Annotated in this window: 61 protein-coding genes, 2 tRNA genes and 1 pseudogene (1 of these 64 cut by a window edge); 15 read left to right on the top strand and 49 right to left on the bottom strand. The window is 50.8% G+C overall.

Annotated elements, in window-relative coordinates:
- The 4 genes from WC980_04165 to WC980_04150 all read right to left on the bottom strand — a co-directional run.
- Positions 1–533: the 5' portion of a hypothetical protein gene (locus WC980_04165; GenBank protein MFA5794243.1), read on the bottom strand. It extends 502 nt beyond the left edge of the window; only the first 533 of its 1,035 coding nucleotides appear in the window; the start codon lies at positions 531–533; its stop codon lies beyond the left edge, outside the window.
- A 130-nt stretch (positions 534–663) separates the two neighbouring features.
- A complete protein-coding gene (locus WC980_04160; protein MFA5794242.1) occupies positions 664–1,461 on the bottom strand; it encodes a hypothetical protein in 798 nt (265 codons plus the stop codon).
- Between the two features lie 161 nt (positions 1,462–1,622).
- Positions 1,623–1,988 (bottom strand): hypothetical protein, encoded by a 366-nt coding sequence (locus WC980_04155; GenBank protein MFA5794241.1) that lies wholly within the window; start codon positions 1,986–1,988, stop codon positions 1,623–1,625.
- Between the two features lie 77 nt (positions 1,989–2,065).
- Positions 2,066–2,776: a serine protease gene (locus WC980_04150; protein ID MFA5794240.1), complete on the bottom strand. Its 711-nt coding sequence runs from the start codon at positions 2,774–2,776 to the stop codon at positions 2,066–2,068.
- Positions 2,777–3,462: 686 nt separating this feature from the next.
- Here WC980_04150 and WC980_04145 point away from each other — a divergent pair.
- A complete protein-coding gene (locus WC980_04145) occupies positions 3,463–5,952 on the top strand; it encodes a hypothetical protein (protein ID MFA5794239.1) in 2,490 nt (829 codons plus the stop codon).
- 105 nt (positions 5,953–6,057) lie between these two features.
- On the opposite strand, the gene WC980_04140 is transcribed toward WC980_04145, so the two are convergent.
- Positions 6,058–6,333 (bottom strand): hypothetical protein, encoded by a 276-nt coding sequence (locus tag WC980_04140; protein ID MFA5794238.1) that lies wholly within the window; start codon positions 6,331–6,333, stop codon positions 6,058–6,060.
- A gap of 72 nt (positions 6,334–6,405) precedes the next feature.
- Between WC980_04140 and WC980_04135 the strand changes: the two genes are divergently transcribed.
- On the top strand, positions 6,406–6,612 hold the full coding sequence (locus tag WC980_04135; protein MFA5794237.1) for a hypothetical protein: 207 nt from the start codon (positions 6,406–6,408) through the stop codon (positions 6,610–6,612).
- A 213-nt stretch (positions 6,613–6,825) separates the two neighbouring features.
- On the opposite strand, the gene WC980_04130 is transcribed toward WC980_04135, so the two are convergent.
- Positions 6,826–7,509, bottom strand: coding sequence for a hypothetical protein (locus WC980_04130; GenBank protein MFA5794236.1), 684 nt, complete (start codon positions 7,507–7,509; stop codon positions 6,826–6,828).
- A 342-nt stretch (positions 7,510–7,851) separates the two neighbouring features.
- Positions 7,852–8,853, bottom strand: coding sequence for a Fic family protein (locus WC980_04125; protein MFA5794235.1), 1,002 nt, complete (start codon positions 8,851–8,853; stop codon positions 7,852–7,854).
- Between the two features lie 280 nt (positions 8,854–9,133).
- Here WC980_04125 and WC980_04120 point away from each other — a divergent pair, with 280 nt between their 5' ends.
- A complete protein-coding gene (locus WC980_04120; GenBank protein ID MFA5794234.1) occupies positions 9,134–10,924 on the top strand; it encodes an O-antigen ligase family protein in 1,791 nt (596 codons plus the stop codon).
- 24 nt (positions 10,925–10,948) lie between these two features.
- Here the strand turns inward: WC980_04120 and rpmB are convergent, their stop codons facing one another.
- The 10 genes from rpmB to dnaJ all read right to left on the bottom strand — a co-directional run bounded on the left by rpmB (position 10,949) and on the right by dnaJ (position 21,239).
- On the bottom strand, positions 10,949–11,200 hold the full coding sequence (rpmB, locus tag WC980_04115; GenBank protein MFA5794233.1) for a 50S ribosomal protein L28: 252 nt from the start codon (positions 11,198–11,200) through the stop codon (positions 10,949–10,951).
- 18 nt (positions 11,201–11,218) lie between these two features.
- Complete coding sequence (locus WC980_04110) at positions 11,219–12,418, bottom strand: hypothetical protein (GenBank protein ID MFA5794232.1); 1,200 nt, start codon at positions 12,416–12,418, stop codon at positions 11,219–11,221.
- Positions 12,419–12,502: 84 nt separating this feature from the next.
- Entirely contained in the window at positions 12,503–13,534 is a 1,032-nt protein-coding gene (locus tag WC980_04105) for a hypothetical protein (GenBank protein MFA5794231.1), read from the bottom strand.
- Between the two features lie 2 nt (positions 13,535–13,536).
- Positions 13,537–16,284, bottom strand: a complete 2,748-nt coding sequence (locus WC980_04100) for an FG-GAP-like repeat-containing protein (GenBank protein ID MFA5794230.1) — start codon at positions 16,282–16,284, stop codon at positions 13,537–13,539.
- Positions 16,285–16,310: 26 nt separating this feature from the next.
- Complete coding sequence (locus WC980_04095; GenBank protein ID MFA5794229.1) at positions 16,311–17,315, bottom strand: potassium channel protein; 1,005 nt, start codon at positions 17,313–17,315, stop codon at positions 16,311–16,313.
- A 50-nt stretch (positions 17,316–17,365) separates the two neighbouring features.
- Positions 17,366–18,880, bottom strand: a complete 1,515-nt coding sequence (locus tag WC980_04090) for a benzoate-CoA ligase family protein (GenBank protein MFA5794228.1) — start codon at positions 18,878–18,880, stop codon at positions 17,366–17,368.
- A 24-nt stretch (positions 18,881–18,904) separates the two neighbouring features.
- Positions 18,905–18,976: transfer RNA gene (locus tag WC980_04085), tRNA-Asn, on the bottom strand.
- A 55-nt stretch (positions 18,977–19,031) separates the two neighbouring features.
- The gene (locus WC980_04080; protein MFA5794227.1) at positions 19,032–19,346 is read right to left on the bottom strand and encodes a zinc ribbon domain-containing protein; all 315 of its coding nucleotides are present in this window, start codon (positions 19,344–19,346) and stop codon (positions 19,032–19,034) included.
- Between the two features lie 20 nt (positions 19,347–19,366).
- A complete protein-coding gene (gene grpE / locus WC980_04075) occupies positions 19,367–20,062 on the bottom strand; it encodes a nucleotide exchange factor GrpE (protein ID MFA5794226.1) in 696 nt (231 codons plus the stop codon).
- A gap of 46 nt (positions 20,063–20,108) precedes the next feature.
- The gene (dnaJ, locus tag WC980_04070) at positions 20,109–21,239 is read right to left on the bottom strand and encodes a molecular chaperone DnaJ (GenBank protein MFA5794225.1); all 1,131 of its coding nucleotides are present in this window, start codon (positions 21,237–21,239) and stop codon (positions 20,109–20,111) included.
- Positions 21,240–21,500: 261 nt separating this feature from the next.
- On the opposite strand from dnaJ, the gene WC980_04065 reads away from it, so the two are divergent.
- Positions 21,501–22,148, top strand: coding sequence for a hypothetical protein (locus WC980_04065; GenBank protein MFA5794224.1), 648 nt, complete (start codon positions 21,501–21,503; stop codon positions 22,146–22,148).
- Between the two features lie 36 nt (positions 22,149–22,184).
- Here WC980_04065 and atpC read toward each other — a convergent pair whose 3' ends face one another.
- The 10 genes from atpC to WC980_04015 all read right to left on the bottom strand — a co-directional run bounded on the left by atpC (position 22,185) and on the right by WC980_04015 (position 29,760).
- Entirely contained in the window at positions 22,185–22,439 is a 255-nt protein-coding gene (gene atpC, locus WC980_04060; GenBank protein MFA5794223.1) for an ATP synthase F1 subunit epsilon, read from the bottom strand.
- Positions 22,440–22,453: 14 nt separating this feature from the next.
- The gene (gene atpD, locus WC980_04055; protein MFA5794222.1) at positions 22,454–23,857 is read right to left on the bottom strand and encodes a F0F1 ATP synthase subunit beta; all 1,404 of its coding nucleotides are present in this window, start codon (positions 23,855–23,857) and stop codon (positions 22,454–22,456) included.
- Positions 23,858–23,898: 41 nt separating this feature from the next.
- Entirely contained in the window at positions 23,899–24,807 is a 909-nt protein-coding gene (gene atpG / locus WC980_04050) for an ATP synthase F1 subunit gamma (GenBank protein ID MFA5794221.1), read from the bottom strand.
- A gap of 9 nt (positions 24,808–24,816) precedes the next feature.
- On the bottom strand, positions 24,817–26,367 hold the full coding sequence (atpA, locus tag WC980_04045) for a F0F1 ATP synthase subunit alpha (GenBank protein ID MFA5794220.1): 1,551 nt from the start codon (positions 26,365–26,367) through the stop codon (positions 24,817–24,819).
- Positions 26,368–26,476: 109 nt separating this feature from the next.
- The gene (atpH, locus tag WC980_04040; protein MFA5794219.1) at positions 26,477–27,010 is read right to left on the bottom strand and encodes an ATP synthase F1 subunit delta; all 534 of its coding nucleotides are present in this window, start codon (positions 27,008–27,010) and stop codon (positions 26,477–26,479) included.
- A gap of 3 nt (positions 27,011–27,013) precedes the next feature.
- A complete protein-coding gene (gene atpF, locus WC980_04035; GenBank protein MFA5794218.1) occupies positions 27,014–27,538 on the bottom strand; it encodes a F0F1 ATP synthase subunit B in 525 nt (174 codons plus the stop codon).
- A 78-nt stretch (positions 27,539–27,616) separates the two neighbouring features.
- Positions 27,617–27,943 carry an ATP synthase F0 subunit C gene (locus tag WC980_04030; GenBank protein ID MFA5794217.1) on the bottom strand — a complete coding sequence of 109 codons (327 nt, stop codon included), beginning with the start codon at positions 27,941–27,943 and terminating at the stop codon, positions 27,617–27,619.
- 120 nt (positions 27,944–28,063) lie between these two features.
- The gene (gene atpB, locus WC980_04025; GenBank protein ID MFA5794216.1) at positions 28,064–28,810 is read right to left on the bottom strand and encodes a F0F1 ATP synthase subunit A; all 747 of its coding nucleotides are present in this window, start codon (positions 28,808–28,810) and stop codon (positions 28,064–28,066) included.
- A 17-nt stretch (positions 28,811–28,827) separates the two neighbouring features.
- A complete protein-coding gene (locus tag WC980_04020) occupies positions 28,828–29,112 on the bottom strand; it encodes a hypothetical protein (GenBank protein ID MFA5794215.1) in 285 nt (94 codons plus the stop codon).
- A gap of 90 nt (positions 29,113–29,202) precedes the next feature.
- The gene (locus WC980_04015) at positions 29,203–29,760 is read right to left on the bottom strand and encodes a class II aldolase/adducin family protein (GenBank protein MFA5794214.1); all 558 of its coding nucleotides are present in this window, start codon (positions 29,758–29,760) and stop codon (positions 29,203–29,205) included.
- Between the two features lie 35 nt (positions 29,761–29,795).
- On the opposite strand from WC980_04015, the gene WC980_04010 reads away from it, so the two are divergent.
- Positions 29,796–29,872: transfer RNA gene (locus WC980_04010), tRNA-Met, on the top strand.
- Positions 29,873–29,992: 120 nt separating this feature from the next.
- On the opposite strand, the gene WC980_04005 is transcribed toward WC980_04010, so the two are convergent.
- The 8 genes from WC980_04005 to WC980_03970 form a co-directional block, all read right to left on the bottom strand.
- Entirely contained in the window at positions 29,993–30,937 is a 945-nt protein-coding gene (locus WC980_04005) for a DUF3187 family protein (protein ID MFA5794213.1), read from the bottom strand.
- Between the two features lie 44 nt (positions 30,938–30,981).
- Entirely contained in the window at positions 30,982–31,680 is a 699-nt protein-coding gene (locus WC980_04000) for a ComF family protein (protein ID MFA5794212.1), read from the bottom strand.
- Between the two features lies 1 nt (position 31,681).
- The gene (locus WC980_03995; GenBank protein MFA5794211.1) at positions 31,682–33,112 is read right to left on the bottom strand and encodes a sugar transferase; all 1,431 of its coding nucleotides are present in this window, start codon (positions 33,110–33,112) and stop codon (positions 31,682–31,684) included.
- A gap of 58 nt (positions 33,113–33,170) precedes the next feature.
- Positions 33,171–33,800 (bottom strand): DapH/DapD/GlmU-related protein, encoded by a 630-nt coding sequence (locus WC980_03990; protein MFA5794210.1) that lies wholly within the window; start codon positions 33,798–33,800, stop codon positions 33,171–33,173.
- Between the two features lie 106 nt (positions 33,801–33,906).
- Positions 33,907–35,877 carry an acetate--CoA ligase gene (gene acs / locus WC980_03985; GenBank protein MFA5794209.1) on the bottom strand — a complete coding sequence of 657 codons (1,971 nt, stop codon included), beginning with the start codon at positions 35,875–35,877 and terminating at the stop codon, positions 33,907–33,909.
- Between the two features lie 180 nt (positions 35,878–36,057).
- On the bottom strand, positions 36,058–36,285 hold the full coding sequence (locus WC980_03980) for a sulfurtransferase TusA family protein (protein MFA5794208.1): 228 nt from the start codon (positions 36,283–36,285) through the stop codon (positions 36,058–36,060).
- Entirely contained in the window at positions 36,282–36,767 is a 486-nt protein-coding gene (locus tag WC980_03975) for a DsrE/DsrF/DrsH-like family protein (GenBank protein ID MFA5794207.1), read from the bottom strand. Before WC980_03975 ends, WC980_03980 begins: the two co-directional genes overlap by 4 nt.
- Positions 36,768–36,811: 44 nt before the next feature.
- Positions 36,812–38,047 carry a cysteine desulfurase family protein gene (locus WC980_03970; GenBank protein MFA5794206.1) on the bottom strand — a complete coding sequence of 412 codons (1,236 nt, stop codon included), beginning with the start codon at positions 38,045–38,047 and terminating at the stop codon, positions 36,812–36,814.
- 471 nt (positions 38,048–38,518) lie between these two features.
- Between WC980_03970 and mscL the strand changes: the two genes are divergently transcribed.
- Positions 38,519–38,971, top strand: a complete 453-nt coding sequence (gene mscL / locus WC980_03965; GenBank protein MFA5794205.1) for a large conductance mechanosensitive channel protein MscL — start codon at positions 38,519–38,521, stop codon at positions 38,969–38,971.
- A gap of 285 nt (positions 38,972–39,256) precedes the next feature.
- On the opposite strand, the gene WC980_03960 is transcribed toward mscL, so the two are convergent.
- From WC980_03960 to WC980_03895, 14 genes are all read right to left on the bottom strand, one after another.
- Positions 39,257–40,069, bottom strand: coding sequence for a ZIP family metal transporter (locus tag WC980_03960; protein ID MFA5794204.1), 813 nt, complete (start codon positions 40,067–40,069; stop codon positions 39,257–39,259).
- A 12-nt stretch (positions 40,070–40,081) separates the two neighbouring features.
- Positions 40,082–40,939 (bottom strand): 2-oxoacid:ferredoxin oxidoreductase subunit beta, encoded by an 858-nt coding sequence (locus WC980_03955; GenBank protein MFA5794203.1) that lies wholly within the window; start codon positions 40,937–40,939, stop codon positions 40,082–40,084.
- 38 nt (positions 40,940–40,977) lie between these two features.
- Entirely contained in the window at positions 40,978–42,696 is a 1,719-nt protein-coding gene (locus WC980_03950) for a 2-oxoacid:acceptor oxidoreductase subunit alpha (protein MFA5794202.1), read from the bottom strand.
- Positions 42,697–42,984: 288 nt separating this feature from the next.
- Complete coding sequence (locus WC980_03945; GenBank protein MFA5794201.1) at positions 42,985–43,413, bottom strand: ferritin-like domain-containing protein; 429 nt, start codon at positions 43,411–43,413, stop codon at positions 42,985–42,987.
- 151 nt (positions 43,414–43,564) lie between these two features.
- A complete protein-coding gene (locus WC980_03940; protein ID MFA5794200.1) occupies positions 43,565–43,900 on the bottom strand; it encodes a rubredoxin in 336 nt (111 codons plus the stop codon).
- Positions 43,901–44,049: 149 nt separating this feature from the next.
- On the bottom strand, positions 44,050–44,208 hold the full coding sequence (locus WC980_03935; protein MFA5794199.1) for a rubredoxin: 159 nt from the start codon (positions 44,206–44,208) through the stop codon (positions 44,050–44,052).
- A 129-nt stretch (positions 44,209–44,337) separates the two neighbouring features.
- The gene (locus WC980_03930; GenBank protein ID MFA5794198.1) at positions 44,338–45,951 is read right to left on the bottom strand and encodes a serine/threonine-protein kinase; all 1,614 of its coding nucleotides are present in this window, start codon (positions 45,949–45,951) and stop codon (positions 44,338–44,340) included.
- The gene (locus WC980_03925; GenBank protein ID MFA5794197.1) at positions 45,935–46,087 is read right to left on the bottom strand and encodes a hypothetical protein; all 153 of its coding nucleotides are present in this window, start codon (positions 46,085–46,087) and stop codon (positions 45,935–45,937) included. Before WC980_03925 ends, WC980_03930 begins: the two co-directional genes overlap by 17 nt.
- Before the next feature lie 3 nt (positions 46,088–46,090).
- Positions 46,091–46,714, bottom strand: a complete 624-nt coding sequence (wrbA, locus tag WC980_03920; protein ID MFA5794196.1) for an NAD(P)H:quinone oxidoreductase type IV — start codon at positions 46,712–46,714, stop codon at positions 46,091–46,093.
- A 63-nt stretch (positions 46,715–46,777) separates the two neighbouring features.
- Positions 46,778–46,996: a YHS domain-containing protein gene (locus WC980_03915; protein MFA5794195.1), complete on the bottom strand. Its 219-nt coding sequence runs from the start codon at positions 46,994–46,996 to the stop codon at positions 46,778–46,780.
- An 87-nt stretch (positions 46,997–47,083) separates the two neighbouring features.
- Positions 47,084–47,278, bottom strand: a complete 195-nt coding sequence (locus tag WC980_03910; protein MFA5794194.1) for a DUF2934 domain-containing protein — start codon at positions 47,276–47,278, stop codon at positions 47,084–47,086.
- A 114-nt stretch (positions 47,279–47,392) separates the two neighbouring features.
- Complete coding sequence (locus tag WC980_03905) at positions 47,393–47,920, bottom strand: DOMON domain-containing protein (GenBank protein ID MFA5794193.1); 528 nt, start codon at positions 47,918–47,920, stop codon at positions 47,393–47,395.
- A gap of 85 nt (positions 47,921–48,005) precedes the next feature.
- Entirely contained in the window at positions 48,006–48,158 is a 153-nt protein-coding gene (locus tag WC980_03900; GenBank protein ID MFA5794192.1) for a hypothetical protein, read from the bottom strand.
- 15 nt (positions 48,159–48,173) lie between these two features.
- Positions 48,174–48,383, bottom strand: coding sequence for a hypothetical protein (locus WC980_03895; protein MFA5794191.1), 210 nt, complete (start codon positions 48,381–48,383; stop codon positions 48,174–48,176).
- Between the two features lie 491 nt (positions 48,384–48,874).
- Between WC980_03895 and WC980_03890 the strand changes: the two genes are divergently transcribed.
- The 9 genes and pseudogenes from WC980_03890 (at position 48,875) to WC980_03850 (ending at position 55,656) form a co-directional block, all read left to right on the top strand.
- The gene (locus tag WC980_03890; protein ID MFA5794190.1) at positions 48,875–49,291 is read left to right on the top strand and encodes a PilZ domain-containing protein; all 417 of its coding nucleotides are present in this window, start codon (positions 48,875–48,877) and stop codon (positions 49,289–49,291) included.
- A 71-nt stretch (positions 49,292–49,362) separates the two neighbouring features.
- On the top strand, positions 49,363–51,570 hold the full coding sequence (locus tag WC980_03885; protein ID MFA5794189.1) for a diguanylate cyclase: 2,208 nt from the start codon (positions 49,363–49,365) through the stop codon (positions 51,568–51,570).
- A gap of 17 nt (positions 51,571–51,587) precedes the next feature.
- On the top strand, positions 51,588–51,914 hold the full coding sequence (locus WC980_03880) for a carboxymuconolactone decarboxylase family protein (protein MFA5794188.1): 327 nt from the start codon (positions 51,588–51,590) through the stop codon (positions 51,912–51,914).
- Complete coding sequence (locus tag WC980_03875; protein MFA5794187.1) at positions 51,911–52,966, top strand: bifunctional methionine sulfoxide reductase B/A protein; 1,056 nt, start codon at positions 51,911–51,913, stop codon at positions 52,964–52,966. Before WC980_03880 ends, WC980_03875 begins: the two co-directional genes overlap by 4 nt.
- Before the next feature lie 218 nt (positions 52,967–53,184).
- Positions 53,185–53,376: a hypothetical protein gene (locus WC980_03870; protein ID MFA5794186.1), complete on the top strand. Its 192-nt coding sequence runs from the start codon at positions 53,185–53,187 to the stop codon at positions 53,374–53,376.
- A gap of 94 nt (positions 53,377–53,470) precedes the next feature.
- Positions 53,471–54,292, top strand: a complete 822-nt coding sequence (locus WC980_03865; GenBank protein ID MFA5794185.1) for a dienelactone hydrolase family protein — start codon at positions 53,471–53,473, stop codon at positions 54,290–54,292.
- Positions 54,293–54,342: 50 nt separating this feature from the next.
- On the top strand, positions 54,343–54,921 hold the full coding sequence (locus tag WC980_03860) for a hemerythrin domain-containing protein (protein ID MFA5794184.1): 579 nt from the start codon (positions 54,343–54,345) through the stop codon (positions 54,919–54,921).
- A gap of 115 nt (positions 54,922–55,036) precedes the next feature.
- Positions 55,037–55,453, top strand: coding sequence for a rhodanese-like domain-containing protein (locus WC980_03855; GenBank protein ID MFA5794183.1), 417 nt, complete (start codon positions 55,037–55,039; stop codon positions 55,451–55,453).
- 65 nt (positions 55,454–55,518) lie between these two features.
- Positions 55,519–55,656: pseudogene (locus tag WC980_03850) on the top strand (rubredoxin).
- Positions 55,657–55,783 lie beyond the last annotated feature (127 nt).

The raw sequence follows: 55,783 nt of genomic DNA, 5'->3' as shown, positions 1-55,783 counted from the left end.
ATCTTGACCCAATCCACCGCCCTATCCGCTATCTCTGCGTTGGCTATCGGCGGCGTAATCGGCCTGGTGATTCCGCCCGGCGTTGCATACTTAAACTTGCCCGAAGCCTGTTCATATGTAAGGGCCTGTCCGTCTGCCGGGGTATTGACCGCATCCACCTTAGGCGGATTAATACTTGCGTCTTGTATCTTGTCTCCTGTCACAGCCAGATCCCGGATTTTCTCTCTGGTCACTGCCTGATTTGCCAGCTCCGCCGTGTCCACCGAAGCAGACTTCATATTCTGTTTCTCAATGGTGTCCAGGGCTATCTTGGCTCCGGTGATGGAGTTGTCCGGTATGCCCACGGCCGGGACGTCATCCCCAAGCTTGGCCAGGGTGACGGCCTTGTCGGCGATGTCCTCGGTGGTGATGGTCGAGTCCTTAATCTTGGGTGAAGTCACCGCATCACTGGCTATTTTGTCCTCGGTAATGGCGTTCTCGGTAATCTGCGGAGTAGTCACCTGCCCGTCTGTGAAATATCTTCTTCTATACATATAAATCTTACCACGAAAGCACGAAAATATTAAAGCACTAAATAATTCCGTGTTTTCGTGTCCTTTCCTAATTTCGTGGTTGAATTAAAAGGAAACAAGGGCGGCTGCAGTCCGCCCCGTTTCTGTTGCCTTAGACCGTGATCCCCACCTGCACATGCAGGTTAAGCCGGCCTTCGGTATCGACCTCCCACAGGCAGAAGCACTTATCGGCTCCGGTCGTGGTCACGAAGATATCGCATTTGGCCGTGTCCCTGAAACCGTTCAGGAGCGACACATTCAGCCCGTTCTGGGCCGCAATGACGGCGGCGTTGTTGCCGGTGAAGTCAACAAACAGCCCGCCCTGGATCAGTTTCTGCTGAAGTGCCGTCTTAAGCGCCGGTTCCTCGCCGTCGCGAGCGATGCTGTAAGGCGAACCATCCAGGAAATCGCCTACGGGCACCCAGCTTTTGGCCCGGCGGTCGCCCACCAGCCAAAAAGTCGCCACCGGCGCCGGGCCCCTGCCCCGGACTTTGTCCCCGGTCAGGCGCAAGGTCGTTTCAGACGCCTTGATTGCCCACCAATCCTTGGCATTGGCAACCTCGGTCTTGAAAGCCTGCCCGTTGTTGGCGCTCATCTTCTGGGTCAAGCGGCTGAACCACCGTTCGTACGCCTTGGCCATCTTCTGGTGCTTCATCGCCTTGATTATGTCGGTCGTTCGTCCGCCCCTGGTCCGGTAAGCCGGATTAAGGACGTCCTCGTAACCGTTAGTGGACGGGTTGGCCAGCGTGTCAAAGAAAGTCCCGTCATCGGGCACTTTGGCAGTCAGTCGGTCATAGATACGCCCGGTGTTGTTGCTGAGCCCCTCAACCCAACGGTCCGGCATATCTCCGGCCACTTCACGGTTCGGCGCGACATAAAGCCGCAATTCAAACTTTTTTGTAAATGGCATATTAATCACCTCCAATCAACCTTTCAGTAAGCGGATTAAGCGGATTGAACCGATTAATCAGTTTACTCATAGGATTTATGTTCAACGGCCGGACTTGTTGCGCATACAAGCCCTCCGATCTGACTTACTTTGTGTCCTTTGTGTCTTTGTGGTTAAATTCTTTATTCAATCTTACCCAACACATCCTCTATCAAGCGCGTGTATCTCTGGTAGAACCGTTCGTCATCGTCATCCGTTTCTATGCCCCGGGCCAAGTCCGGCCAGCAGACGAAGAGGAGCACCTCAAGGATTTGGTTTCGCATCCAGGGATAGAGCCGTGCCAGCGCCTTAAGGTCGGCGGCCAGGCTCTCGCGCACGGCCTTCTTGTTATCCAATGCAAACTTGGCCAGGTGGCGCAGACTGCCGAAGCACCGGAGCGGAATCAGGTACGGCCGAATCTTCTGAAAATCCGGCTCGTATAAGCCCGGCTTGCTGTAAACGTGCTCATACAGGAACTCGCAGGTCGTCACCTCATCCGGTTTCTTCATATAGACCTCTCTTAGAGCCAGTTAGCACTGCCGCGCCATAAGGAGAGGCAGGGCGTTATCTGGCTCTTAGATCCCGACTATTCCGTCGGGACATTCCCTAAGAATTCATAAATCTCACTAATCGGGACTATTCCCGCCATGGTGGTTATTAACTGGTCTTTGTAGATGCGCACCCAGACGGCGATTCCGATTACTTCATAAGTGGAGGCGTTCCCGTCATTCGACGGGACTAACGTATAGACGGGTCCTCCAGAGTTACCGGGTAATACAGGACTAGACACTTCCCAATATGTATCTTCAATAACAGAAATGATACCGGATGATGGACGGGGTGTTAATCCGAGCGAACATCCAACGGTCCAGATAGGGCTAAATATGTATGGGGTATAATCCTTCGGCGCCAGCCGGGCGGAATAAAGAAGCGGTTTAGCCGGTTTAAGCAAGGCTAAATCTTTACCCGTATCGGTAATGACAACGCTTGCTTCTAATTTTACATTATCAGGGTGAAATAATTCAATAGTGACTGTTGAGCTGTTGCCAACCACGTGAGCCGCCGTGATAATGTAGTCATCGATAACGACTCCCGTGCCCATAGAAAACAATGCTTTTATCCTTACGGTAGGATAGAGCATTTTCTCGTACTCTGTTTGGTAGGGATTACTTGGTGCTTTCTTAGACAAGTCCACAATGAGTATTTCCGGGCTTTGTGGGCTTTGCCCCTTTATGGGGAATCCAAAAACCAGCAACCCGACAATCAGCGCCAATCCGCTTACTGTATATCTTCTCATAACGCACCTCCTGGAAGGTCTTTCTTTGCCCTTCCACTAAATAGGGGGTTAGTCCGGAGTTCTGGACTTTTGGGAAATGCGATTTTTGACATAACCACAAACAAAATATGCGGTTAGGTAAAATTTACCGGACTGCCAAAACTGCATATTTCGGACTTTTATATGGGGGTGGGGGTAGGGTAAGCCAGGGAGGAGGGGTATGGGGCAAAGGGATGGGGGTATACTGCCATAGAAATGGGAGTAGTCCGGCCCAGGAATAGGGGCTGATGACGCCAGAAATGGGGGTTATCTGCCCTATTGATGGGAATAGCCGGTAAAAGGGATGGGAACAGACCCGGCCAGGGATGGGGGTTATAAGATAGAAAGATATGGTTTATCGGGCAAAGAGATAGGGTTTATTAGAAGCAGAGATGGGAATTACCGGGCAGAGGGATGGGGGCTATCAGACAAAGAGATAGGCGTATCCCGGCGCACTCATAGGGGTAGTTCGAGCGAAAGATGGGGAGTATCCACGAGAACAAAACTAAACTTAAAATGGCACTGTTAAATGTAAATACTAAAATAAAAATATTAAATTACTTCTTGAAAATCCCTAATATATAAGGTATTTCATTGACACTAGCAGTACTTTAAATTATATTCAAATAAGCTTTTATTTTACGCTGACTTTCTTATAATTATATTTTATGAATGCAGATGAATCCCTAATCGAATTTAAAAAGTATAAAAGTAATGTTGAAAGTTACAAAGAAGAATTTCTTTCGGAATCAGATACCAGATGTAAATTTATTGATAAGTTATTTATTGACTGTTTGGGTTGGAGCGAATCAAATATAAGAAGAGAATCAAGTGCCACTGACAAAGAACATATCTTTAGGATAGATTATATATTTGGGACACAGATTCCTATTCTTGTGGTAGAAGCCAAAAAGAAGAATTTTATTTTTGACTTCCCTGCCGATGCAAAACGTAAATATAAAATTAGTGGTGTTATATCTAAAATAAAAGATGTAGAAAGCGCCATAGAGCAAGTCAAACACTACGCCACATTAAGATCTATTAAATATGCAATAATAACCAATGGAACTCAACTAATCATTTTTGTCGCAACAAGGGTAGATGGAATTCCTTGGGATGAAGGGGATTGTATAGTATTCAAAGATTTAACTGACATAGAAAATAATTATAAGGATTTTTACAATATCTTGCATGCCCCAAACTTCATTAACAATTCACTAGATAAGTATTTATCATCCGAAGATAGCGGAGTAATGGGAGTAAGGCTTATTGAGAAACTAACCGATCCGAACGGAACAATTTTTAGAAATAATTTTAGTGATACACTAAATAAAGTAATAGAAAATTATTTTTCAGATATTGTTGAGCTTAGCAATAAGGACGCATTAAAAAATTGTTATTGCCTAAATAGCGAGCTAACATTATATGAGAGCAATTTAGAAGCTTTACTTAAAGACAATTTACCTTTTGAAGATTCCAATATCAAAAGAATAAAACTAAAATCACCTTCGGGAAAAGAAGAAATAGAACAAGATTTGCAATCTTATTCTATTGGGAATTCAACTGAAATTCCTATTTTACTTATAGGAAGCCTTGGCGTAGGGAAGTCTACATTCTTGGGGTGGTTTTTCGAAATTAAAATTGATGCTTCGCTTAAGGGGAGAATATTCCCAATAACTATTAATTTCTTAAAAGGTCCACCTGATGAAGCAAAATATCAGGAATATATTTTAGATCAGCTTATAGAAAAGCTTGAAAGTAATGCAAAATATAATTTGTCAAATTGGAATATTATTAATGCAATTTATCGCGACTTAATAACAAAAGAAAAAAAAGGTTTATTAAGCCCACTCGCAGAGAAAAACATCAGCGATTTCAACATAGAAATTTCCCACAAAATAAACACCTGGAAGCAGGATAAATTTGCCCATTTAGGGCGACTAATCAAATACCTATCTGAATATTATGGTATTAAAGTTGTCGTTATATTTGATAACGCCGATCAAAAAGACGCCCCATTCCAAACTAAAGTTTATGAATATGCTAATATTTTAACGAGAAACTTTAAATGCCTATCAATTATTTCACTTAGAGAAGAATCGTATTGGCAAGCAAGTAAGGTAGGCATATTTGATGCATACCATAATCATGTATACCATTTAAGAGCTCCTCGTTTTACAGAAGTCTTAGACAAAAGGTTAAGGTTTGCATTAACTAAAATCCAGAAGGAAGCAACAGAATTTTATGCGTCGTTTGGTGCATTTCAGGTAAAAATTGCAGATTTAGAGTCTTTCCTAAAACTAATATTAGCCTCCATTTTGGAGAATGACAGAGGCATTGAGATACTAAAATTTATGGAATGCCTATCCTGTGGTAATATTAGAAGTGCCTTAAACATGTTCAAGATTTTCTTAACATCAGGACACACAAAAATGGAAAATTATATAAAAAATTATATTGTGGATCATAGATATACTGTACCTTTCCATGAATTTGCCAGATCGGTTATGATGCAAGACTTCAGATATTATTCAGAGGATAGGAACAACATTGTAATAAATTTATTTGAGGTTGACAAAAAAGGTGTCAGCAGTCATTTTACAAGATTAAGATTACTAGAACTTCTTTCATTAAATAAAAATATAAGCTCTTCTGAGGGAAAAGGGTTCTATAGAATTAATGATATTCAGGCCATTTTTGACAAACTTAACTACGAGTCATCTCTCATAGTAGGCCATTTAAATACTTTACTAAAATATAACCTTATTGAAACAGATAATTTATTGCGAGATTCTATAGCAAAATCTGATTATGTTAGAATAACAGCGGGTGGGGAATATTATTTGAGATTTTTAGTAGAGAAATTCGTATATATCGATGTTATAATAACAGACACTTCTATTTACTCTGATGAATATTTCAAAAAAATATTTAAACTATTCTCTGTAGAAGGTGATAGAAGAAATCTATTCTTGCGTTTAGACGCCGCAAAGGAATTTATTTCTTATCTTGAGATGATTGAAAGTAGGGAAAGTGAAAGTATGCAAGGAATTGACCCAATATTTAAAATAAAGTTTAGTGATAGAATAAAAGCATCATTTAATCGTGAGAATTCTAATATTCAAGAAGCGATCAAGAAGAAAATGGCTCAATCCTAAGGACGCCATCCTTAATTTTTCTTGAAACAGCATCCTTTAAAAAACCGGTTTTCCCCAGGAGTATTAGTAAGCGGATTAAACGGATATAATAACCAATCAGCTTAATCAGCTTACTTTTCTTTTTGCGCAAAATGCCAGATACGGCTCTTTGATATACAGCCGGATATAGTCGTAATAGGTGCTCCGGGCTATCTTGTATTTGTCGCATATCTGGTCCGGGTCGCCTTGGAAGTCGTCGTATGCCTGGATGATACAGCATAGCCGCCGTTTGGGCAGGATGTCAACCAGAATACCGCCGATGAGGGTAATCAGTTCCCTGAGCGTGAACGGCCTTGACCCGTCATCGGTATGGCAGGCCAGATCCTGATAGAGCCGGTGCATATCCCTGAGCAACCGGGCCAGTGCCGGACGCCGGAGATGGCAGTTACGGCAGGTGGCCTCGCCCGACCGGGTATGATAATAGCCGATGACGGCCTGGAGCTGGTCCTCAAAAGGCGGATGGAGCAGACGGTTCAGGAGCTGGATAATATCCCCTACCCCGTGCGGAGACTTTTTAGACGGGGTATCCCCATGGCCGTGGTAGACGCGGTTATCGAAGCGGTCCTGGTCGGAATAGTCATCGTGGTCGGCCGGGCCGGAATGGTTGGAAGAGTATTTTGATTTTGGCCAAGTATTCCCCGTACCAGGGTCATTATTCGGCCGTTGACGGGCATCTGACTGGCCGTTGCTATCGCGGTCATCACGGCTGTCCGGCTCCCCTGTATTGTCTCCTTGCGTGGCGCGACACCATAAAGCATCACCTTACCTAACTTGTATATAAAGTTACCAGAGGGCGGGTGTCGCACTCGCCCTTATCGCCGCATTTATGCCCCCCTATTTGTACTTTTCACGATTTTTAATATCTAATTTTAAACGCCTTATCATACTCTTTATTTTATTTTGTATGACCCTGTTACCATCAGTATTATTCTCGAGGAAATATTCGCACTTTTCTATAGCGGTTTCGTATTCGCCTTGGTAGGCGAGTTGGTCGATTTCGACTCGAAATTCATTGAATAATTTAATCATGGGTGATTCTTCCGCAGGTGGTGGTTTAGCTTCGGCTTCTTCTGTTTTAATCTTTCCGCCTTCCTTCTTGAGAATCGGGCGAATGGTCACAAGCAATGATAATCCTTCATCTTTAAACTCAGCGGCAACTTCCTCACCCCATTTTACATTGCTAAATTTATGATTGAACTTCTTATCATTTATCTCGATAAAATAGGTGAAGCCAACGGAATCTTTTGATATTGAGTCACTGGCAAAAAGTGATAATGAAAGGGAAGAACTACCAAAATAGACCGTAAGACTTCCGTTTCGAGAACGCCCATCTTCATACAAAATCTCTTCGAAATCATGGTGTTTATCATAGGTTACTTCTTTTATGTTAGTACCATATAGAATTGTTCGGGTTTTAAAGACAGCAATCCATTCGCCGGTTGGGGCCGGTTCGGCCGGGGTGGCGGCGGCGCATCCGGCCAGGATTGCCAGGCCAACGATTAATCCTATATAACGCATATATTCTATCTCCTACATACTACCTACTATATACTACATACTGTGGTCCCCCTCTATATATATTAAACGTAAAATAAGCGAAAAAGTTCATTTTATTTAGCATAATTCGTGAACTTTTTCGGAAAAAGTGGCGCTGCGCGCATCCTTCGGAACATTTATTCTTAAGAATTTGTGAACTTTTTGTCCAGATGATGGAAGATTGACCCCGCCTTGGCGGGGTTCATCTGGATCTAAATTCTTGACTATCCTATGATTTTGAGAATAATGGCCCTATGCTTTTTAGGTTTGAGTTGTTCCTGATGTCCGCGGCCATCGTCCTGCGCCTGCCTGCGGGCAAAGATTTCAAATCAGGCTGTATTTGCCGGTTTTGTGCCCGCCGGTCCTTTTTATCAGTTTGTTTCCCAACAAGGGTTTGAGTATGAAATGCGCTCCTTGTTTGGTGACTTTCAACTCTTGCTGAATCTGGCTGATGCTGAGCGCGCCTTCCCGTAATATTAAGAGCAGTTTTTCCTGCTTGGGCGTCAGGATCAGCGTTTGCCGGCCGCCGTGTTTGCCGAGCAGTCCGATTCTGCGCCAGACGCGCTCCAGTGTTTTTTCTACGGCCGAGGCCATAAATTCCAGCCAAGTGGTCAGGTCTTCTTTTTGACGGCGGACGGTATCGAGCGCCCGGTAATAGGCCGGCCGGTCTTCCCGCAGGATTTCGTCGACCGCGAAGATATGGTGGGTGTCGAATTTCTTGCGGTAGAGTTCCCAGGTGGCCAGCGCCCGGCCGACCCGGCCGTTGCCGTCGCCGAAGGGATGGATATATTCAAAGCGATAGTGCAGGATGGCGGAGCTGATGACGGCCGGCAGGTCCGGCCCGGCCCGGTTGAGCCAATCGAGCAGGTCTGATACCAGTCCCGGGACAGCCAGGGCTATGGGCGGCGTATGGTTGCCGACGTATACCTGGTATGGCCGGTACGCCCCGACCGGTTCGCGGTCGAGCGCATTGCGGCCGATAATGCCGTGCAGGCGCAGGACGTCCTTGGCGGTTATTTTCTTGGCGCCGGAATGTTGTTCTATGTACCGCAATGCCGCTAGATAGTTGAGCACTTCGTTGGTATGCTTGGGCTTGGCCTGGGGCAGGCGGCCGCCTTGGGACAGTATTTTGACCTCTTTTAGGGTCAGCGGGTTGCCTTCGATGGCGGTTGAGGAGTGGGCGGTCCTGAGGGATGATTCTTCCCGGATGGCCGGTATCCAGGCGACGGATACGGCCGAGGCGTCTATCTTTGTTTTGAGCGCCGTGATGCTTTCCAGCATCCGGAGCAGCCGGGCCGTGACGGTGTAGTGAGGCACATATTTCATAAGTTGGATGACACCTGGCAGTTTGAGCGGTAGTGAATTACCTGCCAGGTATAGTCGACTGTAACTCACTATGCCTGCTTATAGCAGGCAAGTTCTAACAGTCGAACTATATCCAATAGTAAAGTATAAGTCAAGTAATTAGTAAAGTGAATACCGGATTCCGGCTCCGGATAATTTGTCCGGTAGTGGGATTTAGTTGCGAATAGACACGCCCGCCTATCTCCGGCAGGAGTGAACATTATTCCCTTGACTATCCTATAATTTTGAGAATAATGGCCCTATGCTTTTTAGGTTTGAGTTATTCCTGATGTCCGCGGCCATCGTCCTGCGCCTGCTCATCTCCGGCTCGACGGCCGGCGCCGGCCTGAATATGGTGGTCGGCCTGATGGCCTGGATGGCTCTGCTCCTGGATTTTGCACGGAAACAGAATCCGTCCGCGGAACCGCCCAAAGCACAGGGGATACCCAGGATAATCTTAGCCCTGCCTCTGGTGTTCGCCTGCCTTATCGTATCCGGGTTCTTCCTGGCTTCGTATAAGTTCGGCGCTCTGCCTTACGGATTCGCCTGGATTACGGATATCGTGCTGTTTTACCTGGTCGTCCGGCTGAACCGGCCTTACCTGTTCCTGGGCGTATTTGCCGGGACGGCCGCGCTGATTGCCTGCTACGGACTGTACCAGCACCTGTGGGGGCTGGAGGCATTGCGCCAGGCCATCGGCCAGGACGCGCATCTGCTGGACTTCATCCCGCCGGAGCTGCGTAATAATTTCCTGTCACGCCTCAACGCCAACGAGCCCTTTGCCACATTCACCTACCAGAACTCGCTGGGCGGGTTCCTGGTGTTGGCTATCCCGATAGTGATGGGGCTGTTGTCGGCCAAGCCGTTCCCCAGGTTCGGCGCGGTTGTCAACATCGCCAAGGTTATCATCATCGGGCTGATGGTTTGGGCGCTCTGGGCCACCGGCGCGCGCGGCGCCTGGGTGGCGGCCGTATCCGCCGCCGTCTTGTTCGCCGCGCTCAAGGCCTGGCCGGGGCTGGGACGGGCCGCCCGGATGGCCATAGTTGCCGTGAGTGTTGCCGGGATGGTCCTGGCCGGGCTGGTGTTCGTTTACATCCTGACGGCGCGCCAGGTTCCGGATTCGCTTAACAATGTTTCGCCGTCGCTGTCCATCCGTTACGGTTACTGGCGGGGCGTGGCGGAGATAATCAGGCATCACCCGCTGGGCGTGGGGCTGAACCAGTTCGCGGATAATTACCTGAGATACCGGGCAACCGGGGCGGGCGTGACCCAGAAGGCGCATAACGATTTCCTGCAAATCGGCGCGGAGACGGGCGTCCTGGGGCTGATGGTATTCGCGGCGTTCTTCGGCGCGGTGCTGGCGGCCGGACTGCGCCGGGTCATCAGCCGACCGGACGGGACGGCGGACCGGATTATGTTAATCGGATTGATATCCGGGCTGGGCGGGTTATTGCTGCATTCTATGGTGGATTTTAATTTTTACGTCCCGGGCCTGTCTATGAGCGCCTGGCTGGCGGCCGGATGTTTGGTGTCGCTGAGCTACCGGGGGACGGAGAGCGCCGGGGCGCGGGCCATTGACGGCCGGTTTGCGCGGCCGGCCGCGACCATTGCTTTGCTGGCGGTTATCCTGTTCCTGAGCTGGTTGGTCTGTCCGCGGCTGCTGGAGTCGGAGTCGTTGCTGGAGCAGGGCCGGTGGCTGGTCCGGACGCAGTCCGGTTCGGCTGATTCAATCGAGAAGGGCCGGGCGGATTTGGAGCAGTCGCGCCGGCTCAACCCGTATTCGGTGGAGCCGTGCCTGGAGCTGTCCTGGTTTTATCACCGGACCGTTTGCGCCGGCAAGCCGGATGAGTTCATCTGCATCAACCTGCTGGACCGGGCCATCGCCCTGAGCCGGCTGAGCAGTAACCTGTATGTCTACCAGTCGGTATTTTTCAGGGAGCACGCCGAGATGTTCAAGTCAGCCGGAGCGACGGATAAGGCCGGAGTAATGCTCAGGCAGAGTGAGTTGTTTTTCAAGAAGGCAGCCGAGCTTAACCCGCAGTCCGGCAATTAGACAGGTGTTTGGTTGCCGCAGTTCCTAGGCTTTTACCTTGAGTTTAACCGGAGGCTTGATGACCTTGCCCGCGCCCAGACAGCCGGTGCAAACGCGGATTCTGGCCGGCTTGCCGTCAATCATAGCCCGGACTTTCTGGATGTTGGGTTTCCACCAGCGTCTGGAGATGCCGCCGATTTTCTTGCCGACGCCGCCTTTTTTCTTGGCCATACCGCGGCGTGATATCCGGTTACCCGTGGACGGCCTTTTGCCGCATATGTCGCATACCAGACTCATATAAGGTATCTTTCTATTCTACTTCGGTTTATCGTTAGTGGCCGGAGGAGCTACCGGAATGTTGCCCGGCATCATCTCTTCCATTTCTTCGTCGTAAACCTCTTTCATTTCTATCTCATCCACTTTCTTCCTGAGAAGCAGATATATGATGGTGTTGGCCGAGAGCGAGTAGGAAACGATGTAGGATGCGGCCAGCCCGCAGATGAGGATGAGCCAGACGGCCATAATCACCGCGGCGATGTAATAGCTGGCCGATATGGGCGAGCCCATATCCATCGGAACACCTACCTTGAGGCAGTCGACGATGGGCAGGTTGGTCAGCGACAGGATGTTGTGCATCGAGACGCCCATACCCATCGAGGCCGTGGCGACAGCGAGCTTAATCATATACCGGGCGAAGAAGCCGACGAATATGATGGTCGGGATGCCGTAGGCGATGGCGGTGAGCGTATACCAGATGTAATGCCAGGGCCGGGCGTAGAGATATTGGAAGCTCCGGCTGATGGCGTCAAACGTATCGGTGCCTTCCACTCCGATGGTCGGGTAGAAGAGTATATGGCTGAACAGGCCGATGATGATGAAGAGCATAATGAATCCGGAAAGTATGGCCAGGGGCAGTCCGAGCGCCACCAGGATGGGGCCGACCACCGGGATAAGGCCGATAAGACCGCCGGCCGCGTTGCACAGTGCGAAGAAAATCAGGCCCATCAGGCAGACGACTATGGGCGCGAAGAAGCTGGTAAACTTCTTGGATGCGAAGGCGGCGGCCTTGCCGAAGCCGAGGCTTTCGTCCTTGGTCAGGTTGATGGCGGCGATACGGGTGACCATTCCGCCGAAATATCCCCAAACGGCCAGGAGCATCAGCACCAGGGCCAGCAGGAAGGGATATTTATAGATGCCCATGGTGGTATAGAGCGCCGAGCGGACCTGGATGGCCAGCTGGCTGTGGTTACGCATCATCTGGCCGGCCATATGCTTGAAAGAGGCCAGGTTGGTAAACGCGCAGGTGTTGCCGTCACCGACATTGGCGAAGGCCAATTTCAGGTCAATGGTATTTAAAGCGGCCGGGTTGATGGCAAAGAGCGTCAGCCAGGGTATGACGCCGATGATTATCACGGTCAGCGACAGGGCGATAAACACCGCAAACAGCTTCTTGACATCGAACGCCACCGAGAACCCGTTAAACAGGTCCAGCCAGTTGCCTTTCAATTCTCTCATAGATTACCTCCTCTTTAGATTTTGTTCGTATTACCCGTTGAAGATATACTAGAAACGGCGTTGTGTCAAGAAAAAATCCCTATTTTAGCCGGAAATATTAGATTGCGGGCGGTTGACGGTCAGGAACTCCGGCCCGAAGCCCTCCAGGAATAGCAGCGAGAAAGACCGGAAGAACACGGTTATGGGCGCGAAGACGGTCTGGGTCAGCAGGCCGAAGAAGACCATCAGGACCAGGGCCAGCGGCACGATGATAATGTAAAGCAGGGGCGTGCTCTGGGCCAGGGTAATCAGGCCGAGAATCGCCAGGCCGGGCAGCATAGCCAGGGCCATTATCAGGCAGGAGACGGTGATGGCGGCGATAGCGGCGCAGATAGCCATAAGCAGTTTGACCAGCAGGTAATAAATGAACGATTTGGTATCGGATTTAATCAGCGACCAGAGCACACCCCAGGCCTTCATCGATTTCAGCCCGAACAGGGTCATAATGGGCAGGACGAAATCGTCGGTGAGCATCCCGACTATGGCGGACAGGATCAGCACGGCCAGGAAGAAGAGTATGGACGCAATCACCAGCAGGAGCAGGCCGACGGAGAACTGCTTGATGATGAAAAATATGGCCACGGCCGCGGGCACGGCGGCGATGAGTACCACCGGCAGTATGACGCCGAGGAATCCCATGCGCCAGAGGAAATACGACCAGCCCTCGGCCCGGCGGGCCCGGTAATATTCCCTGATGCGCAGGTCCTTTTTGACCACGCCGTCTATCAGGACGAACGAGAACCTGGAAGACAGGTAGAGCCAGACGATCCAGACGACGGTGATAAGAAGCACGATTGCGGCGGCCACGGCGATGATGATGGCCATATTGTCCTTGCACCACTGGAAGATGTGGTTGAAGTCGGGCGGGCCCGAGGCGGCCCATTTATTTGTGTCGCCCTGCCAGGGCACATTGATATTAAAACCGCCCTGGCCCATATAGACCAGGAACCCGATGACGCCGAACTTGAGCCATCTGACCGGGTTGAACGGCTTGAACAGGACGGCGGCCATATGGGCCATTGCCAGGTTGACGGCGGTGAAGGCCTTGATGCCTGATTTGCGCCCCGAGAAATCCATAGTTACGGCTCCTTTATGGTCGTGATTTTATTGGGTTCGACCAGGTGCTCGGTTACCCGACCGCAGGGCCAGCGCACGGACAGGGCCTGCGGGCCAGCCCGATTGCCCAGCCCGAAATGCTGGACCAGCGAATGCTGGCTGGTGGTGCCCTTGCCGCCCTGAACCTCGCGGGTAAGCTGTTCTGCTGAGGGCGGAGCGGAAAGTATCGGAATCTCTGACAGTATTGGTACTCTAGGAATCGTTGTGACTTTCAGCGTCAGCCGGGCGCCGATGGCGGCGGTGTTGCAGTCGGCGCCGATGAGCTTGACCTCGAGCCAGTTGTTATTATTGGTTGCGGCCTTGGATATGGTCTCGTTCCGGAAGAAATGGATTTTATTGGCGTTTTCGCCGGCAATCAGGTCCAGGTCGCCGTCGTTATCGAAGTCGGCCCAGGCGCAGCCGTAGCCGTCGGAGATGCGCACACCGGTCAGCCAGGTGATGTCTTCGAATTGCCCGGGGCTGACCTGCTTGTAAAGGAACGAGGGCATATTGACATAGACCGAGGTGATGAACAGGTCGAGCAGGCCGTCGTTATCGAAATCGCCCCAGGCCGGTTCGGTATGGGTTTCCTCGTACCGGATGCCTGCTTGGGCGCGGCGTTCATCGAAGCGGTAATCCGGCGCGCCGTTGTTGCGGAGCAGGTAGCTCATATTGGAAAAAGTGATGTAGCGCGGATGCGACAGGTTGGCCTGGAACAGGTCGAGGTTACCGTCGTTGTTGTAGTCGGCCCATTCCGAGCCGATGGTATGCCCGTAAGCGCCCTGGACCGGGGTGCCTTCGACGCCGGTCTCCCTGGCCACGTTAAGGAAAGTGCCGTTGCCGTTATTCTTCCAGAGGAAGTCCGGGTTGAGCCGGTAGTTGGAGACGAAGATGTCCGGCCAGCCGTCGTTGTTATAGTCGCCCCAGTTGACGCCCCGGCCGCACATATTCTTTGGCGGGGTGATGCCGGCTTCGGCGGTGACGTCCTTAAATGTAAGCCCTTTCTCATTTTTATACAGGAAGTCAGGCGTGCCGACGGAAAATGGATTTTCATAATTGGCCGCGTATAAATCTACATAACCATCGCGGTCATAATCGCCCCAACCGGTGCCTTCGGTCGGATGTCCGTCGTTGAGTCTGGGGTTGACCGCTTCGGTGACGTTGGTGAAAGTGCCGTCGCCGTTGTTCTTCCAGAGCGAGTCGGCGCCGCCGCTGGAGAAGAAGTCCAGCCAGCCGTCGTTATTGTAGTCGGCCCAGACGCCGCCGGTATTTTCGCCGGACAGCTTGGCCGCGGTGGTGACGTTGGTAAATGTGCCGTCGCCGTTGTTATGCCACAGGACGAATCCGTTGATGAGCAGGTCCTGCAGGCCGTCGTTGTCATAATCGCCCCAAGCGACCTTGCGGCCCAGCGAGGCGCTTAGGCCGGCTTCGGCCGTGATGTCCGTGAAATAAGGCAGGCCATGTTTGGCGGCCATTTCTTTGCCCAGGCCCTGATAGCGCTGGTCTATCTCGGCATCGGACAGGTTCGGGTGCTTGGCTTTGAGGAGTTCCTTGATGGCCGTGGGCACCTCGGGGATATCGTTCCTGGCGATAAGGGAGCGGGCCAGGGCGTCGAGGGCCAGGTCTGTTTTGCCTTGGGCCTGGAAGATTTTGCCCTGATGATACCAGAGCCGGCTGTGGAAGTTTTCGTATTTGAGGGCCTGGCTCATATAGGAATCGGCCCAGGCGAAATCGCCTTTCTTGAAGTAGACCCAGGCGGCCGCGTCGAGGATGTCGAAGGGCTTGGCCTCGTCGGCAAACTGCCATTCATAGAGCCAGAACGGTTTCTTGTCGCTGCGTTTGGTCCATTCATCCAGCGAAGGGAAAGACTGGTCCATATATTTGACCGCGGCGGTGGCCCATTTCGCGGCCTGGTCCAGTTCGACGCCCATCTCGGCGCAGACCCGGGCCGAGGTGGACAGGGCCAGCGGGTATTGGGGCCGGGCGGCCACCCACATCCGGGCGTAGGTCTTGACTTTGCCGGCGTCGGGCTGGTCTTTCCAGTAAAAACCCAGCAGGAACCTGTAGGCGTAATCGGTCCGCGAACCGTTGGGGAAATCCTTGATGTAAGATTCGCACATGGGCGCTCTTTTGGGCCGGTTGGCGCCCTGGGTGGCGGCCAGAATGTTCTCGAAGACCTCGTTGCCGACGCCGTCCAGCTCTTCGCTGTCCGGATAGCCGGACACCAGGGAGGTTTTCATCTGTTCGGCCTTTTCCGGTTCGCCGGACATATTGTAAGCGTAGAATCCGAATGAGTAGAGTTTGTCGGACGGTCGGCCCTTGGAAATGATGGCGGCGGCCTTTTCCTTTATACGGCTCTTGAGCTCGGCCTTGGCGTTGTCATCGGCGGCTTTGGCCAGCTCCATATACCAGATGTCGCGCTGGGCATCGTAGAAGCTGGGGTCGAGCTCGATGGCCTTTCTGAATTCGACCAGGGCCATATCGTCGTTATCCCGGTATTGCCAGATGTTGCCGCGTTCGTAATGCGCGGCCGCGTTGCTGGGCTCGGCCTTGAGCAGTTCTTCGCAGGCGGTTTGGGCCTGGTCGAGTTTGTTCTGCTTGTAAAGGTCGGTGATGGCTTTTATCTTCATTTCAGCCGGGCTGAGCGGTTTGGGTTTTTGGGCGACCGGGGCCGGTTTGGCGGCGCAGCCGGCCAGGAGCAGGGCGGACATCAACAATGCCAGGTGCTTCATAAATATTCCTTTCGGTATAATTAATTTTAAACCAGTTCCCGGACCTGCTTGATACTGTGAATTTCGCCCAGGACCACCAGGATGGAGCCCTCCTTTAGGGCGGTGTCAGCCGGCGGGCTGTATGTTATTTCGTCCGAATCCGATTTCATTATGGCCAGGATGAGCAGGCTGTATTTGTCGCGCAGGCCGAGTTCGGACAGTTTCTTGTTGATGACGTGCGAGCCGGCCGGGATGCTTATTTCCTCGATGCGGTAGGTGCCGCTGGTCTGGCGGAGCATGGTGTCCAGGAACTTGGTGGCGGACGGCCGGGTCATTTCCGAGGCCATCCTCAGGCCGCCGATGAGGGCCGGAGAGACGACAGTATCGGCGCCGGCCTTTTTAAGCTTATTGACGGCCTTATCCTCGACGCCCAGGGCCACGATGCGCATCTTGGGGTTATACTGCTTGGCCATTACGGTAATATAAAGGTTGTCCTTGTCCGAGGGCAGGGCGGCCATGACGCCGTTGGCCCGTTCCACGCCGGCCGCCAGCAGGATCTCGTCGTCGGTGGCGTCGCCCACCAGGTAAAGGATGTTCTGCGACAGGGCGGCCAGTTTTTCCAGCCGCGGTTGGTCGCGGTCGATGACCACGAAGGTCATCAGCATCTTGGACATTTCCTGAACGATGTGGATGCCGGTCTCGCCCGCGCCGCAGATGATATAGTGCCCGGTAAGTTTTCCGATTTCCTTATTCATTTTTCGCCTCCTTAAGAATCCGCTCATTTCTAATTCTAGTATTGATGCCACCAACAGCGAAGTAATGATGCCGATGGTGATGACCGACAGGATGATGAAGATGATGGTGAAAATCTCGGCGCCGGGGTTGTTGGAAACGGGGACCACTTCGCCGTAGCCGACCGTGGCCGAGGTGATGACGGTCATATAAAGGGCGTCCAGGAATTTGCCGCCGATAATCCAATAGCCGATGGTGCCGGTGGCCAAGACGCAGGAAAGCAGGAATAAACTGACGATGATTCGTCTGCGGAAGTTCATATGGCGGCTATTTAAGCCATTTCAGCCGTGTTGTCCATAAATTATTGAGTTTAAGGATTAACCCGCCCGCGCAGCTTGAACCGTTGGACCTTGCCGGTGCTGGTTCGGGGCAGTTCATCCACGAAGAAAACCTGCCAGGGCCATTTGTATTTGGGCAGGCGTTCCTGGACGAACTGGAGAATCTTTTCGGCCTCGGCCTGGGTTTTGGACATACTCGGCTGGGGCACCACGTAAGCGAACGGCTTGGTCAGCCCTTCGACCAGCTGGCCGACCACGGCGCAGTCCGAGACCATCTTGTTCTGGAGCAGGACGTTCTCGATTTCGATGGGCGAAACCCAGATACCGCCGACCTTGAGCATATCGTCGCCGCGGCCCTGGTAGGAAAAATAACCGTTATCGAGCTGGTACATATCTCCGGTTTTGAACCAGCCGTCCGGCAGCATCTTTTCGGCGTTGTCGTCGGGCCGTTTCCAGTAACCGGGGGTGATACTTTGCCCTTTGATAATCAGGTATCCGGTTTTGCCCGAGCCGAGCTCGTTGCCGGAATCGTCGACTATCTTGGCTTCGTAGCCGGGCACGACCTTGCCGGAGGTGCCTGGTTTGACGTCGTTGGGGAAATTAGAGATGAATATGTGCAGCGCCTCGGTCGAGCCGATGCCGTCCAGCGCCTCGAGGCCGGTGGCTTCTTTCCATTTGCTGTAAATCTCCGGTGGCAGGGCTTCGCCGGCCGAAGTGCATATGCGCACCGAGCTCAGGCAGTCTTTGTCCAGCTTCTTGAGCATGGAATTGAACAGGGTCGGCACGCCGAAGAATGCGGTCGGTTTGTATTTAGCCAGAGCCGCCATAACGTTTTCCGGCGACGGTTTGCCGGGCATTAGCACGGCTGAAGCGCCGAACCTGAGCGGGAAAGAAAGGTTGTTGCCCAGGCCATAAGCGAAGAAGAGCTTGCTGGCCGAGAAAATTATGTCCTTTTCCGTTATCTTGAGCACCTCTTTGGCGAAGGTGTCGGCCGTGTAAAGTATATCGAGATGGCGGTGGGGCACGCCTTTGGGTTTGCCGGTGCTGCCGGAGCTGTAGAGCCAGAAAGCGATATCGTTGGAGGATGAAGGGCAGGCTTCGGCCGCGGGCGACGCCTTGGCCATCAGTTCATCAAGCCCTTTGTCAGCCAGCAGGATATGCTTAAGGTTTTTGCCCTGGATGCCGGCGGCTTCGCTGTCCGAAGTGGTTACGATGGCTTTAGATTCGCTGTCTTCGAGCATGAACTGGAAGTCTTCCTTTTTCAGGGTGGTATTGGTGGGGATGGGCACGACGCCGTATTTGATGCTGCCCAGGAATGCGTAATAAAATGCCGGCCGGTCCGGCAATATCAGGAGGATGCGGTCCTGCGGCTTGAGGCCCAGGTTCTTCAGAACGTTGGCGAAACGATTAACGTTTTCGTCAAGCTGTTTGAAGGTTACTTTTTGGTCTTCGCAGTAGATGGCCACCTTGTTGGCCCGCTTGGCTACGTTTTCCGTGAGCAATTCAGGGGCGACATTGAGTTTTGCGGGATAATTAATAGGTTTCATAATTTCGTCCTTTATTAGGAAGTGCTCCCCGGGTAAGATTCGAACTTACAACCTAGCGGTTAACAGCCGCTCGCTCCACCATTGAGCTACCGGGGAATCAGTTTTAAGTTGGAGTGTTTCTACCTTATATGTAATAACTTGTCAATAATTATTATTTTTTGTCTTTGGTGTTAGACGGCTTCTTGGATTCCTTAGGCGCGGGTTTATCAGTCTTGATTTCCGGTTTTGGCGCCGGAGCGGAGGCTTCATCCTTCTTCTTGGCTTCGGTGTAGGATGTGCTTTTATTGCAATAATCGGTGATATAAAACCCCGAACCCTTGAATATCAGGGCGCTGCCTGAACCAATCAGGCGTCTTAGCCCGGTTCGCTTGCACTTGGGGCACTGCTTTAGAACGGCGTCATTAATGCCTTGGAAATGCTCGAATTTATGGTTACACTTGGGGCATTCGTAATCGTATGTTGGCATAAAACTTAAATCTTAAGTAATTAACAATTCGGCGTTTCGGGTGCCTTAGGGTCAGCCGGTTTCTTTTTGCTGGCCGCGATTACCACCTTGGCTGGGCGGATGACTCGGTCATAAAGCATGAATCCTTTGACAATCTCTTCGATAATAATGCCGTCCGGTTTATCGGAAGACTCTTTGGCGTTGACTACCTCGTGGTAATTAGGGTTGAATTTCTCGTCCATGGTTTTTATCAGCTTGACCCCGTGTTTTTCCATTATCCGTAATATTTCCTGTTTGCTCAAGCCGACGCCGTCCAGTAGGCATTTAGCATCGTCGGATTTACACTCTATCTTAAGTGCCCGATCCAGGTTGTCAAATGCCGGGATAAGTGCTTTGAGTAAATCCTCATCCTTGTATTTTTCCCAGCATTCCCGGTCGCGCTTGATACGTTTCTGGTAATTCTCAAAGTCCGCCTGGATGCGCTGGGACAGCTTCAGGAATTCGTCGCGCTCATTGGCTGCATTGCGCAGGTCTTCTAATTCCTTCTGGAGTTTTTCCAGCGCCTGGGCCGGGTCTTCCGGTGACGTTTGGCAGGCCTTGCCATTTTCGGGTTGCTCTTGGATCTGCCCAGAGTTTGGCCGAGGGATTTTGGGCGGGATACCGGGCATCTGCGGAGCCGCTTCTTCGGACGGGATTACAGGTTGTTGTTCCTTGGGTTCTTCAGGTTTCTTTTTCATAGCTTAATCTTGTTTAAAGGACAGAATTTTCTACACCCAACACTCATTACTCCTCCGGCGGATGGTCCCAGAGGTTTATCTTACGCGCCCTGTTAATTTGGCCCGGGGTCTCGGTTTTAGACAGTTCTTTAAGTAGTTCTTCCTGGCGAGGTGTCAGGTTTTCTGTTCCGTCAATCATCACCCGAACCAGCTGGTGTCCCTTGCGTCCGCCATGCATATCCGGGAATCCCTGGTTTTTCAGCCGGAACACCTGTCCGCTCTTGGTTCCTTTGGGTATCTTCATCTTGGCTGTTCCGTTCAGTGTGGGCACCTCAATTTCCGCACCCAGAGCCGCTTGGGTATATGATATGGGCATCTCTATAATTGCGTCATTATGGGCACGCTCAAAAATATGGTCCGGCGCTACGAAAACATCACAGTAAAGGTCGCCCCGAACCGAGCCGTCCGGTGATGGTTCTCCCTGGCCGGATAGTCGCATCCGGGTATTGTCCTCGATGCCGGCCGGTATCTTGACCTTGATTTCGTGCGATTCCCGAACCCGGCCGCCACCTTGGCAGGAAGAGCAGGGCGTCTTGATTATTTTGCCCGCTCCTTGGCATTGGGGGCAAGCAGTTCTAATAGTGAAGAACCCGCCGCCCTGAATGACCTCGCCCCGGCCGCCGCAGGTTGGACAATTGATTGAATCCGAACCCTTTCGGGCGCCGGTGCCCCGGCATTCCTTGCAGAGTTCGTTGCGTTTGAGCGTAATAGTTTTCTCTGTGCCTGTAGCCGATTCCTTGAACGGTATAGTAATCTCTACCCGCAGGTTACTGCCTCGCTGTGTTCGGCGCCGGGAGCCCGATCTGCCTCCGAAAAACGAGGAGAACATCGAATCACCGGAGAATATATCGCTGAAGTTTTCAAAGATATCCTCATATCCCGAGAACCCGTGGGTGGTATAACCTTTAACGCCTTCATGGCCGAAACGGTCGTAATTGGCGCGTTTTTCCGGGTCGCTCAGGATTTCGTAGGCCTCGGCAATTTCTTTGAACTTTTTCTCCGCCTCGGCTTTGTTATCAGGATTGCGGTCCGGGTGGTATTTTAGGGCCATTTTGCGGAAAGCCTTCTTGATATCCTCGGTTGAGGAATTCTTGGGCACTCCTAAAAGCTCGTAATAATCTTTTTTAGATTCAGGCATAATTTAGCGTAACGTACCGAGCGAATAAGGCCGAGTTGCTATTCTGTACTCCTATTTTCATGTCGGTACAATCCTATATGATAACATCGCGGGCGGGCAAGTCAAGAGAAATTTAGAGCTAGGGAGTCCATCCAACGTTATGACAGTGAAACGTTGACGCCACGGCACCATAACGTAGCGGACTATTATTGACAGGATTTAATAGATTGCTACCATATTATAATAAATAAGGTAGTTAATATAAAACTTAAGGAGAACGACATGATAGCAATTGTAATGCTTTTGGGTGATGAAAAAGGCGCGCTTTTATGGGATCAGGTTATCAGCCAGAAGGATGAAATATCTGATACGCTTGGCGAAAAAGGCAGGCTTCTTTATATGACCAAACGTACCGGTTATAATGGTGTTTCGCTCTTAGTTCATATTAAAGAGCATGAAGCCGTGGCGGATCTGGTATCCAACTGTCTCAGCAAGATAGAAGGCGTCAATCGTTTGTGGGTAACACCTCTTTATCGGCCGAGGTTCTTCCCGTTGCCCAAGGATACGCATCGTTTCAAGCGATTTGTGGTAACCCTTAAAGTCACGCCGGCCCAATTAGGTAGTGTTCATAAACACCTGCTGAACCCTGACCTGCCCGATGGCCTTAAAAAGGTTTATTACGCATTTACCTTCCAGCTTTATGACAATGTTATACAGATGTCGTATTTGGCTGATCGGGATGAAACCATGAACGATTTTGTGACGCAGAAGATAAATACGTTAAAAGGCGTTCAGAAGAGCGCCATATATCCCATAGAAAAGACCAAGCCATTTATAACGTATGAAGAGTGGCAAGAATACGCCGGAGAAAAGGCGTATCACCCTAAGTGGAAAACAATGTTCACCCACATCAAGGGTTGGGATATGTGAAGAATATCCGAATTGCAAAATTAGGTCGTCCGCAATTTACTTAACCTCATCAGCCAAAATAGTCACCTTGTTGGAGCCGACATCTATCAGCCCGCCTGTTATTTCATAGGCTTGGTTTTCCGAAGCTTCAATTCGTATAGTAACCTTGCCTTTGCCGAGTATTCCCAGAAATGGCGCGTGGTTGGCCATTATACCAAGGTAGCCGGTATGGGCCGGGACAATGAGCGAATACGGCGCGCCTTTATATACTTTACGCTCGGGAGTTACGATTTCTAAATCGAAAGTTTTCATATTTCTACAGGATGTTACGCCTGCATTGTTTTAGATTTTTCTACCACTTCTTCTATGGTTCCGGCCATCAGGAACGCCTGTTCTGGTATGGTGTCGTGTTTGCCGGCGATAATCTCTTTGAATCCTTTAATGGTTTCTTTCAGTGGAACATAGCGGCCGGGCATGCCGGTAAACGCTTCGGCCACGTGAAACGGTTGTGACAGGAATTTCTGGATTCGCCGGGCTCTGGCGACTATTTGCTTATCTTCATCCGAGAGTTCTTCCATACCCAGGATGGCGATGATGTCTTGTAAATCGCGGTAGCGCTGGAGAATTCTTTGGACCTCGCGGGCGGTCGCGTAGTGTTCCTGCCCAATGATGTTGGGGTCAAGCAGTCGCGAGGTTGAGTCAAGCGGGTCCACGGCCGGGTAAATACCCAGCGAGGCTATTTCTCTTGATAGTACCGTGGTAGCGTCCAGGTGCGAAAAGGTGGTAGCCGGTGCCGGGTCAGTCAGGTCGTCGGCCGGAACGTAGATGGCCTGGACCGAAGTAATGGATCCTCTTTTGGTCGAGGTTATCCGTTCCTGAAGTTCAGCCATTTCGGAAGAAAGCGTGGGTTGGTAGCCTACGGCTGAAGGCATTCTGCCTAATAATGCCGAAACTTCAGAGCCGGCCTGGGTGAACCTGAATATGTTATCGATAAAAAGAAGCACGTCCTGACCTTCCTGGTCTCGGAAATATTCGGCCATAGTCAGAGCGGTCAAACCGACGCGCAAACGGGCTCCGGGCGGTTCATTCATCTGTCCGAAAACCATGACGGTTTTGGGGAGAACTCCGGAGCGTTGCATTTCCAGCCAGAGGTCGTTACCTTCGCGGGTACGTTCACCCACTCCGCCGAATACGGAAAAGCCGCCATGCTCGGTGGCGATATTACGAATGAGTTCTGTGATGAGCACGGTTTTCCCTACGCCGGCGCCGCCGAACAGACCGACCTTACCACCCTTGGCGTAAGGTGCCAGTAGGTCGATTACCTTGAGTCCGGTTTCAAATATCTGGGTGGCCGTGGATTGATCAATAAGTGTTGGCGCGTGGCGGTGGATGGGAAGATAATCCTTGGTTTTAATTTCGCCCAAATTATCAATAGGTTGACCCAGTAGATTTAGGACCCGGCCCAGAGTTGGACGTCCTACTGGCACGGTAATAACAGCTCCAGTATCAACCACGGTCATACCGCGGACTAAGCCATCTGTTGAAGAAAGGGCTATAGCCCGAACTGTGTTATTGCCTAAGTGTTGAGCAACCTCAAGAGTAAGGTTAGACCCTTTTGTATTATCTTTAATGTTTAGTGCATTGTAAATAGATGGCAGGTGTCCTTCGGGGAAGATTACATCTACTACCGGACCGATGACCTGTAAGATTTTACCGATTGCTTGTTCCATTTGAGGCATAGTTTATCCTTTCTTTAGTCTTTATCCTAAGTTTATCTCATTGCTTCAGCACCACCTACGATATCCAGCAACTCCTTGGTAATGCCGGCCTGGCGGGCTTTGTTGAACGAAAGCGTAAGGCTATCTATAACTTCGGAAGCATTCTCAGTGGCGTTGCGCATAGCCAGCATCCGTGCCGAATGTTCGCTGGTCACGGCTTCTAATAACATCTGATAGAATATTACGTTGATATAACGTGGTAATAATAGCCTGATAATCTGTTGGGATTCAGGTTCAAACAGGCAGTCGATTGACTGTTTGTCTGATTCCATTAAGCTGTTGACCTGTATAGGCAGGAACTGTTTGACCCGGACTTTGGAGATCATGGCGTTAACAAACTCGCTGTAAACAACCCATATTTCCCGGTGACGGATGGCATCGGGCCGGAGTTCTTTGAGTACGGGTTTTATAAGGTCCTGGGCGAACGCCAATGTTATGTCTATCGGCAGATTTAAGCAGGATGACTTTATCGGTACGCCCCGGTGGTGGAAGTAGTCGTAAATCTTGCGGCCGATAGTTATTATTTCCGGGTTGTTCTGCTGTGAGGTGAAATTAACCGCAGTTCGTATGATATTAGCGTTATAGGAGCCGCACAGCCCTTTGCCGGAGGTTATCACGATAATAGTCTTAAGGTTCGGGGTGGCGGACAGCTCGGACAGGGATATTGTTTTGGGCTCGTCGTGCGAAATCAAGTGAGCGTATTCGGATGGTATCTTACCGGCTGAGGCGGCCAGCAAACGACCCAATGCATGGGTTAGCCGTGCTGTATAAGGCCGAAGGGTCAAAAGTTTTCCCTGGGCCTTTTTCATCTTGGCGGCCGAAACCATTTCCATGGCCCGGGTTATCTTCTTAATGTTGTTAACGCTTCTTATTTTGCGTTTTATGGTTCGGGTATTAGCCATATTTATGATTTATAGCCTGGCAGTTTCTGCGTGGTTTTGTTTAAATTCTTCAAGCGCTTTCTTTATTTGTTCGGCAGTCTTGTCTTCGAGTTTCTGTGTCTTTTTTATTTCCTGACTGATACCCGGATGGCTTTCCTCCACGAATTTGAGGAACTTGGTTACAAACGGACGAACCGTTTCTATGGGCAGGGAATCAAGCAGGCCGGCGGTGCCGATATAGATGGATACCACCTGTGTTTCTAGCGGCAGGGGGACATATTGTGGTTGTTTAAGTATTTCGACTAAGCGTTCACCGCGGATGAGCTGTGCTTGAGTAGCTTTATCCAGATCTGAGGCAAACTGGGCAAAAGCAGCCAGGGCGCGGTATTGGGCCAGCTCCATCCTGAGCCGGCCGGCCACTTTTCTCATAGCATTGGCTTGAGCCGATCCGCCTACCCTGGAAACCGAAAGCCCGACGTTTATGGCCGGACGGACGCCGGCATAAAAAAGGTCTGATTCCAGGAAGATCTGGCCGTCCGTGATAGAAATAACGTTAGTCGAGATATAGCCCGATATATCGCCGGCCTGTGTTTCTACGATGGGTAACGCGGTTAATGATCCGGCGCCTAGCTCGTCGGACAGTTTTGCAGCTCGTTCTAGAAGTCTGGAGTGAAGATTGAATATATCACCGGGGTAGGCCTCGCGGCCGGGTGGGCGACGCAACAACAGTGATAGCTGTCGGTAGGCGACCGCGTGTTTGGACAGGTCATCATAAATGACCAATGCGTGTTGTTTGTTATCGCGAAAATACTCGCCCATGGCGCAGCCGGCATATGGAGCTATATAAAGGAGGGGTGCCGGGTCGCTGGCGTTGGCGCAAACAACGATGGAATATTTCATGGCGCCGTGTTTTTCCAACGTGTCTACGATAGACGCGACAGTTGATGTTTTTTGCCCGATAGCTACGTATATGCAGAGGACATCGCTTTCTTTCTGATTGATGATGGTATCGATGACCAAGGCTGTTTTACCGGTCTGGCGGTCGCCGATTATAAGTTCTCTTTGCCCGCGTCCGATGGGTATCATAGAGTCGATGGCTGTCCAGCCGGTCTGGAGCGGTTCTTTGACTGGCTGGCGCTGGACGACGTTGGGCGAGCCGCCTTCGATGGGCTTGAATTCGCTGGTGACGATGGGGCCTTTGCCGTCAAGCGGGGCGCCCAGGGCGTCGACCACCCGGCCAATAAGAGCTTTGCCGACCGGCACCTGTGCAATCCGTCCGGTGCTCCGGACGGAATCACCTTCTTTTATAAAGCTGCTATCGCCCAGAACCACGCAGCCGATGTTGTTTTCCTCAAGGTTGAGGGCCATGCCGTAGATGGCTGCTTCCTGTGATTTGGTTGTCTGGGTTGATGGTACGAACTCGACCAGCTCGCCGGACATGACCTTATCCAGTCCGTAAACGCGGGCGATGCCGTCGCCGACCTGTAGGACGGTGCCCACGGTTTCGGTCTGAAGCCTGGCTTCGTATTTTGAGATTTCGCCTTGGATGATATTAGTTATTTCTTCGGGCTTTATCTGCATATTTACATCCTTACTCTGGCGGTTTTAGCGTTAGCGAATTACTGCCAGGCATAGTCGACTGTAACTCACTACGCCTGCCTACTGTAGGCAGGTTCTAACAGCCGAACTATTAATTAAACATATGTTCTTTCATGTATCGCAAGCGTCCTTTGACCGAGCCGTCCAGGACGGTGTCGCCCAACTGGATGAGCATCCCGCCCAGGAGTGATTTATTCAGCTCGGATTTGAGGACGATTTTTTTTCGGGTTATGATGTTTAGCTTAGCCAGGAGCGTGTTTTCTTCAGAAGCGCTTAGCGGAAAGGCAGAGGTAACTTTGACCCGGATGATATTCTGCGCTTCGTCCGAAAGTAGCCCGTAAATTTCAGTAATATCGGGTAATAGGTCAAACCTTTTTTTTATAATGAGTGTTTTTAGGAATTCCATAGTGTTGGGTGACAACTTGTCTGTAAACATTCGCTCAAGAAGTGACTTTTTTTCCTGTTCGGAAATCAATGGATTCAGGATAATTCTAGGCAGGCTGGAGGTTAGGTAGACCTTAAGGGCGAGGAGCAGTTCCTCGCCGGTTTTACCGACGATATTTTTATTTTGCGCGATTCTAATCAGCGCGCTGGCGTAACGTTTGGCGATATTGGCGTTTATCATTAGTTATTTGCCCAGGGGCTTTTGTCCGAGTTCATCAAGGAAAGAAGCGACCAACCGGGTATTGGTTTTCTCGTCCAGCTCTTTATCAATCACCTTCTCGGCGGCCTGGATGGCCAGCGAGGCGATTTCGTTGCGAAGCTCCTTTATGGCCTTGGTTTTTTCCTGATCAATTTCGTCCTTAGCTTTGCGGATAATATTATCGGATTGGAGGTGGGCCTCGGAAATTATGCCCGTCTTGGCCGACAGGCCTTCCTTTATGGCGGCTTGGATTTTTTGATAGCTTTCTTTCTCTATCTGGTTGAGTTTAGCCTGGTATTCGTCAGTAAGCCTGGAGATTTCCTTTTTATCCAACTCAATCTTGTCAAAAGTACCCTCTATTTCCTTTTTACGGTTATCCAGGTGTTCCAGGATCCGGCTAAAAAGGAATTTCTTAAGGACCAGAAAAAGGATTATGAAGTTGATAACCAGCAAAATGATAACCTGAATCTGCCCGCCCATGGCATTAAAAAAATTACTTAAAGCCTGCATAATATTTTTCTTCCCGCTTGTTGATTCGGGGCTTAGAGTATTTAGCCGTGCATCCCTAAGCCCCGAGTCTTATTCTTTTTAGTGAGCGCCGCCCTTTGCTTTCTCGGCTTCGTAAGTTTCGGTCATTTTCTGGGCTTCCAATCCGTCCTTGCCGTACTTGGCGTTAATCATTTTATCCAGGCTGCCCTGCAGGAAGATACCGGTAACCAACAGGGTATAGATAACCAGGGTTTCAATCAGCGCCAGACCGACGATAAGCGATGTGAAAATTCTGCCGCCTGCTTCTGGTTGCCGGGCCATGGCTTCAACCGCGCCGCTGATAGCCCGTGATTGGCCGATTGCCCCGAACGCCGCCGCGATTGCCATGCCAATGCCAATGGTTAATGCCGTCATTGATATATCCACTATTTCTCACCTCCTTTTTTTGAACCTGTTAGGGGCTTTTCGATGTTTATCGAAAAAGACCGCTATAAGTTCTTAGACCCCGTATTAGCGGGGCATTTATTTTACACACAGTGTTCAATTTTATTCATGTGCTGTTAAAAGCATTATGTAAATTGATGAAAGCGCGGTGAACACGAATGCCTGAAGGAATGAAGTGAATACCGCGAAGAACATCATCATTAATTGGAGCGGAAGCGAAGAGAAACCCATATTAACCAAGGACAAAATAATCGAGTCTTCGCCGGATATATTGCCATACAGCCTTATGGAAAGCGACAGGGGTTTTATCAATTCGCCCAGGATGTGAAGTGGGAACATCATGGGCACCAGAACCCACATAATCAGCCCTTTAGGCGATCCGGCCAGGTGCTTAAAGTATCCCAGGAATCCGCTAGATTTGATGCCGTAAATCTGGACCATAAAAATGACGACCAGCGCCATGGAAATAGTGCAATTCCAGTTGGCAGTGGGCGACATCAAGCCGGGGATTAAACCCATAATATTAAGGCAGAATATAAAAATAAACGAGGTGCCCAGCAGGCCGAGATATTTCCGGCCGCCGTGGCCCATTAATGAATCAAACATGTTGCCCAGCTTGTCGACAATTACCTCTATCAACGCCTGCAAACGATTTGGCGTATTCTTTAGGTGGCGGGTGGCAATAAGCGAAAACAACACCAGTCCGAACATTATCAACCAGCTGATGACAATAACCTGAAAATAAATCAAGCCGGATTCTCCCTTGAGGAATTCGGGTAATAGCCCGCTGCCTGAAAGCTTACTATATAGGGGAGACAGAATCGATGGAGGATGATGCTGACCAGCCATAAACCCTCTTAATATTTCTATTTCTTCTTGCCTGTTGCCAGAACGCCGAATATTATTGCCATCGGGGCGGTAATCAAGCCGACCGTAAAAGGTATCAACCTGAAAAATGTTGCCTTATTTAGCAAGTATAAAATCAGGCCGATAATTACCAGTTTCAGGAGAATAAATCCGGCTATTATTACCGGCTTGCCCGACCGAAAAAGGTATTTAATAATCAGTTTCCAGGTAATAAAAGGATAAAAGCCGACCAGTAAACCCGCAATTAGGTTAATTACGTTTGTTGAGTTAAATATTGGCTTCACCTAAGCTACTACCCGCCTGATACAAATAATATTCTTGAGATTTTTACCACTAATTCCCAAATGGTCAAGCAAAACTCGCCTAATTATGGGTTATTTGCGCATGAAATATATGATTTTAGCGGCGTGTTCGGTAAGAGAGGTGTAATGGAAAGCGTCTTCCAGAGTTTGTCCGATGCAGAAAAGGCCGTGTCTTTTTACCAGAACGGATGGGCTCTTTTTAAGCATTTGCGGTAGTTTGTCGGCCAGCTCTTTTGATGCGGTCGGTTTGAGGCAATTTAAAACCGGTACGCGTGGCAGCAGCAGGGAGCCCTCCAAATCAATCGGTTTTATTTCACTGTTTCGGAAAGAAAACGCCGTAGCGATAGGCGGATGGGTATGAATCACGGCTTTGGCATTCGTGTTCAGGTATATCGACCGATGGACGATTGCTTCGGTTGAGGCGGCACTGTCTTTTATTGACGGTTTAAGTCCAATAGTAATTATGTCTTTGTTGGTTAGGAATCCTTTCATCGAGCCGCGCCGGGTTATGTAAATAATATCACCACGGCGTAAAGAGATATTCCCGCTGTGTGAGGTATTGATGCCCATAGCCGCGGCGGCCTGGCCTATTTTCTGGAACTCCTTGACGATTTTAGTTGACAGACTCATAAAATTAATATATCTATGACAGCCTACCAGTTAGACGCGGGGTGGAGCAGCCCGGTAGCTCGCAAGGCTCATAACCTTGAGGTCGTGGGTTCAAATCCCACCCCCGCTACCAACTTCGACAATCAATACTCTGGCAATTTGAGCATTAGTGAATTACTGCCAGGTATAGTTATTCGTAACTCACTACGCCTGCCCGCTGTAGGCAGGTGCTAACAGCAGAACCATTAATTTTTTAGAACATCGTTCCTATTGACAGGGATATTATAAAATCGGAGGATTCTTTGTTAAGTCCCGTACCGATATTGAATTCATTGAAGAATCGGCCATCTTCACTGTAACGGATGCCGCTTTGAATAGTCAGGGGATTTTTCTTAAGTGCGTCAATTTTTCTGAAGGCATTGATATTTCCCTGAATCTGGTTTATCCAGACCAGGGTGTCAGCGGCCCGCCAGCTCAGCCCGGCACCATAATAGAACACATCCTTAGGGTTAAACAATTTGGAAAAGATGTCGACCTTGCCGGTTATGACGTATCCCAGATATGAATGAAGGTAAAGATTTGGTTTTACCGGCCTGGTTAAGTAATACGAAAGTGCGATATCGGTGCTGTCTGAGTCTATCAAGTTGTCTTTTAGCGAAAGAGGCATCTTTAAAGAAAGGCCCAGCGCCCGGGTTATTTTGGACTTCTGGTTGGTAAACGGTATTTTGATGCCTAAAATCATATTGCTCAATCCGATGCCGCCGTTGCCGGATAGATATTGATCTGTGCCGTTAGAAATCGTTACGGTGTCTTTTTCATCTATGGCCGCCGCATTAATCCGGGCTCGGAGTTCGATGCGTTCGGCGAAGCCATAACGGCCTTCAATGAATGATTCTTCATAAACCCCGCGGTAATTCACGTTCCAGCCGTCGCGGCTGGAACGAAAATTAGCCGTGGAATATTCGCCGCCGCCCTTTAGGTAAAGATATGATGGCTTTATGGTATCGGCATTTTCCAGCGATGGAATCATTATCAACGAGTGAAAAAGATTATTATTTAAGGATTCAATCGGTGCCGTAAAAAACGAAGTCAGCTCGGTATCCAGGAGTTGTTTTCTTTTCAATGAGTTTTCTGCCGAGGCAACAGAGGATATAATTGCCAGGATTAAAACACAGGCAAAAATCGAAAATCTTTTCATCACAAACTCCTTAGCGGCCGTGCGCAAGAACGCAGGCTAATACTTTATTCGCGCCGGATTTTTTTCAGGACGCGGCTTATTTCCGATACCGTGGTGCCGGTGGTCAGTACGTCGTCAATAAGCAGGATATTTTTTCCCTTTATTTCGTCGGGCCGGGATACCGAAAAAGCATTTTTCAGGTTTTCCCGTCGTGCCAGACCATCCAGCCCGGCTTGATCTTGAGTTTCTCTTGTTTTTGTCAGGTTATCAACAGATAGTTTAATTTTCAAGATATTTGCGACTCCGTCGGCTAATAATTGTGATTGATTAAAGCCGCGTTCCTTTAATTTAGTTCGGTAAAGAGGTGTCGGCATGACTAAATCAATGTTTTCTTTTGATCCCGCAATAGTTTTTGTGATTAATTGGCTCAGTGGAACCGCTAACGGTTTATCTTTCTGGTATTTTAGTTTTAGGATAATATTGCGCATTACGCCTTCATAACGGGCCACCGCTAAAGCTTTGTCAAACCTGGGCTTGTTAATGGCGCAGTCTCGGCACAAGATATTGCCTCCGGTATAAGGACCTAAATCGATGCCGCATACGGGACAGGTATTAGACTGGTTTACGAAGGTTATCTCAGAGATGCATTCAGCGCAAAGATAAAAATGCTTGGTTGAACCCAGGTTTTTGCCGCATTCCAGGCAGTAGCGGGGATAAATTATATCCAGCAGGATATTAAACAGACTTGAAATGGGACCGGTCATATTAATATGCTTTATAACCAACCACCGCCCAGAATGTTTTTAAAAGTATGTTAAAATCAGACCAGAGCGACCAATTCTCGATGTAATAAATATCCAGCTTGACCATTTCTTCGAAAGAAAGTAAATTTCGCCCATTAACCTGCCATAGGCCTGTGATGCCGGGCTTTGTTTCCAGCCGCCGGAGATGCCACTCTTGGTAATTCTCAACTTCATAAGGCAGGGCCGGTCGAGGTCCGACCATGCTCATATCACCCCTGAATACATTGAAAAACTGTGGCAACTCGTCAACGCTGAAACGCCTCATGAACTTTCCGATATAGGGTATTATTCGGGGGTCGTCTTTTATTTTGTAGACAACCGGTTCGTTCTTTTCTTTATCGCTTTCAACCTCGCCTTTAATCCATTTCTCGGTGAAATCCTTATGGCCCAGCCGCGAGGCGCCTTCATGCATGGTTCGAAACTTAAGGAATGTAAAGCGACGGCCGTTCTGTCCGACCCGTTTTTGCAGGAAAAGAACCGGTCCGGGAGATATGATTTTGATGAGCAGGGCGATAATACCCATCGGCGCCCCCGCTAGAACAATCAGTAAAAATGAAATGATGATATCCACAATTCGTTTAATCCAGACATTCAATCCGATGATATTAGAGCGTTTTATTCCTATCAGCGGAATTCCGGCCAGGTTGTCTATCCGCATCCAATCGAGCATGACCTCATAAAGGTCCGGGACGATGCGCCACGATATTTTTGCATTAAGGCAAATTTCAACCAGCTGTTTAACCGTATCGCGGGGCGTGTCTTTGAGGGCAATCCAAACTTCGTTGATGGATTTTTCCCGGATGACTTTTCCCAGTTCGTCAAGCCTGCCGACTATGGGCAAAGCGTGGTCCGAAGCCGGGCTATCGTCCAGGAATCCGACAACTTCGTATCCGATGGGGCGTCTGGCCAATTCGTCAGCCAGGGTTATGCCCAGAGTGTTGCGGCCGACGATCAAAAGCCTGGACAAGCTTTGCGAACCTTTGAGTATTTGGTGGCGAATCCATCTAAAGAGCATGCGGGAAAATATTCCGCCGGCAACCGCGAGCATCGCGAAAAGCAGCACCAGCGCCCGGGAATAGGAGACTTCGCGGTAAAAGAACAAAACAGCCATGGCCAGCAGTATGCCGACTATAGACCCTTTTATAAGCGCCAGGAATTCTTCCGAACCTTTGAGCGTCGAATTGTAAAGTCCGCTGAAGCGATAGGCGATAAGCCAAATAACTATGGCGTAAGGTATCAGGTGCATGTGTTCGCTGAACGTGCCTTGTCTTTCAAACAGGCTTTTAGCGAGATTGAATCTGGTAAAAACGGCGATATGAAACGTCGCGGTTATCGAAAAGATATCCGCGATAAACAATAAGATTTTGTATGAACGTTCGCGCTGAGCAATCATGTTTTTCAGGAATTCCAGCCGGATATCCGGCGATAGTAACGGACAAATTAATTAGCTCTTATCGAGAATATGGCTTTTTAGACAGGCCGGTAACGCACTCAAGGTTCTTGGTTTTATTGTGTACCCGGGCCGGATTGCCGTAAGCTACGCTGTAGGCCGGGATGTCGCGGCTGACTACCGAGCCTGAACCGATTACCGCGCCCGTTCCAATCGTAACGAATGGCAATATAGTGCTGTTAACGCCTATCTGAGCGCCTTTTTTGATAATAGGTCCGCGCATGCATTTGCCGGATGATTCACAGCCCGGATGTATGTCGTTGGCTATGCTGACGCCCGGTGCGATAAAGACGTTATCTTCAATTACCGTGAACTGGGCGATGTAAACATTGGAATGTATTTTTACATTATCGCCTATTCGGCAGCCGTAATCTATGATTGAATTGCTCCAGATGGAAAGGTGGTCGCCGATAGTGTTTTCTTCGCGGATAATGACGTTATGGCCGGTAGCCAGGCTAGTGCCGATGTTTGAGCCGGAGTAGATGACGCTGCCTGAGCGGATATATGCGTTGTTGCCGATAGTTAAAGTATGGTCAGCGATCTTGCGGGGCGTTTTATAACCCACCAGGGCGCCTTTTTCCACGGTGCAACCCCGGCCCATTTTAACTTTGACCTGGTTATTCTTTTTCATATAGCGCAGGTATAAATTATTTGTAGGGCGCTGTCAATTAAAACTATCGGTCCAATAAAAAAGGGGCGGCATTTTCAGCCGCCCCTTTTAAGGGTTGGATTCGTATTTATTTCCGAGCTTGTTTCATTAAGTCTATTTCGGTCTTGTAGCCGGTGATAATGTTGGCCACTACCGACGGATCGGCCAGCGTGGAGATATCGCCCAGGTCGGTGGTTACGCCTTCGGCCACTTTCCTGAGAATACGCCTCATTATCTTGCCGCTACGGGTCTTGGGCAGGCCCGGTGCAAACTGGATGACATCCGGCTTGGCAATCGGCCCGATGACTTTATTGATATGCACGGATAGTTCTTTCTTGATATCTAAAGAACCTTCAATGCCGCCTTTGAGGGTGACATAGGCATAAATGCCCTGGCCCTTGATGTCGTGCGGATAGCCGACCACGGCTGCTTCAGCCACCTTGGGATGCGCCACCAGGGCGCTTTCCACTTCGGCCGTGCCGATACGGTGTCCGGAGACGTTGATGACGTCATCCACCCGGCCCATCAGCCAGTAGAAACCTTCCTCGTCCAAACGAGCGCCGTCGCCGGTGAAATAAACGCCAGGGAAACGGGTGAAGTAGGTGTCAAAGAAGCGTTTGGGATCCTTGTAGACGCCTCTCATCATGCCCGGCCAGTCCTGCTTGATGACCAGGTATCCGCCTTCGTTGGGCTTGACCTTCTTGCCCTCGGTATTGACCACTTCCGGGACCACGCCGAAGAACGGCATCGAAGCCGAACCAGGCTTGACCGGAATCGCGCCCGGCAGCGGAGTAATCAGGATGCCGCCGGTCTCGGTCTGCCACCAGGTATCCAGAATCGGGCAGCGGCCTTTGCCGACGTTGTTGTAATACCACATCCAGGCTTCGGGGTTAATCGGTTCGCCCACGCTGCCTAAAATCCTCAAAGAAGGCATGGCGTGCTTCTTGGCCCATTCGTCGCCGGCTCCGGCCAGCGCTCTGATGGCTGTCGGTGCGGTGTAGAAGGTGGTGACATTGTGCTTCTCGACCACTTCCCAGAACCGGTCCGGCTTGGGATAAGTCGGGATGCCTTCGAACATTACTTCGGTGACGCCGGCGGACAGCGGTCCGTAGACGATGTAGCTGTGCCCGGTTACCCAGCCGATATCGGCCGTGCACCAGAAGATGTCTTCCTTATGGCAATCGAATATGTACTTAAAGGTCAGATAGGTGTAAACCAGGTATCCGCCGGTGGTATGCACCACGCCTTTGGGCTTGCCGGTGCTGCCCGAGGTATACAGGAAGAACAGAGGGTCTTCCGCGTCCATTTCTTCCGGCTTGCAATAATCGGCGATATCCTTTTCGTTCATCAGGTCATGCCACCAGGCATCGCGGCCCGGTTTCATGTTGACGTTGCCGTGGTCCCGCTTGAAAACTATCACCTTCTTGACGGTCGGTGATTTTTCCAGGGCCTTGTCGGCGGTTTCCTTCATGGGGATGTGCTTGCCGCCGCGGAAGCCGATGTCCGAGGTGATCATCAGCGACGAGGCGCAGTCGTTCATCCGGTCAATCAGGGCTTCGGCGCTGAATCCGCCGAACACTACGCTGTGGATGGCGCCCAGCCTGGCGCAGGCCAGCATGGCCACCGGCAGTTCCGGTACCATCGGCAGATAGATGGTGATGCGGTCGCCCTTTTTCACGCCCTGCTTCTTGAGCACGTTGGCGAACTTGTTGACTTGCTTGTAAAGATATTCGTAGGTCAGTTTATGGCTCTCGCCGCCGTCCGTTTCCCAGATGATGGCGACCTTATTCTTGGTGTCGCTTTCCATGTGACGGTCCAGGCAGTTGTAAGAGACGTTCAGCTTGCCGCCGGTGAACCACTTTATGTCGGCCTTGGCAAAATTACTGTCGCGCACCTTGGTCCATTTCTTAAACCAGTGCAGCTCGGAAGCCTGTTTGCTCCAGAAACCATCCACGTCCTCGATGGATTCCTTGTACATCTTCTGGTATTCAGCCATGCTCTTGATGAAGGCCTTATCCGAAACCGACTTGGGCGGCTCGAACTTGCGCTTCTCGTCCATTACCGACGAAATAGTCGTTGCATCGATCAGTTCATCGGCTTCCTTCTTCTTGTCGCATTTTCCACAACTCATATCAATCCTCCTTCTATTAATTGAAAATTTGCTATAAACGAGCCAGTGAAGATATTATATCCATTAAATTGTTCAAGTAAATTAAGCTATTTTCTGGAATGGGTCTAGTCATTTCTTAATCACGTAACCCTTGAGCAGCCGGTCGTCCTTTTCCATGCCCAGGAACTTGTGTCCGGCCAGATCGCACCAGTTAGGCAGGTCGCTTTCAAAACCAGGATCATCGGCTATGACTTCCAGCGTCTGGCCCGGTTTCATCCCGTCTATCTCCTGTTTGGTCTTTACGATGGGCATCGGGCAGAACAGGCCAACGCAGTCTAATGTTTTGTCAGACTTCATATAAACAGATTTATTTTGGATTTGCTCGCCTCGGCCAGGTAGGTCGACGCGCCGGCAAACTTGTCCACCTCGGGCCGGAGGTGTTCCTTGCCCAGCCCGAGCACGCCGCAGCTGGTGGTGCAGGCGATGTATTTGACCTTCAACTCCCGGGCCGCGGCCATCAGCTCTTCCAGCGAAGCCATCCGCGATTTCTTCATCAGCCGCCGCATCATCCAAGGGCCCAGCCCGAATATGTTCAGCCTGCTTATCGGCAGCGCCGCCGTGCTCATCAGGTTGAACATCTTCTGCATTATTCCCTGCGACGGGGTGACGGCGTACTTATTCCGCTTGAGGACGTTCAGCCCCCAGAAGGTAAAAAATATAACCGCCTCCATGCCGCTGGCCGCGGCCGTGGTGGCCAGCGTAAACGCGGCGATGGCCTTGTCCAGCTCGCCCGAAAACAGGATGATGGTCATCCTTTCCCGATTATCAGCATCGCTCATAAAATCCTGCTCATTCGCGTGCATTCGTGTTAAACGGTTCCCGGCTACGTCTCACAGCTTTCGTGGTCATGGTCGAAATCGGTGCCCGGCCCGGCCGCCTTGCGCTGACCGGTCTTCTTGAAATATGCGTAGAGCGGCGACATATCCCGCAGTTTCTGGACTATCGGCGGGAATTCACTCAGGATATAATCGATGTCCGTGGTCGAATTATATTTGGACAGGGTCATCAGCACCGAGCCCTGGGCCACAGCCGGGTCCAGCTTCAGCGCCGCCAGCACGTGCGACATCTTCAGCGCCTTGGACGAACAGGACGAGCCGCTGGAAACATAAATGCCCTGGCCGTCCAGGAATAACAGCATCGACTCGCCCTCGATGAACTCGATGGAAAAATTGACGTTATTGGGCATGCGCTTTTCCGGATGTCCGTTGAGATAGGCGTACTCTATCTTACCGGGCAGTTCGGTCATCAGCCGGTTACGCAGAACCAGCACCCTGGCCAGGTTGTCGGCCATCTCGGCCCTGGCGATGGCGCAGGCCTTGCCCAGCCCGACTATGGCCGGGATGTTCTCGGTGCCGGCCCGGCGCCCGTTCTCCTGGATGCCGCCGTCTATCTGGGGCGTCACCCGCACGCCTTTCTTAATGTAAAGCGCCGCCGCGCCGCGCGCCCCGTGAAACTGCGACCCGGCCAGCGACAGCATATCCACGCCAAGTTTGCTCACGTCCACCGGTATCGTCCCGGCCGAACAGACCGCGTCGGTATGGAAAAGCACCCCCTTGCTCCGGGTGATTTTTGATATCTCCTCTATCGGCTGGATGGTGCCGATTTCCGGGTTGGCCTGCTGGACCGAGACCAGCACTGTATCCTTGCGGATAGCATTGCCGACATCGTCCGGCGACACCAGCCCGTATTTGTCCGCCGCTACCGCCGTCACCTCGAAACCGGACTGCTCCAGCCGTTTGGCCGCGTTAAGAACCGAAAAATGTTCTACATTGGATATGACGATGTGTTTGCCCTTGTCGGCATTAGCCTGGGCCGCGCCCTTGACGGCCAGGTTGTTCGATTCCGAACCGCACGAGGTGAAATAAATCTCCTCGTCCTTGGCGTTGATAAGTTCGGCCGTCAGGTGCCGGGCGGCGTCCAGCGCCTCGCGCGTCTTCGAGCCCAACGAATGCATGCTCTGGGCGTTGCCGTAAATCTCCTTCAGGAACGGCAGCATCTCGTTATAGACCCGCTCGTCCATCCGGGTGCCCGAATGGTTGTCCAGATAAACCTGTTTCATAAGTTCACCTTTAGTTTGAGTCCATATTTAATTACAAGATGATTTTAGCGGGAAATTCCCTAAAAGTCAAGATTATTAGTGGCAGTTCGACCAAAGGGAGTTACTGCCACTTATCCCGATGAGCGAAGCATCATCGGGGCTAGTGCCGGTTTTTGACCAAAGGGAGTTACTGCCACTTATCCCGATGAGCGAAGCATCATCGGGGCTAGTGCCGGTTTTTGACCAAAGGGAGTTACTGCCACTTATCCCGATGAGCGAAGCATCATCGGGGCTAGTGCCGGTTCGACCAAAGGGAGTTACTGCCACTTATCCAGTCCGCAGGACTGGGCTAATGCCGGTTCGCCCCCCGCCTAGGCGGGACAGCAGAGCATCCTGCAAGGATAAACTCCGCGAGCTGGAGGTACTTTTTCCTTGACCCCGTATCAGCACAGAATACAATACAGTGATTATAATTAAGGAAGGAGCGGATTTATGATAAAAGAGTTTAAAGAGTTTGCCATGCGGGGCAACGTTTTGGATATGGCCATCGGCATCATCATCGGGGCCGCCTTCGGAAAAATCATTACCTCCATCGTCAGCGATGTGCTCATGCCGCCCATCGGCCTGCTTCTGGGCAAAGTTGATTTCTCCAACCTTTTTGCCGTCCTTTCAGGCGATGCCGCCGGCAAGACCGTCAATACTTTGGCTGAAGCCAAAGCCGCCGGGCTGGTAACCATCAATTACGGATTGTTCATCAACACCGTCATAGATTTCGTGATAGTCGCCTTTGTGATATTCATGCTCATCCGGCAGGTCAACCGGCTCAAAAAGGCCGACGTCAAGGCTCCGGCCGCGCCCAGCACCAAAGAATGCGCCTATTGTTATTCGGCCATTCCGCTCAAGGCTGTGCGCTGTCCGAACTGCACCTCCGAGCTTAAGGCATAGCCCGGAATGTAATCAAGAATTTCTTGCATAAATTTAGGGGTTTGTTATACTCCCAGCAGTTTTATTTGTTGTAGATCTGTGAAAATTAAGAATAAATACGGCCCTGAAGTATCATTTCTTAAAATGCTGCTGCAACACATAAAGATCTCGGGGTGACGCAAAGTTACCCTGCTCAAGCTTCAGGGCCTTGTTCTCTTAAATCCCGTCCCGATGTAAAATCGGGACGGGATATTTTATCATTTTCTTTTATCAAACATTATTTCCAGCTGTTTAATTTCGGTGTGTTTAGGTGAATGCCACGTCCAGTATCATCATCACCAGGAATCCGGCCATGGTACCGAGCGTGGCGATGTCGGGGTGGTCGTCCTGCTGTGATTCGGGGATGAGTTCTTCCACGACCACGAACATCATGGCGCCGGCCGCGAAGCCGAAGGCGTAGGGCAGGAGGGAGTTGACCATCGTTACGGCCACCACGCCGATGACGCCGCCCAGCGGTTCGGTCAGCGCCGAGAGCTGTCCGTACCAGAAGCTTCGCCCGCGCGTCATGCCCTGGCGGTGGAGCGGAAAAGAAATGGCCATGCCTTCGGGTATGTTCTGGATGCCCAGGCCGAGCGTCAATATTAATGCCAAAGGCAGGGCCGCGGCCGGCGCGCCGGAGGCCATACCGCCGAAGACCACGCCGATGGCCAGGCCTTCGGGAAAATTATGCAGGGTTATGGCCAGCATCAGCAGGACGCTCTGGCGCCAATGCGTCTTGATGCCTTCGGCTTTGACTTCGGGCAGTCCGATATGCAGGTGAGGCAGTATCCGGTCAATCGATGATATGGCCAGGACGCCGACGGTGAACCCGATGGCCGCCGGCAGCCAGGCCGGCAAAGGCCCGGACCGGGACATCTGTATGGCCGGGTCGAGCAGGGACCAGATGCTGGCTGCTATCATCACTCCGGCCGCGAATCCGAGCATGCCGTTCATGAATTGGCGGTTGACGCTTTTGGTTATGAATACCAGCGACGCGCCCAGGGCCGTCATTCCCCAGGTGAATGCCGTGGCAATAAGCACTTGGGACATCGGACTGAGCGAGGTGAATGTTTCCAGCATGCTTTATGAATATCAACCGGCCAGGAATTCGTCCATCAATTCGGTGATTTTTATTTTGTCGTGCGGCTGTTTGGCCAGGGCCGGGCCTTTCAATGCCGGCACGCGCTGGTGATAGGGCGTTTTGTCCTTGCGGTAAACCAGCCCGATGGGAATTTTATCGCCCCATTGGAGCGATTTGTCAAAGGCCTTGAGCCGGTCGGCCGGGTCGTAACCGGGCTCCTGGTTGACCTTATAAACCCGTTCGCGGTACCATTTGTAGGTATTGGTCTTGTTAAATGTAACACAGGGCTGGAGTATGTCCACCAGGGCGAAACCCGGATAGGCCGCGGCTTCTTTTATCAGCCCGGACAGGTGCTCGATGTCGCCGGCGAATCCGCGGGCCACGAAGCCGCAGTCCAACGCGATGGCCACGGCCAGCGGGTTGAACGGCGACAGCAGCACGCCGTAGTTCTGCACCTTGGTGACCATGCCGGCGTCCGATGTCGGCGATGCCTGGCCTTTGGTCAGCCCGTATATCTGGTTGTCGTGCACCAGCAGGGTGATGTCGACGTTGCGGCGGATGGCGTGGATGAAGTGGTTGCCGCCCTCGCCGTAGTTGTCGCCGTCGCCGCCCACGGCGATGACGGTCAGGTCTTTGTTGGCTATCTTGCATCCCTGGGCGACCGGCAACAGCCGGCCGTGCAGGCCGTCGAAACAGTTGCAGTTAAGGTAGTGGGGCAGTTTGGACGCCTGGCCGATGCCGGAAACCAACAGCACTTCGTGCGGCGCTTTGGACATGTCAACCAGCGCCTTCTTGACGGCGTTCAGGATGCCGAAATCGCCGCATCCCGGACACCAGGCTGGCTTGCTATTATTATCGAAAGCGTTCATAATTATTTCACCACAAAGGACACTAAGGACACAAAGTATTAGATTAGTTTGGCCTTAACCTGCTCAAGCAATTCTTCCACCATAAACGGCAGGCCGTCGTACTTGTTTACATTATATATGTTGGACATGCCGGTCTCGTTGCGTATCAGCCGGGCCAGCTGGCCGGTGGCGTTGTTTTCTATGACTATCAGTTTCTCAACCCCTTTGGTCAGCCGGATGAATTCGTCCTTGGGGAACGGCCAGACCTGTTTGAAGTGCATCAAGCCGGTCCGGTATTTATCATTGAGCAGTTGGGCGGCCTCTTTGCATACGCCGTAGTTCGAGCCCCAGCAGACCAGCAGGTTCTTGGTTTTGTCGTTCACCTCCACCGATGGCGCGATGACCTCTTTGTTCAGCCGGTCGTATTTACGCAGGCGCTTGTCGACCATATCGGTCCGGACGTCGAGGTCCTCGGTCAGGTGGCCGTCCTCGGTGTGCTCGTCGCTGTCAACCACCACCGGGTGCCGGGACTGGCCGGGCAGGGCCCGGGGCGAGATGCCCGACGGTGTTATCTGGTAACGCTTGTATTCGCTCAGCTTGGCCAGCTCTTCGTCGGTCATTATATATTTTGTAGTATCAACCTCATCGATGTTGAATGGCTCGAAATCCTGGTAGGCATCGGCCAGGTATTGGTCGGTCAGCACGAATACCGGTATCTGGTATTTGTCAGCTATCTGGAATGCCCGGGCCGTCAGGTAGAAACATTCCCGGGCATTGCCCGGAGTGAATATGGCCCGGGGAAATTCGCCGTGTCCGGCGTAGAGCGCGTATTCCAGGTCGGACTGCTCGGTCCGGGTTGGCAGGCCGGTAGCCGGGGCCGGCCGCTGTGCCAGCCCGATAACGATGGGCGTTTCGGTCATGGCCGCCAGGCTCAGGCCTTCGATCATCAGGGCGAACCCGCCGCCGGAGGTGGCCGTCATGGCCCGGGCTCCGGTGTATGACGCGCCCAGCGCCATGTTGATGGCCGCTATCTCGTCCTCGGCCTGCTCGACCACCACGCCCATCCGCTCGGAAGCCTCGACCATATAATTGAGGATGCCGGTGGACGGGGTCATCGGGTAGCCGGAGTAGAACTTGCATCCGGCCGCCAAAGCGCCCAGGGCGATAGCCTCGTTGCCGGTAGGTAAGATGCTTTTGCCGGCACCCGCTTTCCTTGCCAGTGGATAAGGGCATTGCGAGTGTAATTTACGGACGAAGTCGAACCCGGCCCGGGCGGCCTTGAGGTTCTTGTCCACCGTTTCGGCGTGCTTGCCGGCGCCGAAGAATCCGGACAGGGTCTTGGCCAGGATATCGAAATCACAGCCGACCAGGCCGATGACGGCGCCCATAGCCACCGAGTTGGCGAACAGCTTCTCGCCGCCGGCCTCCGCGGCCATATTCTCCATGGGCAGGGCGATGGTGTTCGGCCCGGTTGCGGGTTCCTTCATAGCGTCGCTGTTGCAGATGACGAAACCGCCGGGCGCGATGTCATTGCGGTAAAGCCGGAAGGTCTGGTCATCCATGGCGATGAGGAAGGTAATGGTTTTAGTGGCCGCTCCGATTGGTTGGTCCGAGAATCTTAAATAGAAAGACGAATGTCCGCCCCGGATACGCGATTCGTAATCCTGGACGGTAAAAATATGATAGCCGGCAGAGCAGAAGGTTTTGGCCAGGATATACCCGACACTCTGAAGCCCCTGCCCTGCCTCGCCCCCGATTTTGAGGGAATAGTCTGCCATGAAAGTTACTTCTTCTTGCCCTTCTTGGCTTTTGGCTTGGGTTTATTGCATCCACAACCGCATCCACTCATCGTAATCACCCGCCTTTCTCTTAGTGCCAGTTAGAGCAAAGCGAGTTACTGGCACTTTCAGCCAAAGGCTGATCAGCCTCCGGCTGAAGATCCAGTTATAAGCTGAGCTTAACTGGATACATACCTCGCTTTAAGTTACGAACTCTCGGATATTTCTATCAGCGCTTATCCTTACAGAAGGCTTTGCTCTCTGCGAAAATCCGCGTACTATTTAACGTTAAATCTCCTCCAGCAGGCTGATGAATGTATCGTGATGGTCTTCCTCGTCGCTCAGGATATTCCGAAAGAGCTGCTTGGTGACCTCGTCATCGTCCTTGGACGCCTGCTTGATAATCTGGTTATAGAGGGTGATGGCGCCTTCCTCGTCCTTTACGTCGCGGGCAATCATTTCTTTGAGTGTCTTGCCGACTAGGATAGGTTCCGGCTTGGTGGTGGGCATACCGCCCAGATAGAACAGCCGCTCGGCGATGGATTCGGCGTGCTTCATTTCCTCCACCGCGATGTCCTTAAGCGAATCCTTCACGGCGAAATGCTTTACGCCGCTCCAGAGCACGTGCTGCCACATATACTGTATCGATACCTGCATTTCCCGGGCAATCGCTTTGTTCAGCAGATCCAACATCTGCTGAGATGTCTTTCTGGCCATAAACGCTCACTTTCTCTTGGTAAGCTGATTTAACGGATTAAGCCGAATAATATAATCAGCTATATCAGCTGAATCCGCTTACAGCAAATTCTCTTGGTCGCACATTTTCACCACAAAGAGCTCTCTGTGTACTCTTTGGCTAATTATCGGCTTAACCCCATTTCCCCTTGCTGATATGGGTTTGGATTTCGGCCTTGATTTTCTGCTTGGCAAATGCGGCATCGGTCTTGAGCTGGTTGAAAATCAGGACACAGGCCGGGTCGAGGTTATCAGCGATGCCCTTATCGGCCAGCTTGATGACCTTGCTCATCATTGCTTCCAGTTTCATATGCAGGTCATTGGTCAGGCGCGACTTGTCTATAAGCTGGGCCTTATCATCCGGGATGAGGTTGAACTTATCCTTGGTGGCGCCGCATTTGGGGCACTTGTCGGGCGGATTCTCGCCGTCCCAGACATAGCCGCAGGTCCCGCAAAACCACTTCTTCATATTTGGGTACCTCCATTGTAAGCTGATTTAGCGGATATAGCAGATAAAACAATCAGTTAAATCTGTTCAATCCGCTTACAGCAATTTCTTCGTATTAATCTTTTACTATAAAAATAAATTATCCGAGTTTATCTGTGTAATCTGTGGCTCTACATTTTCTGGAACTGGTCCTTAGCCGAGCCGCACACCGGGCAGACCCAGTCATTGGGCAATGCTTCGAACGGCGTACCCGGCCCGATGTTGTGGTCCGGGTCGCCCTGCTCGGGGTCATAAACATAGCCGCAAGTAACACATTGCCATTTCGTCATAAGATATTGAATATATACTATAATTTTATAATAGTGTCAAGTAAACTATTTTCCGGACAGCCGTTTTGTTATCTCGGCCACGTGTTTACCCTGGAATCGCAACGGGGTTCAGGCCGGCAACAATGAATATCAGGCGCTTTTTGTGCCCAGTATTCGATTGAGTTCTATCTCAGTTGACTTTGCCTGATTCGGCTTGCTGCACTTTTTATATATCTCGATTAATACACGCAGGAGTATCAGGTATTGCGGATGCTTCTCGCCTAATTTGTTTTTCTCAATAATATTTAACGCTTGTTTGCAGGTTGCTTCAGCTTCGTCATATTTATGCATTTCCAAGTAAATATCAACTATATATTTCATAATCGGCCCAAGCGCTATATCGTTATCGCCTAGAACATCCTTTCTTATCTTTAAAGCATCTTGGTAATATGAAATGGCCTGGGCATAATCTTTTTTGGAATAATAGAGTCCACCCAGATAACTTCGTTGATTGGATGCCTGGACGCTTTTTGGTTTAAAATGCTTTTCCGTAAGCGATAGCGCTTCCTTATAGAGTGCTTCGGCTTTAATAAACTCGCCTATGCCGGCTTCGTAGATAATGGCAATTTCATTTAGAATCTCAACCAGCATGTAGGAATCTTTTCCGTAGGTAGTTCTCATTATTTGAAGTGCCCGATTAAAGAGGTTTTCGGCTGTGGCCAGGTCGCCCTTACGTAAATATAAAGAAGCCATTGAATTTAAATGGGGCACCAGCTTCTGGTGATTTTTACCGAGGGTTTTCTCAGCGTTGTCCAGCGACAGATGCATTTTTTCCAACTCGTCATTGTACTGTTTTGACTTTTCGGGCTCGGATTGTTTGGGTGTGGCCGTTGGTTTTACTTTTGCCGGCTCACTTTTCGGCGGAATTATTTCAGCAGGTGAAATGGCGCTTATCTGTACCAGTTTTTCCGAGTTGATAAGGCAGGTAACCCGGTCTGTTTTGATGTTCTCAAGGGCTCCAAGAAATTCTTCGGCGGTTTGGTATCTTTTATCGGGGTTGGAATCCAATGCCCGGCAGACTACCTGCCAAAGGTCATCGGCAATCGGTAAATCTTTCGGCGGTTTTAGATTGTTTGCCGTCAAGGGCGGCCGGGTTTGGGTTAATAATGTATATAATACCGCCCCCATAGAATAAATATCATGCCTGTAATCACGCTTGATATCGTTCCCGGAAAATATTTCCGGCGCCATATAAAGAGACGCCCCTAAAGGAGAGGATACTGTATTCAAACGAACGGTTCCGGCTAAGCCATAATCGCCTAATTTAACGTTATTATCCTTGATAAAGATATTGTCCGGCTTGATGTCAAAATGAACAATCTTATTGCGGTGAAGTTCCGCCAGCCCGTGTGAAATATCTTTGATTTTACTGATTGTCCAGTACGGGTGCGGCGGAACCCTTTTAGTGATTTCCGTCAGGCTCTCGCCCCAGTCCTCCATAATATAATATATTCCCAGTTCATGGTCTTCTTTGATGCTTAATACTTTCATTAGGTTAGGATGTTGGATTTGCGGCAATCTTTTGGCGGCTTCCAGTTCGGCCTTTTTGTCTTCTATGGTATCCCAGGCAAAGACCTTGATTACGTGCGTCTGGTATGTCTCCTGATGAACCGCCCTCAGGCACGCCGCCGCCGGGGTATAATAAATGTATTGCGGATCCGAATACCCCTTAAGCCGTTTCAATATTTCAGTAGGTGAATGCATAAAAAATAACAATAATACCGCTAATATGTTCTTTCAACATATCGTCGGGTCTGATTTTCCTGGCGCAGCCAGCAAAGTAGGTTTCTTCAGACAGGCTACCCGGAAGCGCCTTGTAAAACAGTTCATTTAATTCCATATGTTACATTCTACAACTAACCTTCATTTCGGACGTGATAGTAGCCACATACTTGCCCTGGAATTTGGCGATGGCCAGTTCGTTGTCGCTGGGCATCCGGGAGCCGTCCGGCCCGGCGATGGTCGAGGCGCCGTAAGGCGACCCGCCGGAGATTTCGGCCAAGGTCATCTGGCGCTTTTCGGAATAAGGCACGCCCACGATAACCATTCCGTGATGAAGCAGGGTCGTATGGAAATTGAGTATGGTCGATTCCTGCCCGCCGTGCTGGGTAGCCGACGAGACAAAGACACTGCCGATCTTGCCGATGAGCGCGCCCTTGGCCCAAAGTCCGCCGGTGGAATCCAGGAAGGCCCGCATCTGGGCGGACATCATGCCGAACCGGGTGGGTGTGCCGAAGATTATCGCATCGGCCTCGGCCAGGTTATCTACCGCTGCTACCGGGATATGGGCGAATTGTTTCTTGGCCTCCAGCGCACCCATATTAGCCAGGATATCGTCAGGCAGTGTTTCCGGGACCTGGTAGAGATTGACCTCGGCGCCGGCTACTTCACGGGCGCCGGCGGCCACCGCTTCGGCCATCCGGTAAATGTGGCCGTAGAAACTGTTAAAAATAATATTTATTTTCAGGCAGCACCTCTCTTTATTATAAAGCCGCCGAATTCAGTGAACGCCGTCGTGGCCGGGATTATTTTATCGGCCGGCATATTTTTCCGGGTTCTTCCTGAACTTCGGCGGACAATCATTACAGCAAAAATAATAAACCTCTCCTTTATATTCCAGCGCCGGCGTATCTCTGGTTACATGCACGGCGTCTTTGGTGACCGGACAAATGGCATCCAGGCCGACCTCGGAGTCTGTGATCCGGTGCGGTTTGACTTTATCGGTCGCTTCTTTGGTTTTTAATTTCATATTCCCCTCCTTCTTTTGTCGTTCAACACATTGAGTAACCGCACCCCTTGATTCTTTGTTTATAACAGACCGAGCCGGCTTCCGGCGTTATTTTAGTTTGTACCCGTTTTTCAGTTTGATTTCCCTTTCCGCCTCGAGCCAGTCGGTCATATCATTACCGTTTTTCTGTCCTTTTTTCTGGTAGAGTTCATAGGCGCGCTGCCTGATTTGTTCAGCCAGCTCCTGATGACTCAACGTCCGCATCGAGTTGTTTCGGTTGGTTTCCTGGTTTATCCTTGCCATAAAGGTCTCCTTTCAGCGCCGCCGGATCCCAGCCCGCCAGAATCATTCTGGCGGGAGGGCTGTCCGAGTCGGGCAGATTATTCCCCGGTTATTAAACAGTTTATTTTAAGCATATTATTTTATTTTAATGGACACCAAAGCCCTATCTGAATGGCGCAGAGTAAAATTATCAGCCCCGCCCTGAGCCAGGATTACATTATAAGTATTGCCAACCACCAGCACCTGGTCCTGCGGGTCGCCGGAATCAAGCGGCATCTTGAAGTTGATTTCGGTAACGCCGTTGGCTTCGGTTCCGCTTTTGGCTGTGACATTATCAATGGCATCGGCTTCATGGGTCATCATCCCGCTGCCGCAGTCATCACGAATAAAAACATTGCCGTTGCTGACATAGCCGATGATGATATTAGCGTCTTTCATGCCCACGCTCGGCTTAAAACCGACCGCGACCCAGCCGGCGGTTGAGGCGCTGAGTTTAACGGACAAGTCACTTTCGATCACGCTCCATTGCATGGTTACGCCGGCCGCCGTGACCTGGTTTTCGGCAGGTGCCGCGGGAATAGGGTTGCTGGCCTCGCCATTACGGTTGCACGCGCCAATCATTCCTATCCCGGTGCATAATAACACCCATAATATTCTTTTCATATTAGTTTATCCTTATAATGATTCTTCCAAGGCCGCCCACGGGTCGGCCAAACGTCACACCGAAACCGTTACCGCGGGATTCCGGTTAATTCGGTTGCTTAAACTGATACAGGGTATCGAAGCAATTATCCGGTTGAATCTCAGATTCGGGCAGATCGATCTCTATTACCAGTTTATGCCGTTCCTTATCCACATAGGCGACAGTATCCTCGCTCAATTGCACTTTGTTTTCTCCCATAGCATATTCCTTTCGTTAAAATTTATTGCTTTGTTGTTTATGTTTATTTATTTCGACCTCGGCCTGGTTTCTGATTTTATAAGCACTGTCGCGGATAATTCCATAAAGCACCAGGCATCCCGGGCATTCATCGTTGCTACAGGCCGTTTCGCCCTCATCAGCTAAGATGATAAGTTGCCCGTAGATGTCTAGCGCTTTTTGTAAATACTGGTGACATTTAATCATAGTCATGCCATAATATAAAGCAAATAGCGTGCCGAAGGATTAAATAAGGCGGTAAATATTACCGGTCGTTCCAGCAATGCAGTAAAACACTGTATTACACGACAGGTGCAATAAATATGGTGGAATATTAGAGTGTCTCACATATATGGGTAAATGAGACAGTGCATACGCCATAAGATATTAATTTTTTATATAACATCAAGTATATAATAGGGATATAATGTCTCATTTGTCTAAATGAGACAGTCAAGGCAAATAATCATTAACACATATTTACATAACCTTATATAGTGCATAATAATATAAATACCCTTTCTTATGAGTGTCTCATTTATATCCGCTATGATAAGACCCCAGGGAAAATATTATTTAACTACAGTACCTTCTTTATCGCTTACATATTAAGTGATTGCAAAGGTGCCCGGTAATATTACCGTATTAAAAATAATTCTGGCACGGTAATTGGTATATTAATCTAAAGGAGGACGAAAATGCTTGCTAATAGTACGGAACATCGGAATTATGAACGTTATCGCGTTAAGGACGGCGTGGTTAAATATAAGAAATACCATTTCCTCGGCCTCTTCGACAAGCTCTCCGCAAGACATCTCATCCTGGATATTTCACCCCAGGGGGTGCAGTTTGTCACCAGGGAGGAATTTAAGGAGGGGGCAAAGCTGGCGCTGGATATATCTGTTCCCTCATTGGATCAAGAGATAATTCATGCCCGGGGCCTGGTAATCTGGGTCAGGAAAGCGCCCGGACTGATGGCTTACGGCGTGGGCGTCAAATTCGTTTCGATGAAACAATCAGACCAGGATAAACTGAAATTGCTGCTCGAGAATAACGCCGCCAATAAAGTTAAGATTTCAGACAGTGCCTTCCTGAAGAAGATAAACAAGCTGTGATGTAAGGAATCGCGGCAGTTCCGGTTTTGATGGTTTTAATGATTAAATCGAATCATTAGATGGAAATTAATATGAACGGTTACGGCTTGATCGGCCAATGGTTTCAGGGAAATCTGGATATCGTCTTCTTTGTCTATGGGCTGGCCTTTATGTTGATGGGTATTGTCATCCTGGTCCAGCCCAGGAAGGCCAGCGGATTCAAGCTGACCGGTATCCTGTGGCTGCTGGGGCTGTTCGGAATAACCCACGGCCTGAATGAATTCCTGGATATGTGGGCTATTGTTAAGGGGCGGCATCCGGCCTTGGACCTGGTTCGCCTGGGCGTTCTTATCCCGTCTTTCTATTTCCTGTTCGAGTTCGGCCGGCAGCTTTTCCGCCTAAGCGGGTTAGGTTCTGACGGCTGGCGAAAAAGGATTGCTTTACTTCTTGAATGGTGGTTGATGCCGGTTATCGGACTTTTCATCATTATAGCCGCTCTTATGTCCCATGACTTTTGGGAGACCGGCAGCATCTGGACCAGGTATATCTTGGGCTTTTCCGGGAATCTTCTTACGGCCCTGGGGCTGGTCTACTATTACGAATACGAAAAATACAAATTAGAGTCCGTTAAGGTAAAAAGCTTTCTCCTCTGGGCCGGCATCGCATTTTTTATTTACGGCGTTTTGGGCGGGCTGGTCGTCCCGGCCGGTCATTTCTTCCCGGCCGACTGGATTAACGTGGAATCGTTCCTATCGGCCACCGGAATTCCGGTCCAGGTTTTCCGGGCCGCCTGCGCCATTATCATCGCCGTTTCAATTGGGCGGATACTCAACGCATTTAACCATAAAAGAACCGAACAACTCCTGAAATTCATTACCCTCAAGGAAAAAACCACCGAGGAATACCAAACCATCCTGCGCACCGCCCTGGACGGTTTCTGGATTATCGATATGCAGGGGCGTTTCCTGGATGTCAATGACGCCTATTGCCGCATGGTCGAATACAGCCGCGACCAACTCCTGAAAATGAGCATTGCCGATGTGGAGGCGTATCAATCGCCCCAGGAAATCGTCGCCAGCATCCGGACCGTGATGGAACACGGCTCGGGCCGTTTTGAAGTCAATCACCGTTCCAAATCGGGTCCTATTATCACGATTGAACTGTCCATCAACTATCTTAAGGATCAGGGGCGTTTCTTCGTCTTCGGGCACGATATCACCCGGCGCAAACGGATCGACAAGGAACTTAGCGATGCCTATGACAAACTCAATAATTCGATGAAGGTTTTGGGCCAGCACAACCTCGAAATAAACCTGCTCACCGAGATGTATATAATGCTCCAGGTATCGTTGACCACCGACGAGGCCTACAAGGTGGTCGGTGAATTCCTGCCCAAACTGTATCCGGAAAACCCCGGCGGGCTGTATATCTTCAATCCTTCGCGTAATTTAGCCGAACCGGTAATAGTTTGGGGTAAAAATACGGCCGAAGACTCGGTCTTTTCGCCCGAAGACTGTTGGGCCGTCCGGTTGGGCCGGGCTTACATGACCATAAACACGGCCGATACCCAAACCGGATGCCTGCACCACAAAAAAGTATCCGGCGCCTTGTTCTGCGTGCCGCTCATATCGCAAGGCGAGGTGTTGGGCGTGCTGAGCGTTGAATTCAGCCAGGCCGATATGGAGCCGCACAAAAAGACCCGGCTGGGGCAAAAAAAATACGTTATCATCAGCGCCGCCGAGCACATCGGGCCGGCCCTGGCCAACCTGAAACTGAGGGAAAAACTGCGGGATCTGTCCGTACGCGACCATTTGACCGGACTTTTCAACCGCCGTTATATGGAAGAGTCCCTGGAGCGCGAATTATTCCGTGCCCAGCGCAAAGATTCGTCCATCGGCATTATCATGATGGATATCGATAAGTTCAAGGATTTCAACGACCATTTCGGGCACGACCGGGGCGACGGCCTGATGCAGGTCATCGGCAAGTTCCTCCGGGACAACATCCGCGAAAGCGATATTGCCTGCCGCTACGGCGGCGAGGAATTCATCCTGATAATGCCTGACGCCTCGCTGGAATCGACCCTCCAGCGCGCCGAATACCTCCGGGAATCGTTCAAGCAGCTGCCGCATCAGGGCAACGAAGGCGTGACTATTTCTATGGGCGTGGCCGCCTACCCGATGCACGGCATCACGGCCGCGGAAATCATCAAGGCGGCCGATATGGCGCTTTACCGGGCCAAGGAGTCCGGACGCGACCGCGTTAACGTGGCGCCCGCGCCGCCGCAGAAACTGGAATAAAATGAAAGGAGCATCAAATGCCCAATAAAACACCCTGGTTTTTTAACCAAACGCCGCTGGCCGCCGCCTACCTGCATTTTTCCAACACGGCCAATCAGGAAACGGTCCTGGACACCAAAACCAAAGAACTCATCCGCCTGGCCGTGGCCTCGGTATTCAGATGCCACTATTGCGCGGAACACCATATCAAGGACGCCTTGGCCGCCGGAGCCACCAAACAGGAAGTGACCGAGGCGCTTCTTCTTTCAGCGCTCCAGGCCGCCGGCACCCAGTTGAATTGGGACCGGGAATTCTTCCGGGAACATCTGGCCGAAAATAACCCGGACAAAGATAAACCGTTATGAATGAAATAACCCGTAAATACGGCAGCATAGCCCTTATCATATTGCTGGCTACCATAACCTGGTGGTGCGACATAAAAGAAAACCCCAAAAATACGGAGGCCGAAATGGCGAAAACAAAGATATTCTTCAGCGATACGGGCGATGTCCGTGAGGTGGAACGGGTCGTCAAAACGCCCGAGCAATGGGAAAAGGTCCTGACGCCCGAACAGTTCCGCATCACCCGGCTCAAGGAAACGGAAACCCCCTTCGCCGGAAAATGCGAACTGCCCCCCAAAGGCCAGACCGGCGTTTACCGGTGCGTCTGCTGCGGCACCGACCTGTTCCTGGTCGGCGCCAAGTTCGAATCGGGCACCGGCTGGCCCAGCTTCTGGGAACCGGTCTCCGAACTGAACGTTAGGGAACAGCACGACCACAGCCTGGGTATGCACCGGATCGAGGTGCTCTGCGCCCGTTGCGATGCCCATCTCGGGCACGTCTTTGACGACGGCCCGGCGCCCACCGGCAAACGATATTGCATCAATGCGGCCGCGCTCAAGTTCGCCCCTATGGCCAAACCCAAACAGGGCAAGGTCGAGACGGCCGCCTTTGCGGCCGGTTGTTTCTGGGGCGTTGAAGCCGCTTTCAGGGAAATAACAGGCGTGGTCAGTACCACGGTCGGATATTCCGGCGGCCGCACCAAAAACCCCACTTACCAGGAAGTCTGCTCCGACCGGACCGGGCACGCCGAATCGGTCCGGGTGGAATTCATCCCCGGCCTGGTTTCTTATGAGAGCCTGCTCGAGCTCTTCTGGAGCATCCACGACCCGACCACGCCCAACCGCCAGGGGCCTGATATCGGCAGCCAGTACCGCTCCATAATTTTCTACCATACGCCCGAACAGCATCGGGCCGCCCTGGCATCCAGAAAAAAACTCGATAAATCCGGCAAATACAGCCGGACGATTGTCACCGAAATCATCCCGGCCGGCGAATTTTACCCGGCCGAGGAATATCACCAGCGCTACTATGAAAAAATCGGGAGCAAACTCTCCTGCCCGGCGCCGGGCAAATGAATCAATGCCGGCCCCGGTCGGAATGAGGTGATTCTTAGAAAAAACGCATTGAAACCCTTATGAGTAAAAGAAAATAAAATGTGTCCCTACAGGAGGCGGTAGACTCTGGTCTGCCCCGTGTACCTTGCGATAATATTACTATCCGAATGTGCGGATTCAGATGATTTAACATATGGGAAAAGAAAATTTAATTGTAGCGTTGTAAAGGAGACGGAATTATGAGCAAGATAATAACCTTTGAGTTGATTTCGGTGCTGGCCTCAGTCCTGGCATTCCGCGGGCTATGGCTCCTGATGGACAGATTGGCCTGGTTCAACAGCCCGGCCGGACTGGTCGTCAGCTTTACGTTGGGCATTATCATAATTGGCTGGTCGCTGAGATACATCCACAAATGCCTCAGAAGCAATTAAAACCCTTTTCGGCAAAGGTTATCCGGTGACACAGGGGAATTCGGGTATGGTGTCCCCCGAATTACAGGAATTACAGGAATAAGGGGGTGAAAATATGAAAAACGGAATCCTTATAATCTTCATAACGGCGATAATCATAATGACCGGGGTATCGGTCATCCTGCTTTCCAAATACAGCGACAAAATCCCGGAGAAGATAATATCGAAAAACGTGGACTACCAATGCAACGGCATACCCCTGGAAGGCTGTATTGCTTACGGCGATTGTATTTTAGGGAAACGTCCGGCCGTCATCATTGTCCACGAATGGGACGGCCTGGGCGATTACGTCAAAAGGCGTGCCGAAGAAATCGCCCGGCTGGGCTACCTGGCCTTCGGCGCCGATATCTACGGCAAAGGCGTCAGGCCCGGCTCGAGGGAAGAATCCGCCAAACTGGCCGGCACTTACCGGGCCGACCCGAAACTTATGCGCGAACGGATAACCGCCGCGCTGGAAGAGGTCAAAAAGAATCCGCTGGTTGATAAGGAAAACATAGCCGTTATGGGCTATTGCTTCGGCGGCGGCGTGGCCCTGGAACTGGCCCGGAGCGGCGCCGATATCAGGGGCGCCGTCAGCTTCCACGGCAGCCTCAATAACCTGGAACCGGCCGTTACCAGGACGATTAACGCCAAAATACTCATCCTGCACGGCGCCGACGACAGGTCCGTAACGCCCGAGGCCATCACCGCCTTTGAAAACGAGATGCGCGGCGCCAGGACCGACTGGCAGATGGTCATTTACGGCAACGCCGTGCACGGGTTCACCAATTCGGCCAACGGCAATGACTCGTCCAAAGGCGTGGCCTATGACCAGACGGCCGACCGGCGCTCGTGGGAAGCTATGAAGGGTTTCTTTAAAGAGATATTCCAAAAGTAATATTGCCCGGGAAGTTTTACCGGCCCCGGCCGGAGAAAGGACGTTGATTTATGTTACCCGTAGCGCCGCTGATGATAGAACACCGGCTGATTGAGCAGATGATAGCAGTCATCGAAAAACAAACCAACCTGTTCCGGCAGGCCGATATGGCCAACCCGGTTTTTATATACCGGGCCATCGATTTCATCCGCAACTATGCCGATCTGTGCCATCACGGCAAGGAAGAGGGCATCCTTTTTCACCAGTTGGCCCGGAAAAAACTGCCGCTCAAGCATAAACGCATTATGGACGAGCTGATAAACGAACATCACCAGGCCCGGGCCAAGGTCCAGGAACTGGTCCAGGCCAACCAAAAATACAGCGCCGGCGAACTGAAAGCCCTGCCCCAGATACTCAAATGCCTGGACTTCCTGGTTGACTTCTATCCTAAGCATATCGAAAAAGAAGACCAGCATTTCTTCCTGCCCTGCATGGACTATTTCAGCGCCGACGAAAAAAAGGTTATGCTCGGTGAAGAACGCGAGTTCGACCGGACTATGGTGCACCGGATATACCAGGACAAGGTCAAACAGACCGTCGAGCCGGACGTGGGCACCTGGTATTTCAGGAACTGCCGCCGGAAAGGATAATTGGTGATTGGCTTGGGGACAGACCCACATTCGGCAAATAAAAACCGGCAGATATCGTTGATCTGAGTGTTATGATTATTTATTCATATTCAGCAGACACTAAAGGAGAATCGCTATGAAAGCCAAGCTGTTTTTGATTTCCCTGTTAGCCGTTGCTAATTTATTCGGCTGCAATGACAAAACCGAGCCCGCCTCGCAGGCCGGCGGGCCAAAAGCCCAATACCACAAAATATCGGCGGACGAAGCCAAGAAACAGCTCGACGCGGATAATCGTATTATCCTGGTGGATGTCAGGACCGAGGCCGAATACAAGGACAAGCATATCCCCGGAAGCATTCTGCTGCCCGTTGACAGGATTGCGGAATTAGCGCCGGCGAAACTGCCGGATAAAGAAGCCAAGATTTTCGTCTATTGCCGCAGCGGCAACCGCAGTGAAGCCGCCAGCCAGAAGCTGATAGAATTAGGCTATAAAAATGTCTATGACTTCGGCGGAATAATCGACTGGAAGTACCAAACCGAGTCGGACAATTAGCGCCACTTATACAATCTGGAACAGGTCCACATTCGGCAGAATTTTTATTCTGAAAGGAGTAAAAGATGGATAAATGGCAATGTTTGGCCTGTCCTTACATTTATGACCCGGCCAAAGGCGACCCGGGCAACGGCATCCCGCCCGGCACTCCCTTTGAAAAACTGCCCGACGATTGGCTCTGCCCGGAATGCGGCGTGCCAAAAGTGTACGTCTTCAGCGCAAGTGATAGTTTTAAGGGGTTAAAACTAAGTTGCATTTCCGACTCCTGAAAATCTTCTACTATTTACTTTCTTTCTACGATTTAACGTTTCGTTTTTAACACCTTGCCTT

The sequence above is a fragment of the Candidatus Brocadiia bacterium genome, from assembly GCA_041658285.1.
Taxonomy (GTDB): Bacteria; Planctomycetota; MHYJ01; order JACQXL01; family JACQXL01; genus JBBAAP01.
Note: the sequence above shows the minus strand (reverse complement) of the source record. Positions and strands in the feature narration are given on the sequence as shown.

What these genes read in the sequence shown, in the direction of transcription:
- WC980_03910 (MFA5794194.1), bottom strand. Translation starts at nt 47,278, where the DNA reads ATGGCAAGGATAAACCAGGAAACCAACCGAAACAACTCGATGCGGACG.
- WC980_04095 (MFA5794229.1), bottom strand. Translation starts at nt 17,315, where the DNA reads ATGAACTTCCGCAGACGAATCATCGTCAGTTTATTCCTGCTTTCCTGC.
- WC980_04120 (MFA5794234.1), top strand. Translation starts at nt 9,134, where the DNA reads ATGCTTTTTAGGTTTGAGTTATTCCTGATGTCCGCGGCCATCGTCCTG.
- WC980_04160 (MFA5794242.1), bottom strand. Translation starts at nt 1,461, where the DNA reads ATGCCATTTACAAAAAAGTTTGAATTGCGGCTTTATGTCGCGCCGAAC.
- WC980_03940 (MFA5794200.1), bottom strand. Translation starts at nt 43,900, where the DNA reads ATGAAGAAGTGGTTTTGCGGGACCTGCGGCTATGTCTGGGACGGCGAG.
- WC980_03865 (MFA5794185.1), top strand. Translation starts at nt 53,471, where the DNA reads ATGAAAAACGGAATCCTTATAATCTTCATAACGGCGATAATCATAATG.
- atpA (MFA5794220.1), bottom strand. Translation starts at nt 26,367, where the DNA reads ATGCAGATAAAGCCCGAAGAAATAACTAATATCATCCAAGGCGAAATC.
- WC980_03860 (MFA5794184.1), top strand. Translation starts at nt 54,343, where the DNA reads ATGTTACCCGTAGCGCCGCTGATGATAGAACACCGGCTGATTGAGCAG.
- WC980_03925 (MFA5794197.1), bottom strand. Translation starts at nt 46,087, where the DNA reads ATGGAATTAAATGAACTGTTTTACAAGGCGCTTCCGGGTAGCCTGTCT.
- WC980_03875 (MFA5794187.1), top strand. Translation starts at nt 51,911, where the DNA reads ATGAATGAAATAACCCGTAAATACGGCAGCATAGCCCTTATCATATTG.
- WC980_04105 (MFA5794231.1), bottom strand. Translation starts at nt 13,534, where the DNA reads ATGGATTTCTCGGGGCGCAAATCAGGCATCAAGGCCTTCACCGCCGTC.
- WC980_03930 (MFA5794198.1), bottom strand. Translation starts at nt 45,951, where the DNA reads ATGCATTCACCTACTGAAATATTGAAACGGCTTAAGGGGTATTCGGAT.
- atpH (MFA5794219.1), bottom strand. Translation starts at nt 27,010, where the DNA reads ATGATAAACGCCAATATCGCCAAACGTTACGCCAGCGCGCTGATTAGA.
- WC980_03975 (MFA5794207.1), bottom strand. Translation starts at nt 36,767, where the DNA reads ATGAGCGATGCTGATAATCGGGAAAGGATGACCATCATCCTGTTTTCG.
- WC980_03855 (MFA5794183.1), top strand. Translation starts at nt 55,037, where the DNA reads ATGAAAGCCAAGCTGTTTTTGATTTCCCTGTTAGCCGTTGCTAATTTA.
- WC980_03880 (MFA5794188.1), top strand. Translation starts at nt 51,588, where the DNA reads ATGCCCAATAAAACACCCTGGTTTTTTAACCAAACGCCGCTGGCCGCC.
- WC980_04135 (MFA5794237.1), top strand. Translation starts at nt 6,406, where the DNA reads ATGATAATAGCCGATGACGGCCTGGAGCTGGTCCTCAAAAGGCGGATG.
- WC980_03900 (MFA5794192.1), bottom strand. Translation starts at nt 48,158, where the DNA reads ATGGGAGAAAACAAAGTGCAATTGAGCGAGGATACTGTCGCCTATGTG.
- WC980_03890 (MFA5794190.1), top strand. Translation starts at nt 48,875, where the DNA reads ATGCTTGCTAATAGTACGGAACATCGGAATTATGAACGTTATCGCGTT.
- WC980_03905 (MFA5794193.1), bottom strand. Translation starts at nt 47,920, where the DNA reads ATGAAAAGAATATTATGGGTGTTATTATGCACCGGGATAGGAATGATT.
- acs (MFA5794209.1), bottom strand. Translation starts at nt 35,877, where the DNA reads ATGGACGAGAAGCGCAAGTTCGAGCCGCCCAAGTCGGTTTCGGATAAG.
- atpC (MFA5794223.1), bottom strand. Translation starts at nt 22,439, where the DNA reads ATGAAAACTTTCGATTTAGAAATCGTAACTCCCGAGCGTAAAGTATAT.
- WC980_04150 (MFA5794240.1), bottom strand. Translation starts at nt 2,776, where the DNA reads ATGAGAAGATATACAGTAAGCGGATTGGCGCTGATTGTCGGGTTGCTG.
- WC980_04155 (MFA5794241.1), bottom strand. Translation starts at nt 1,988, where the DNA reads ATGAAGAAACCGGATGAGGTGACGACCTGCGAGTTCCTGTATGAGCAC.
- atpF (MFA5794218.1), bottom strand. Translation starts at nt 27,538, where the DNA reads ATGCAGGCTTTAAGTAATTTTTTTAATGCCATGGGCGGGCAGATTCAG.
- WC980_03870 (MFA5794186.1), top strand. Translation starts at nt 53,185, where the DNA reads ATGAGCAAGATAATAACCTTTGAGTTGATTTCGGTGCTGGCCTCAGTC.
- WC980_04080 (MFA5794227.1), bottom strand. Translation starts at nt 19,346, where the DNA reads ATGCCAACATACGATTACGAATGCCCCAAGTGTAACCATAAATTCGAG.
- atpD (MFA5794222.1), bottom strand. Translation starts at nt 23,857, where the DNA reads ATGGAACAAGCAATCGGTAAAATCTTACAGGTCATCGGTCCGGTAGTA.
- WC980_04130 (MFA5794236.1), bottom strand. Translation starts at nt 7,509, where the DNA reads ATGCGTTATATAGGATTAATCGTTGGCCTGGCAATCCTGGCCGGATGC.
- WC980_04005 (MFA5794213.1), bottom strand. Translation starts at nt 30,937, where the DNA reads ATGAAAAGATTTTCGATTTTTGCCTGTGTTTTAATCCTGGCAATTATA.
- WC980_04125 (MFA5794235.1), bottom strand. Translation starts at nt 8,853, where the DNA reads ATGAAATATGTGCCTCACTACACCGTCACGGCCCGGCTGCTCCGGATG.
- WC980_03955 (MFA5794203.1), bottom strand. Translation starts at nt 40,939, where the DNA reads ATGAACGCTTTCGATAATAATAGCAAGCCAGCCTGGTGTCCGGGATGC.
- atpG (MFA5794221.1), bottom strand. Translation starts at nt 24,807, where the DNA reads ATGGCTAATACCCGAACCATAAAACGCAAAATAAGAAGCGTTAACAAC.
- WC980_04015 (MFA5794214.1), bottom strand. Translation starts at nt 29,760, where the DNA reads ATGAGTCTGTCAACTAAAATCGTCAAGGAGTTCCAGAAAATAGGCCAG.
- WC980_03960 (MFA5794204.1), bottom strand. Translation starts at nt 40,069, where the DNA reads ATGCTGGAAACATTCACCTCGCTCAGTCCGATGTCCCAAGTGCTTATT.
- WC980_03945 (MFA5794201.1), bottom strand. Translation starts at nt 43,413, where the DNA reads ATGGCCAGAAAGACATCTCAGCAGATGTTGGATCTGCTGAACAAAGCG.
- WC980_03995 (MFA5794211.1), bottom strand. Translation starts at nt 33,112, where the DNA reads ATGATTGCTCAGCGCGAACGTTCATACAAAATCTTATTGTTTATCGCG.
- WC980_04090 (MFA5794228.1), bottom strand. Translation starts at nt 18,880, where the DNA reads ATGAAACCTATTAATTATCCCGCAAAACTCAATGTCGCCCCTGAATTG.
- WC980_03990 (MFA5794210.1), bottom strand. Translation starts at nt 33,800, where the DNA reads ATGAAAAAGAATAACCAGGTCAAAGTTAAAATGGGCCGGGGTTGCACC.
- WC980_03915 (MFA5794195.1), bottom strand. Translation starts at nt 46,996, where the DNA reads ATGAAATTAAAAACCAAAGAAGCGACCGATAAAGTCAAACCGCACCGG.
- WC980_04140 (MFA5794238.1), bottom strand. Translation starts at nt 6,333, where the DNA reads ATGCACCGGCTCTATCAGGATCTGGCCTGCCATACCGATGACGGGTCA.
- grpE (MFA5794226.1), bottom strand. Translation starts at nt 20,062, where the DNA reads ATGAAAAAGAAACCTGAAGAACCCAAGGAACAACAACCTGTAATCCCG.
- WC980_03885 (MFA5794189.1), top strand. Translation starts at nt 49,363, where the DNA reads ATGAACGGTTACGGCTTGATCGGCCAATGGTTTCAGGGAAATCTGGAT.
- WC980_04145 (MFA5794239.1), top strand. Translation starts at nt 3,463, where the DNA reads ATGAATGCAGATGAATCCCTAATCGAATTTAAAAAGTATAAAAGTAAT.
- WC980_03895 (MFA5794191.1), bottom strand. Translation starts at nt 48,383, where the DNA reads ATGATTAAATGTCACCAGTATTTACAAAAAGCGCTAGACATCTACGGG.
- WC980_04000 (MFA5794212.1), bottom strand. Translation starts at nt 31,680, where the DNA reads ATGACCGGTCCCATTTCAAGTCTGTTTAATATCCTGCTGGATATAATT.
- WC980_03980 (MFA5794208.1), bottom strand. Translation starts at nt 36,285, where the DNA reads ATGAAGTCTGACAAAACATTAGACTGCGTTGGCCTGTTCTGCCCGATG.
- dnaJ (MFA5794225.1), bottom strand. Translation starts at nt 21,239, where the DNA reads ATGCCTGAATCTAAAAAAGATTATTACGAGCTTTTAGGAGTGCCCAAG.
- WC980_03970 (MFA5794206.1), bottom strand. Translation starts at nt 38,047, where the DNA reads ATGAAACAGGTTTATCTGGACAACCATTCGGGCACCCGGATGGACGAG.
- WC980_04065 (MFA5794224.1), top strand. Translation starts at nt 21,501, where the DNA reads ATGATAGCAATTGTAATGCTTTTGGGTGATGAAAAAGGCGCGCTTTTA.
- mscL (MFA5794205.1), top strand. Translation starts at nt 38,519, where the DNA reads ATGATAAAAGAGTTTAAAGAGTTTGCCATGCGGGGCAACGTTTTGGAT.
- WC980_04100 (MFA5794230.1), bottom strand. Translation starts at nt 16,284, where the DNA reads ATGAAGCACCTGGCATTGTTGATGTCCGCCCTGCTCCTGGCCGGCTGC.
- WC980_03935 (MFA5794199.1), bottom strand. Translation starts at nt 44,208, where the DNA reads ATGACGAAATGGCAATGTGTTACTTGCGGCTATGTTTATGACCCCGAG.
- WC980_03950 (MFA5794202.1), bottom strand. Translation starts at nt 42,696, where the DNA reads ATGGCAGACTATTCCCTCAAAATCGGGGGCGAGGCAGGGCAGGGGCTT.
- atpB (MFA5794216.1), bottom strand. Translation starts at nt 28,810, where the DNA reads ATGGCTGGTCAGCATCATCCTCCATCGATTCTGTCTCCCCTATATAGT.
- rpmB (MFA5794233.1), bottom strand. Translation starts at nt 11,200, where the DNA reads ATGAGTCTGGTATGCGACATATGCGGCAAAAGGCCGTCCACGGGTAAC.
- WC980_04110 (MFA5794232.1), bottom strand. Translation starts at nt 12,418, where the DNA reads ATGAGAGAATTGAAAGGCAACTGGCTGGACCTGTTTAACGGGTTCTCG.